A 56,733-nucleotide genomic window follows, 5' to 3' on the forward strand; every position below is an offset into this window, starting at 1 on the left:
TTACCCGTGAGGCTTAACCATACAACGCCAAAGTGGTTTTAGCTCAGAAGCTAATATGAACTAAAGTAGAAGTTTTAAGAATTATCAGATTTTTTCCAGATTTAAAGCAAAGTGATTAGATAAGCGATATCGCGAAATCAATTCACCTTGCGCAAAGGAAATGAGTGCTACGCACTTGTCATTAACCCTTTGCACGTTAAGTATTTCCTGGTGACTATAGCGTTTTGGAACCACCTGACCCCATGCCGAACTCAGAAGTGAAACGAAACAGCGTCGATGATAGTGTGGGCTTCCCATGTGAAAGTAGAACATCGCCAGGGCCTAATTAAAGAAACCCGTTGCAGCAATGCAGCGGGTTTTTTGCTTTTAAGTCCCTCATCATCAGCTAAACTAGTTTATCTCACCTTGCGCGAAAAGAATGTAAGCGCTACGCGCTTGTCATAAACCTTTCGCACGATATTAACCTTGCGCAAAAGAAGCGAACTGACTGCGTTCGCTGCCGCTAATTTTGCAAGATAGCGTCGATGATAGTGTGGGTGCGGCCAGCTTGGCTTCCCATGTGAAAGTAGAACATTGCCAACACCTATTTAGAGAAAGCCCGATTCGAAAGAGTTGGGCTTTTTTGCTTTAAGTCCCTCTGCAATATATAAAATGGTTCACTTCACCTTGCGTAAAAGAACCGTACTCACTACGTTCGCAGTCGCTAGCCTTTTACACTATGAAACATTCTCATGAGCTTTTATCTATCTTATATGCTGTAATGGTTAAACAATAATCATAAGGAACTCTAATGAAATCAATCTTATATGTCTTTTTCTTAACTATTTCATTATCAACTTTTGCTAATCCATTGAAGGGTACTTGGGAGTATGTCAGTGGTGAATATGCAACACCAGATGGAAATGTTAAAGCTGAAGCGCCGGCAGTAACTTCAACTCGAATCGTTTCAGATACGCACTTTAGTTATATTACACGCCACTCAAATAAGTTTGCTTATGCAGGTGGAGGCACTTATGTTATCAAAGATAATTACTTTATTGAGACAGTTGAATATGGCAATTTAGAAGACTACATCGGTAGAACTATGGCCTTTACCTTTAAAGTCGAAGGTGACCTTTGGTATCACACATTGTATGAAAATGGTAAGTTTGTTGAGAGTGAAATCTGGAAAAGGGTACCGAGCAAACTTTAAAAATGCCTTTATTACTTTGAATCCTAGAAAGTTATTGAAAATGTTCTGTAATTAAGTAAAGTACACTATCGCTTTTTAGAAGTTATATTGTAAGCAGTATTTACGTGTATATTGAATGCCAAATGCTGTTCAGGGGTTAGTATGAGCATAGAGCATAAGACAAGAACTCAACTTGTTGCAGAAGCAATTAGAGAGAAAATACTTTCTGGTGAGATTAAAGCTGGTGAACCATTAAGACAAGCTGCTTTAGCAGAAGAATTGAACGTGAGCAGAATCCCTGTTCGAGAAGCGTTACTTCAATTAGAAGCTGAAGGTCTTGTTAATTTTGAAGCTCACAAAGGTGCTACAGCGACACAATTGAGTGCAGATCAAATAGATGAAATATTTGACTTACGTGCATTGTTAGAGGCTGAGTTATTAAGTCATTCTATTCAGAAACTTACACCTCGTGATTTATTAGAAGCTGAAGCTATTTTGTATGACTTAGAAGAGGCTGTTGAACGAGGTGATACTCAACTTGCCACTGGTAAGTTGAACGCAGAGTTTCACGGAAAGCTATATTGTAAAGCTGAACGACCGCAAACTGCTGAACTGGTAGATATGTATAGTAAGAACTCTGAACGTTATGTACGTATGCATATCCTACTAGCAGGTGGTTTTGCAACTGCGCCTGAAGAGCACCGCACGTTATTAGACTTATGTAAGAAAAAAGACATAGATGCAGCGTGCGCTTTCTTGAAAAAACATATTCTAAGTGCCAAAGAAGACATTAAAGAGCTTCTCATTAAAATGGAACAAGAGTAGAAAGAGCGGCTTCGCCGCTCTTTTGTTACAGTGTATATTTACTTATTATTCTGTACACTTCGTTAATATTATCCCCGGCTTTAAACTCTTTAACAAGCGGCTCAGTCTCAGAGCCGATCCACAGTTTTAATTCAGAGTCCATGTCAAAGTGTCCAGCAGACTCTTTACTAAATTTAGTGATCTTGTTGTACGGGATAGTCAATATTTCCATTTTGGAACCAGTTACCCCTTGCTTATCAACCAATATTAAACGTTTATTAGTGAAAACAAACATATCTCGTATTACTTGATACGCTTTTTCTATTACTTCACCTTCGATCAAGCTATCTGCTAGTAACTCTTCTGTTTTACTACTATCAGCTTCACTTGCATTGCCTAATAATCCACTCAGTAAACCCATAGTTACTCCTTATTGAATAATTCGTTTTCTAACGTGTTACCGTTAATTAGCTGTCGATATTGCCAATTTAGTTTATGACAATATTTTAGTAACTGTATATCAAATTGTTTATTTTCTGCTTTGTACTCAATGACAAACTCTTTACTTTGAGTTTGCTGTACATGGGTTACGTCTTGTAATTGTCTTAAGTAATCTAATGCCTGGTGTGGTTCAGCTATTAGCTGTAGTGTTAAATAACTATGCTCACCTTGATAGCTATGCGTCTTATGTTCTGATAGAACCCCTTGCTTTAGATATAAGATATTTGAACACAGTCTTTCAAGTTCATTTAAATCATGTGAGCTTAAGATAAAAGTTGCTTGGTCGCTTAAATCCGAAATTATATTTCTTATCTCTCTGGCATTTACCGGGTCTAAGCCTGCAGTTGCCTCATCAAGTAGAATAATTTCTGGTTTATTAATTAAGGCTTGTGCAATACAGACCCTTTTCCTCATACCATGAGATAACTCAGATATTCTAGCGGAGAGATTATCTTTTAAACCTACTAACTCAAGTACTCTATGAGTTTCATTTATTGCGTTGGGTTTTGGCAAGCCCTGAAGCCTGGCAAAGAAATTTAGCTGTTTTTCTAATGAAAACCTTGGGTCTAATTGTGCATCTTGTGGAAGTGCAGAAAGTTTACTGAATAGTTTTGGATCTTCAATGTTATAGCCCAATACTTCTACTCGACCTGAGTCAGGTTTTAGATATCCGCAAAGAATACTGAATAGAGTTGTTTTGCCAGCACCATTTGGCCCTATAAGCGCCGTTGTTTTGCCTTTTTCAATTTCAAAAGACACATCTTTTAACGCGGCTTTTGACCCAAAGCTTTTACTTAAATTTGTCACTTTTATTACTGAACTCATAATGCACGTTTCCTTAAAGCAACAATAGAAATGAGTAACCAACTCACACTTTGTACAACAGGTAATAGCCAATCAATGAAAGATATATTCTTTTGTCCTGCTACATCTGTAATTTGTTCACCAGGAAAGGCATAGAACAAAACGTCAAGAAACGAAATGTAATGCGCAAAATAGGTAATGACAGCTGAGCCTAATGTAAATAACAAAATTGCCATTACGATACTTAATCTTGATGAACTAGTGACTATGTTGAGAAATGCCATCAGCGCAATAAAAGGCATACTTATTAAAGTTAACTGTATACTGAGCTTTAAACCGAGCAATAAGCCACTTGAAAAGAGAGAAAAGTCTCTGTAAGACATTATGATCAAAGTGGCTAGGGCTGTTGCAGTAATTAAAATAGCGATAATCAAAAGTTGACCAAGATAACGACCAAGTAGTATTTCGTCCCTTGTACTTCTAAGAGATAAGAATCTGAGCGTGCCTCTCTGCCTGTCTCCTACAGTTTGATCTGAGCTAACAAACAATGAAAATAGTGGGAAGCAATACAGTGAAATTATCCAATAAATCGCAAATTCAGCCTCAGGCCAAGAGATAAGCTCTTGAAAGCCTATTCCTCCAGCCATTTGTCTAGCAATATCTTTGAACATCGGACTACTGAGAAAAGGCACGGCTTCGGCAATGAGGTATTTAAAAATCATAAACCAAACCATTGCGAATGCGGCGAGGGCCAATAAGCCTCTTTTTGTTGCAAATATACGTGTCAATTCAAATTGCGTAATTTGCCATACTCGAAACAATGACATAAATTCTCCTTTAACTTACGCTAACATTAGCTGTTACTCTAAGTAAATTAAAGACTTAAATTGTTTCAGAGTATGGCAGTTGTAACAAAGTTATCTAATCAAGAATAACTTTGAAATTACCAGCCACACTGTCGGCCTTGGTTTTGTTCATCTAAGTATTTTTGCAGTGGTGCAAAGTAATCTAGAATGGCAGTTGCATCCATTTGCTCGCTGCCAGTCAATGTCGCTAATGCTTCTTGCCATGGGCGACTACTGCCCATCTTAAGCATAGTATTTAAACGTTCACCAGCTTCTTTAGAGTTATAAACAGAACAACGATGAATTGAACCTTTGTCACCGGCTATTTCACACAGTGCTTTATGGAACTCAAATTGTAAGATATGTGCTAAGAAGTAACGTGTGTAAGGTACATTACCTGGAACATGATACTTTGCACCTGGATCGAAATCGTTTTCAGTTCTGGCTATTGGCGCTTGAATTCCTTGATATTTTTCACGAAGCTCCCACCAAGCTTGGTTGTATTCTGCCGGGCTAATTTCACCATTGAACACTTTCCAACGCCATTGATCCACGAGTAATCCGAAAGGAATAAACGCAACTTTGTCTAGCGCCATCTTCATTAACAAACCAATGTCTTTTGATTCGTCAGGCACTTCATCTAATAAACCGATTTCTTTTAAGTAACCAGGTGTTACAGACAGTGCAATTGTATCGCCAATGGCTTCATGGAAACCGTCATTCGCGCTTTCTTGGTAATATACTGGCTGAGTATTGTAAGCGCGTTGATAGAAGTTATGTCCTAACTCATGGTGAATAACAGAGAACTCCTCGCCTGTACGTTGAATACACATCTTGATGCGTAAGTCTTCTTTAGCATCTAGATTCCACGCCGAAGCATGGCATTGTACATCTCTATCTTTTGGCTTGGTGAATAGGGAGCGACTATAAAATGTCTCAGGTAATGGAGCAAAGCCCATCGAAGTGAAAAACTTCTCAGCACCTTTAACCATGGTTAGTTCATCATAATTGTGTTTCGCTAACAACTCTGTCACATCATAGCCTGGATCTGCATTTTCGGGTGCAACAACGTCATATATATTGCCCCAAGTTTGTGCCCACATATTACCTAGTAAGTGAGCAGGGATCGGTTGGTCCTGTGGTACTTTATCTTCTCCATATTTCTCACCAAGTTTGGCACGAACATGACAATGTAAAGAATCATAAAGTGGCTTTACTTGACCCCAAATCCTGTCTAGTTCATCTGCAAAATCATCAGCGGGCATATCATATTTACTTCGCCACATTGCCCCGGTATCGGCATAGCCTAGTTCTTTTGCACCTTCGTTTGTTAGAACAACTTGCTTTTCATAAAGAGGGCGCATTGGCTTTGCAACTTGTCGCCAACCTTGCCAGATATCTAATAACTCCTCGTAATCTCGAGACGTAGCCATTTTAGATGTCATTTCGCCAAGGCTCATACACTTTTCGCCTTTGCAGTATTTACCTTTACCGTACATACCGTCTAATTCGGCCAGAATATTTGCCAACTCTTTAGATTTCTCTGCATTTTGAGGAGCAGGCAGGGTTAGAGCCAATTTTAGTTTGTCCATTTTTCGACGATTATCTTCACTTAGATTAAGTGAGTCGAATTTTGCTGCTTCATTAGCCAAACGAACAACTACATCTGTATATTCACGATTAACATCTGCAGAGAGTGATGCTGTATCTTCAGTAATAAAGTTTGCATAAATCCAAGCCGCACGAGATGCTCTAGCGTTTAGGTCTACTAATGTTTCAGCAGAGCTAGCTAGAAATGTCTCTGCATCTTGTTCAGTGACTGCTTTACTTTGGCTTACGGTATTACAAGCTGTAAGGGCGAGTGTACTTGAAACTATTAACGCCCCAATACTCAGTTTAAAATTTGTTGTCATTATTTTTTCTCAGTTGTATTTATTCGAAGGAATAATAGCAGCGGTTCAGGGGGGCGACAATGTGACGTTGCTGAGAAGTGGTGTTATAACAAATAAAAAAAGGCTGGATTACCAGCCTTGTGTTTCAATCTTATCTTGCAAAAGGATCAGGGTTAATCTTATCGACGTACCATTTGCCTTTCTTACGAATCATTTGAACGCTGCGCATATCGTCAACTTGTTCACCCCGAAGCATACCAGTGAATACTAGGTTGACTTTGGCATCATCGCCATATTGCTCACGAAGGCTTTGATTGGTCATATCAACTTCAATTGTGACAGAGTCATATTGTAGATTTACTAAGTTTCTTGCAAATTGTTTTGCTGTTCCATAAGAACGCATTATCCTGCCCATTTTTGGCGTTGCAAGCTGTATCGCGGCATCAAAATCTTTTTTGTTATAGATGGCATCGAAATACATAGTCGCTGCATAACCAGGACTACTTTTGTCGCCCCTTGAAGATTCATCAGAGCCACAACCGAAAAGCGTAACTAGAACAAGAAGAAGCAGTGTTGTGATTTTTGTCATAGTGAGAAAATATTTTAAAACAACTTAACTTAGTGTGTCTCGTTAAGCTTATTTTGTAAAGTGAATGAGAAAACTTTGAGAAACAAAAAAGCTCGGCATTTACAATGCCGAGCTTTTTATCACCCTTAAGGGTTAGTTATTTAGAGGATTTTCTAAATTCGCATCTGCTATATTATCGGTTTGTTTGTTTTTCTTACGAAACAAACCTTTGATATCTTCTAGTACTACATACTGACACGGTATTAATATCAAAGTAATCACTGTTGCAAACAAAACACCAAACGCAAGAGATACAGCCATTGGTATAACTATTTGAGCTTGCAAGCTAGTTTCTGTGATAATTGGTACTAAGCCGATAAATGTTGTTAAAGAGGTAAGTAAAATAGCTCTGAAACGTTTACAGCCAGCCTCAACAACAGCTTGTTTTAAGGCAATACCTTCTTCTCTAGCTTTATTAACAAAATCAACCATGACCAGTGAATCATTAACTACAACACCTGCAACCGCGATGATCCCGAAGAAAGAGAGACTACTCATTGTCATGCCCATAACAACATGACCAAAGACAGCACCAACCACGCCAAATGGGATCACAGACATAATCAATATAGGTTGTGAGTAAGAGCGAAGTGGAATCGCAAGAAGCGCAAAGATGATCATCATCGATAGTGCAAAATCACGAATTTGTTCAGCAACACTGTCCATTTCTTCTTGAATTCGACCAGCAACACTACTTTGTACACCAGGGTAGTTTTTCAATAAAGAAGGCAGGTATTCATCACGGATTTCTTCAGCAATTTTGAATGGCTCAGCTTGGTTTGTATCTACTGCAGCCCATACATTGATTGTACGTTTGGCATTCTCGCGACGAATACGACTTACACCGTCAACTAAATTAATTTTAGCGACTTCAACAAGTGGCACTTCAGCACCCGCTGGAGTAATGATACGGACATTTTGTATATCACTAATAGAGTTACGAGACTCTTTAGGGTAGCGGATCATCACTTTAATTTCTTCACCTTCACGAAGAATACGTTGTGCTTCTAGGCCGTAATAACTAAAGTTAACCTGGGATGCAACATCAGCCAGAGTTAAGCCCATACTATAAGCGAGTGGCTTCAATTCTAACTGAACTTCGTCAGTTGCACTTTGCATCGAGTCGTTCACGTCACCTACACCAGCCATAGAGTTCAGTTTTGCCTTAAGCTGTTTGGCAACTTCTTTTAACTCATCCTTATTCTTACCTTCGAGCCTGAAACTAATGTCGCCATCATCTCGGCCACCATTCATGATGCTATCTTCGATGTTAAGTGTTTTAACACCAGGTAAAGGCGGCATTTGTTCGCGCCACATGGCACTTAACGCGAAAGTGTCGATAGGGCGAAGGTCTGGCTCTACTAAGATTGCCATGATCTGAGCATTGGTTCTGCCTCGTAGGCTAACCGACAGGTCACGTACCATTTTTTGACCATACTTAGCTTCGATTTGTTTATCGACTTCTAAAATAAGCGCTTCAACTTTTTGTGCGGTTTCCAGTGTGGCAGTTTCAGAACTCGAGAGGTTCATCTCTATTCTTACTTGAGGGAAGTCATGCGGAATTTTAGGGTTTGCGACAAACTTCACTAATCCACCTGCAAACATGCCTGCAGCAACGATGAGTACAGTTAAGAAACCAACAATTACGGTGTAACGGTAGTGAATACAGCGTTCAATAAATGGGCGATAAAGGTTTTCGATAAAGTTCTTAAGACCCCCATCTAAAATTTCACGTAAACGATGGAATGGGTTTTTAGGGTTACTCGGCTTATCTTTCATCGCTGCTAAGTGAGCAGGTAAGATTAGCTTAGACTCAACTAAAGAGAAGATTAGGCAAAGAATAATTACACCACCAATGGCCTTTGAAAATGCCGCAGCTGGGCCTGTTGCTAGTGTTTGTGGTAAAAATGCGGCAACCGTTGTCAAAACACCAAAAGTTGCTGGAATAGCAACGCGTTTTACACCACGTACTACATTATCAAGGCTGTGACCTTTCTTTTCTATTTCTGCATGGACAGATTCGCCCACCACAATGGCATCGTCAACCACAATACCGAGTACAAGAATGAATGCGAATAATGAAGCGAGGTTAATGGTCACATCTAAAAAGCCCATCGGCATAAATAAAAATGCACCAAGGAATGAAACTGGTAAGCCCATCATCACCCAAAATGCTAAGCGTACACGCAAGAACAGCGCAAGCATCAACATAACCAGAATACCACCCCAAATCATGTTCTCGATCATCATATTCAAGCGGCCATCTAGGTAGTAAGTTAAATCAATGAAAGGTTCTATCTGGACGTCTGCTGGTAACGTTTTGTTGCGTTCAGCTAGGTATCTCTTAACTGTATCAGCAACTTTGGTGATATCTTGATCTTTTGACGCTCTTAGCTCAAAAGTCAGTGAATTTTTGCCATTGTATTTTGAAAATTGTAAGCCTTCTTCAAAACCATCTTTAACAACTGCAACATCTCTTAAGAAAATCTGTGCGCCGTCTTCTAGTGTTTTTAAAGGTAAGTTTTCAAATTCATGGCCTCGATATGCTTGATTTTCAACACGCATTGAAATGTAGCCATTATCAGAGCGTATTTGACCTGCTGACATATTGGCTGAAAAGGCACGTACTGCTGAAGATATATCTCGGAAAGTTAAGCCATATTCGCGCAGTTTATCTGGGCTAACCTCGATACCAATTTCATAGTTTAAACCACTGAAAAAGCTTAACAGGTTTACACCAGGAAGCGCTAACATTTCGTCATGTAAGGTATTCCCAAGCTCTTTTAGTTCGGCATTGCTCAAGCTGCCACTAAGTGACATCCACATCACTTCTTGTTCGAACTTGTCGTATCGAACGATAGGGCGCTCCATGCCTATTGGAAAACTCGAGATCGAATCAACCTGCATTTTCACTTCATCAAGTACTTCCTGCGGGTTGTAACCTTCTTGAACTTGTATCCAAGTTTGCGAAAATCCACGGTTAGAATAGGTGATGAGTCGTTTGATCCCTTCAAGGCCTTCCATGGATTCTTCGACTTTGATGGTTATGCCTTCTTCAACCTCTTGAGGCGCCGCTCCAGGGTAAACTGCTTGAATACTTAACCATGGGCTTTCAAATTGCGGAAACATCTGTTTGCGAATAGAAAAAGCCGTTAAGATCCCGCCTACTAATATAAATATCATTAATAAGTTTGCAGCAACGGGGTTGCGTGCAAACCAGGCAATTAAGCCTTTTTCGGTTGATGTACTCATGCTTATTCCTCCTTAAGCGCAAGCTGCGTTTCAGGAGAAGTAATAGGAGAGTCATCGGTACGAAGCTGCATTCCCTCGGTCGGATACTCTAGCGCAGACGTAATGATTTGAGCGCCATTCATCAGGCCTTGATCTATGATTGCCATGCCATTTGCTTCACGGATGATATTGACGCCTTTAAAACTTAGGGTTAAATCATCATTTAAAACGGCAACTTTGTTGTCTTTAATTAAGTGTTGCGGTACTTGAATGGCATTTTCAACTAAAGCGCCTTCAATAGAAGCATTTAAGTACGCACCAAAGCGGAGCTGTTTTGAACTATCAGAATAAGGCTGCGTGACCTGCGCGACTAGGTAGGTCATACGGCTGCGTTGATCAATGACACCTTCGCTACGAACCACTTTACCTTGCCAAGTAACAGTTTTACCCGCAACTTGTGCCGTTAAAGCGACATTTGCATTAACACCTTGTTGAGGTAGGTATTGCAATTCATGATCAGCAACAGGAAGACGAATTTCAGCTACTGAAGTAGAGTTTAGGATACCAAATTTACTGCCTGGGTTTACAACACTACCTAAACTGACAACGCGGCTTTCAATAATTGAATCATATGGTGCTTTTATGTAAGTGCGTTCAAGGTTTCGTTTTGCGCGTTTTACACTTGCTTGAGCGGCTTTAAAGCGGGCAAGTTTTTCAGCAAGTTGAGGTTTACGCAAATAAAGTTCAGAAGGAATAGTCTCATTGGCATTATTCTTAATACGCTGCCACTCTTTTTTGGCAACATGTGCTTGAGCCTGTTCAATTTCAAGTGCAGAGCTTGCTTGTGCAAGGCTAGCCTCTGCTTCAATTAAGGCTGCTTCATAGTCGTTAGGATCTATGCGGGCTAAAATATCACCTTGTTGAACAAAGCCACCTTTCACAAATTTATCTGAAAGCTCAATAATTTGTCCGCTAACTTGCGCAACTAGCTCTGTTGTGTACTTAGGTTTGACGATTCCATAGGACTCAACGTTTAGTCTCATATCAGAGATTGTGATAGGCGCAGCCTGTACAAGAGGATGAATGATTTTCTCTGGTTTTTTTTCAGGTGCTTGTTTCATAGATGAAAGTCCAATGAAAACAGCAACACCACCAGCTAAAACCGCTAAGGGTAAGAGAATTTGTTTTTTACTAGCCACAATAATAGTCCTTCCGACGGTAGAATGACGCTTCAGCATTCTATTTTATTAATCTACACAATGAGCATACTCGATCAGATGTTTCTAGGTATTTATATGCAGTAAGAAGATGTAACAATCCGTGTATTCATGACATAGTTATTTACATTTGCAGGTACAACCTAGATTGTAAATATAGTTGATATTTTCAGGATAATTAATTCGGAGATTAATATGGCTTGTTTAGCATGTTAATATAACTTACTGATCACTATTAGAGGCCGTATGAGCGTGGAGTGTCGATTACACTGTGGGGCTTGTTGCATAGCGCCAAGCATAAGTACAAGTTTTCCTAATCACCCAAATGGTAAAAAAGCGGGGGAACGTTGTAAAAACTTGACCGATGATAACTTGTGTAAGTTATTTGGTCTGCCGGAACGCCCCCCTGTTTGCCATGATTTTAAAGCGGTGGAGTGGGTATGTGGTCAAAACCAAACTGAAGCACTTCAGATCCTAACTGAGCTAGAAACCCTGACAAGTTGCTCATAATCCACCAGCGAGATCTAAGAAGTTTCCTGTTGCATAAGATGCTTTGTCTGAAGCTAACCAATAAATGGCGTCAGCGACTTCTCCCGGCTCTCCACCGCGCTTCATAGGCAGTTTTTCTTTTAGTCTATTTACTCGGTTAGGCTCTCCGCCGTCTGCGTGAATGTCTGTATAGATTAACCCGGGCCTTACACAATTAACTCGAATGCCATTTGCAGCTACTTCTTTTGCAAGGCCGACAGTGAGCGTATCAATGGCGCCTTTGCTTGCAGCATAATCTACATATTCGTTAGGTGAGCCTGTTCTCGATGCTGCTGAAGAGACATTAATAATGTTGCCGCCGGTACCGCCAAATTCTGTCGACATATGTTTAATGGCGTATTTAGAACAAAGGAAATAACTCATCACATTACTCGTCAATAATTCTTTTACTCGCTCTTCAGTTAACTCAACGAGTTTTGCCTGCGGTTTTAAAATACCCGCATTATTCACAAGCACATCGATGACACCTAGCTGCTCAGTGACAACCTCAAATAGTTTTTGTACTTCGTTTTCTTTATTAACATCAGCTTGTACGGCAATGGCTGTTCCACCTATTGCTTTAATTTTGCCGACTACTGCATTAGCTGCATCCATATTGTTTAGGTAATTAACGCAAACGGCATAATCATTTTTTGCGAATAACAGCGCTGTAGCTGCACCAATCCCACGGCTTGCCCCTGTAATTAATACGACCTGTTTTTTTTCCATGATACTTCCACATAACTATAAACGCATGAAGAGCGTTTGTTTGAATTTTAGTCTTTATACAATTCATGCTGATGAACTCATGTAAATTTACTATTATTTATAGACTTTAGTAAATTTAAGCTTCTTACATGGTACGTTTTATTTTCAGTGTTATTTTCATTCTGTCATTTGCTTCAGTAGCTAAGGTTAGTTTTGAAGAAAAGATCACTGAGGCTGAAGACTACTTGACGGTCAACCCAGCAACATCTTTGCTAATATTAGAGAAAATAAACAAAGATGGAATTGCTGTCGAGCAATTGATCAGGTGGCATTTGATCAGAATGAGAGCCGCTGTACCAACAAACCAATTAGATAAACTCAGTGAATCTTTAGAAACCGTATTTCACCACAAACAGCATCCTTACTTTAAAGCCCATTTAACTTCGTTTCTGAGTGGCACTGGGATCTACCTTAGGAAAAAGCAATTTCTGGCTGATGCGCAAAAAAGTTTAGAGTGTGCTTATAAATATGCGCAAAATGAAAAACAAAGATTAACTTTAACGAATAGTTTGGCTTTGGTTGCACGCCAGCAGAGCGATTATGATAGTGCAAGGTTACTTTATAAAAAAGCTCGGGCATTGGTGGTAGAGAATAAACGGGAAAGCATCATTGCAATGATAGATAATAACCTCGGAATGATTGAATTCGATGTAGGCAATATTAAAGAGGCTGAAGCGCATTACCGACAAGCATTAAAAGGCTATCAACTAATTGATAAGCGCTCAGGAATAGTGACAGCTAGCATCAATTTACTTTTTTCATTCTTACTACAAGACAAGTTTTTAGATTATCAGCGCTTGTATTCACCAACGGCAACCTTGACACTCGCTTTCCCGAATCAATCTAAACAATCTCTTTTGTACTGGATCCATCAAAGGTATTTACAGCTTCAGGGAGGAAAAATTACCGCTCAAAAAATTCAAAAACTAAAGGAGGCATATACTAATTTAGAAGACATTAAGGTCAAAATACACATATATAAGTATCTTGCCGAATTCATGAACATCTCTTTACAAGCACCAGAAAATAAAGCTAATAAAGAGTTTAATCGTCCATGGTTTGCAGCTATCAAACAGTGTGATTGGGTTTTGGATTAGTTACTTTCAATATTACTCTACATATTTCTACAATAAAGCTTTAATTAAAGCGTCACGAGTTTGTAAGAAATCGCGTTTACTCTAAGTAAAATCAATCTGGACTAGACCAGATTTAACCCAAAATTAGAGATAAATGTAATGAAAAAACTATCCCATGTAGCAGCTGCAATATTGCTGGCTCAAAGCGCACATTCTTTTGCATCAAATGGCAAACTTGTTGGTTCAGTAAAGGATCTGCAAAGTCATTTGTCAGGTGTGATGATCACCGTGAAAGGGCAAAAAGCAACGGCGGTTACAGATTATCGCGGTCGATTTGAATTGCCGATTGTGAAAAGTGGCGAATATACACTTTTAGTGAGCTACATGGGGTACGACAGCGCAGAGGTAAAAATAAAAGTACGAGACTCTGAAATTACTTTACTTGACCCAATCACTTTAAACTCACAACAACAAATAGAAGAGGTTGTGAGTGTGGGTCAAATATTTCGTGGCGAAATGGCGGCGGCCAACAATCAAAAAAATGCCTCGAATATTATCAGTGTGATAGCCGCTGACGGTATTGGAAAGTTGCCTGACAGAAATGCAGCCGAAGCGGTGCAACGTATCCCAGGTGTATCAATTGAGCGCGATCAGGGTGAAGGGCGTTTTGTTGCTGTTCGTGGCTTACCATCGCAATGGAGCTCGGCAAGTATCAACGGCAATCGGCTTCCAACTGCAGAAGAAGAAACAACCAGTAGGGCAACGGCATTTGATTTTTTCCCGAGCGAGTTAATTGAGTTTGTTGAAGTATCTAAAGCCATCACCCCAGATATGGAAGGCGATGCAATTGGTGGTAGCGTTAATTTCATAACTAAAAAATCGGCGGATGATTTTGTGTTTAAAACAAACTTTGCATTGGGTCAGAACGAGCTAGCAGAGGGGACAAATTACTCGGCAAATGTGGTTTATGGAGACCGTTTACTGGATGACAAACTCGGTTTTATTGTCAATGCCACGGCTTGGAAGCGAGATTGGGCAACCGATAATTACGAACCAAGACGTCGAGGTGAAAGCGAAAACTTTGGCATTTATCGACTAGAGCTGAGAGATTACACAGGAACCCGCGAAACATATGGTTTAAATGGTTCTATTGAATACGACTTGGACAATGGCAGTATCAGTGCAAGTGCATTATATGGCACCTTGGTTGATGATGAAACGCACTACAAACATCGACTACGTTTTGATAAAGACAGGGTTGAGCTGCAGCATATTCGCAATGAATTAATTACAGAAATGAATGGTTTAGAGTTCGCGGGTGTCCACAATATTGGTTTTGACAAAACCATAAACTGGCAGTTAGCGACCTATGAAAATGAGTTCAAATATGGTGATAAACCAAATGGACAAGATAACAGCTATTTTGTTATGCGTTTTGACCAGAAAAACGTCGGTTATGTTGGTTTGCAAGAAGCAGCAAATGGAAAAAGCTATGCGTATAACTTAGTTGATGGGGGCGCTGATCCTTGGAATGCTATCAACAACCATTTTGCAAATGGTTTCGCACTGGATGCAACTCAAGCTGGCTTGTCTTGGGTTGAGCTCTATAAAGTATATGTTAAAGAGAAAGATAGGTTGGTTGCAAACCTTGATTTTGAATGGCAAAGAGATTCTGACCTAACCTATCAATTCGGTGCAAAGTACAGAGATAAAGTACGTTATGCAGATTTTGCAGATGAGTTTTACGAGTGGAATAGTGATGAATTTGGTACAGCACCAACACTAGCTGATTTTACACTTGTTGATCAACCCGGTCGAAGCGATTACCTCTCAGAAGCTAATTTCAATTACCAGGCACAGTTTTCTCAAGTGGCCACAACTGAAGATGCAATGGCATTTTGGAATACAAACCGAGAGAAATTCAGATTGGTTGAAGGTGAATCAGCACTCATCAGTAATGGTGGCGCACTCGGTCGAAACTTTGATGTAGAAGAAACACATACTTCAGTCTACGGTATGGCAACCTATCAAATGAGCGCGCAGTTAGAAATACTCGCAGGACTTCGACTGACGCAAACTAAGACCAGTGTATCCGGCTACACCTACTTAGCTGACCAACAACATACTGTAGAAACTACGCAGAGTAATGATTATCTTTCTGTGCTGCCAGCATTACATCTTACCTATCGTGCTGATGAGTCAACGAACTATCGTATTGCATTAACAAGAAGCTTTGCTCGTCCAGACTTTGGCTCATTGACTCCTGGGGCAACTTACCTAGAAGCAGACAACAAGCTTGATTCTGGTAACCCTGCGCTAGAGCCAACTTATTCTAACAACTTAGATGTAATGGTAGAGCACTACTTTGACAGAGTAGGTTTAGTATCTGCGGGTGTGTTTTATAAAGACATTCAAGATCCAATTTTCGAAAAACGCTCGATTGGCAATTACAACGGCCGTGATGGCGTTAATATTGTTCGCCCAGAAAATGGCGACAGCGCGTGGCTTGCAGGAATAGAGTTTGCGTTTAATCGTGACCTTGGTTTTATTTCTCCACAGTTAGAAAACTTTGGTGTTATGACCAATGCCACATTTATGGATTCAGAAATGACCATTCCAGAGCGGGCAGGCAAGGTTGCTATCCCAAGGCAAGCAAAAGAATTATATAACTTTACTCTTTACTATGACGATACTGAATTTGCAGCTCGTATCGCTGTGAATCATAAAGGTGCTTATATCGAAGAGCATGGCAAATCAGCACAAAGCGACAGTTATTATGGCGCAAATACCAGTGTTGATTTTACCACTTCTTATCAAATCAACGAACAAGCTTTGGTTTATCTAGAGCTGAATAATCTCACCAATGAAGCACTTGAATATTACATGGGCGAAAAAGGCCGACCTTTGCAAGTTGAGTACTACGGTATGCGCGCAATGATTGGCTTTAATTACCAGTTCTAACGGTAACTTCAACGCCTAGTTTTTGTTTCTTATATGTATTAGCTGTTTTGCGAGGTCAGAGATTGGCCTCGTAATTTTCAAGGTTTACTTATGAACTCTTTATCGCTTTGGCAAGTGCCGCCAAAATGGTTAAGGCCAGCTCAAGGGCTCGCTTTTGTCGCATTTGCTGCCTGTAGTGCGTTTATGACGTATTTCTGTATGTATGCATTTCGAAAGCCCTTTTCGGTTAATAGTTATACCGAGCTGGACCAAGACCACTGGCTCGTCAGTTTCAAAATAGCTTTGATCTTATCTCAAGTATTTGGCTACTTAGTTGCGAAATTTATCGGTGTAAAAGTCATTGCTGAGATGCAGCATGCAAACCGAGCAAAAACCATTCTATGGATGATAGTAAGTGCCGAACTTGCCTTGATCTTATTTGCTATCTCACCTTCACCACTCAATGTGATTTGGTTATTTTTTAATGGCTTATCTCTTGGCATGATTTGGGGGCTGGTTTTTAGTTACCTAGAAGGGCGTAAAACCACCGAGTTACTTGGTGCAGTGTTAAGTGTGACGTTTATTCTTGCGTCGGGCTTAGTTCGTACTGTGGGTAAATGGCTTATGGTGGAAATACAGGTATCGGAAATGTGGATGCCCGCAGTGACTGGTGCCATTTTCTTACCTCTTTTGGTTATTTCTGTGTTGTGTTTGAGCAGTTTACCGGCGCCTACAGAATCAGATGAGCAAGCCAGACAAAAAAGAGCCCCAATGAACGGCGCGCAAAGGTGGGCGTTTTTTAAAGAATACGGGGTTGGGATCACCTTACTGGTATTAAGCTTTTTACTCTTCACTGGGTTTCGAGATTTTCGAGATAATTTTTCTTCAGAAATTTGGCACGCACTTGGGTATGGACAAGAGCCTGCCATTTTTGCTTATGCAGGCGTTCGAATAGCTTTAATTGTCTTAATTGCGTTAGCGGCTTTGGTCTTGATTAAGAATAACCGTATCGCATTTTTTGCCAATCACGGTTTTATCTTACTGGGCACGGCTTTATTGGCAATAAGCACATGGGCGTTCGAGCAGAGTTTGTTGGATGCTAAAGCGTGGATGGTACTACTTGGAGCAGGACTTTACATCAGTTACATCCCCTATAATTGCTTTTTATTTGACCGAATGATTTCAGCAGTTGGCTCAACCGCAAATGCTGGGTTTTTGCTTTATCTCGCAGACTCAGCAGGTTATGTCGGCTCAGTTGGCATTTTACTTTATAAAACTTTTGCATCACCAGAATTAAGCTGGTTGAATTTTTTTATTATGGCTTGTTACTGGGTCGCGGCTATTGCCAGTGCGCTGGTGGTGAGCTCTTTACTGTATTTCAGTTTCAAACTTAAACCTTTTCAGCCTGGTTATTCTCTACAACCAACACATCAAAACTAACGAACAGGAACATCAAAATGAAACATATTGAAGCGCTAATTTTAGATTGGGCCGGCACCGTCGTGGATTATGGCTCAATCGCACCCACGAGTATTTTTGTTGAGGCTTTTAAGCTAGGCTTTGATTTTGAGATTAGTCTTGAAGAAGCTCGTGGCCCAATGGGAATGGGGAAATGGGACCATATTCATACACTGTTAAATACAGGTTCAATTCGAGTACGTTGGCAAAATCAATTTGGTCGTTTACCTAATAAAGAAGATGTCGACCACATTTACAATACATTTATGCCTTTACAGCAGGCTAAAGTAGCTGAGCGCGCAGCACCAATCGAAGGCGTGTTACCAGTATTACATCGATTGCAATCAGATAACGTCAAAATAGGCAGTTGCTCAGGGTATCCAAAACCAGTGATGGATGTTTTGGTGCCTGCTGCGGCAGAATATGGTTATAAACCTGATTGTGTGGTTGCAAGTGATGAGTGCGAAGCTGGCTCTCGTCCTGGGCCTTGGATGGCATTAGAAAATGTTCAAAAACTGGGTATTTCTCGAGTAAGTGCCTGCGTAAAAGTAGATGATTCAGTACATGGTATTACTGAAGGGCTAAACGCAGGGATGTGGACAGTAGGCATCGCAGTTACAGGTAATGCCATTGGCTTGAGCGAGCAGGAATGGGCAAATGAGAATGAATTATCACAAGTGTCACTTACTCGTAAAGCTTATACGCAATTGGCTTCGGCGGGTGCCCATTATGTTATTGATTCGCTAGCTGATATTGAGCCGATTTTACATGCGATTGAAGCCAGAATAGCAAGAGGAGAAAGACCTTAATGCGCTTTGTGCCTTTTTGGTTTGATGAGGCAATAACAGAGGCAGATGACAAATCTGCCTCACACTTGACTCATGATATAAACACAGATGTATGTATTATTGGTGGTGGTTTTACAGGGCTTTGGACAGCGATAAATCTGAAGCTAACAAAGCCTGAACTTGATGTTGTGATTATCGAAAAGGACTTGTGCGGACAAGGGGCCTCAGGCAGAAATGGCGGTGCGATGCTCACTTGGTCTACAAAGTTTGGCAGTTTAATTAAGCAAGTTGGTTTAGAGCGGGCGATGTATTTGGTCAAAGCCTCAGAACAAGCAGTACACGACATTAAAGCGTTCACTGAAAAATATGCCATTGACTGTGATTGTCGAGTTGATGGGATGTTTTATACGGCTTCTAACGCCTCACAGCAAAATGCCTTTAAACCTGTGCTCGATTTACTTGCTACACATCAACTCAATGCATGGCAAGGTGTTACACAAGATAAGCTTGAAATGACGGGCTCAAAAGCGAATTTATCTGCAATTTTTTCGCCCCATGCTGGCAGTGTTCAGCCTGCCAAATTAGTTCGAGGTTTATTTAGAGTGGCCAAGCAACTTGGTGTGAAAATATATGAACGGACCAAGTATATTCAGTATCAGGGCGATGAAACTTTAAATATAAAAACCGACCTAGGTATGATCAAAGCCAATAAACTGGTGTTTGCAGTGAATGCTTGGCTCCCTAAGCTTGAGCCACAATTTGCACGTTCTGTGGTGTTAGTTTCGAGTGATATGGTTATCAGCAAAGCCAACCCAGAAGCCATTAAAGCAATGAAGCTGAATCATGGCGCTCCGATTATAGATAGCCGAATTTTCGTCAATTATTATCGAACCACGACATCAGGCAGACTAATGCTAGGTAAAGGCGGAAACTATTTTAGCTTTGCAAATCATGTTTCAAGGAGGTTTGATCAGCCAAGCCGATACTTAGAAATGATGAAGCATTACTGGCAATATTTTTTTCAACACAGCGGATTAGAAATCGAAAGAAGTTGGACAGGACCGTCTGATAGAAGTGTCAGTGGACTGCCTTTTTTTGGGCAATTAAAAACTCAGAAAAATATTTACTATGGCAGTGGATACTCAGGTAATGGCGTAGTGCAGAGCTACCTTGGCGGTAACATCTTGGCGAGTTTAATTTTGAACAAAGCAGATAAGTGGCGAGACAGTGGCTTAGTTAATCAGCCAATTGCACAATTTCCTTTTGAGCCTATCAGAACCATAGGGGCATACATGGTGCGAAATGCTATTCGCCGAAAGGAATATGCCGAAGATTTGAATAAACAAGTGGCACCTTGGGACAGTTATCTAAGTAAACTCAGTGGTTCAGCCGCTAAAGTAGATACCTCCTTGAACAAGCGATAATACATAGGGTTTTCATCAAGTGGTAGAACCTTGCATTTATAACTATGTACTTGTACCTTATTAGGTAAATTAAGAGGGGATTCATATATCATTGGTTATAAACACCATTTGATTTGAGGTGCATTAGGATATGTATAAATACGCTTTTTCAATATTATTGCTTGCTGCGTGCTTTGGTTTAGCTGCAAAAAATGATGTGTTGTCTTTGGATAGAATTGATGTCGCCCAAGTTAAGTTTGCTTTTGAAAACGATGATAATGTGTATCCAGATGAAAGTGAGTTTGCCATCGACCACTTTGTTTTAATGAGCAATGACAATGGAGAGCGTTGGGGGATTTTAACTATTACCAACCAATCGAGCGGCCGCAGAGAGTTACAAGCAAAACACATAATGGCGTTGTTTGCTGACGGTTCAAGATATTCACCCATAAACTTTAAACAGCCTTTCAATGGCAATGAAACACAGTCTATTACTTTGAATTTTGGCGAAAATAAATTTCCAATTTTGTCTGTATATACGAGAAATTAATAATTTACTGTACAGGTCTCAAAATTAGATTTATCGCACAGGTGATAATCTAAATAGTATTTGTCTAGTTCAGGTTTTGCGCCCTGCGTGAGGTAGTTGTACATTAGCTCGGCGCTTTTCCTGCCCATCTCAAAAGGCTTTTGACCTAGATTCACAGTTGATAGACCATGCTTAAGGGCATCAAGTTGAACTTGCTCTGTGTCAGCTGAGATCATCACAAAGTTACCGTCGGCTATTTGATTCTTTGCCGCTTTCATCGTCTCTATATAGTCAGGGTTAAACTGAGCAAACCCTGCCACAGCCAAGAAGATTGGTGGATTTTTTAGTGCAGAAAAACGCTTAACTTGTTCTAAAGAAGCATGCCTTTTTCCCATGGTATAAAGTGGGCAGCGAGGGTGCTCTACCCAACCACTGTCGCCAGATAAACGCTTTTTACTTTGACCCGATAATGCATGACGTACTCCTGCAAGGCGGGCATTAAGGTTTGGCGTAGTTTGATGACCTGACTGTAGACAAATGCTTTGTTTATCCGTGATTTTGTATTTCATTGCCAATTTACCTAAGGCGACACCAAAATCAAAATTATTCGTGCCTATGTATGCAAGTCGGTATTGATGATGTTTGGGCAATAAGTCAGAGTCGAATGTGATAACTGGAATATTTTTCTTTTTTAAGTTCTTGAGGGCATGCGTCACTAAATATTCTGAGTCAGTGGTTGAGACTAAAAAAGCATCGATACTTTGCTCAGCCAATTCACTAATCACTAAAGACTGAGTTCTTACATCTTGATAATCATCAGCGCCATCATAGATGCATTTTAGATTATTAACCTTGCTGGCAAAATTAAGGCAGCCTTTGAATGATTGTTCGTAAAAAGAATCATTTTTGGTTTTACCTATCACTGCAATTGTGAATTGCTCGTTTGCATAAGCTTGGTTCAAAGTGCAACAAAACAAACTGAAAACACAGATAGGTAGGTAAATAAATTGACGAAAAGAAAATTCCATTAATCAGACTTCAATGATGTAAAAATGACGATACTTAAACAATTATACATAATAAAATCACAAAACTAGTAAGGTATAAAATATTTATTTATGTAAGCTAATATTTCTGAATTGTTTCACGTTAAGATGTCAGTTTAATTATTAGAACTTAGACAACAAATTCGCTTTATTCAAATTATCACTAGATTCTGTTTGTCATAAAACTGCAGTAAGCTAGCACTGTTCAGTCAATTAAATAGTTAGTTAAATAAGTTGCTTATGTTGTTGTATCAAGTCATCCGAAATCATATTCAAAATCTGGTCAATGAAGGGCGTTTAAAAGCCGGTTCTAAACTTCCTTCGGAGCGCAGTTTGCAAGAGCAGTTCAACTCTACAAGGATCACAGTGAGAGAGGCGCTAGCCAGGTTAGAATCTGAGGGCGTGATCTACAGTCAAAAACGTAGAGGGTGGTTTGTTACCCCTGAAAAGCTAAAATGGCATCCAGCACGCAAAGTGAATTTTAACGCTTTATCTGAGTCTCAAGGGTTTACGCCCTCTACCAAAGTTATTGAACTGATGACTCCTTCCAATGAGCACAGCATTGCATTTACTCACTTTGATGATAAGCCTATTTACAAACTGACTCGGGCTCGATATTTAGATGGAAGAGGTGTACTAATCGAAGAAATTCACTGTCTTGCTGCGCGTTTCACCCATCTCGAAAAACAAGTTTTAAATGGCTCAATTACTGATGTTATGAAACGACACTATCAGGTTGATATTTCTCATGAGCAGTGCAATATCAGTGTCACGGTGCTACCCGACTATGCGGCTGAATTACTTGAAAAAAATAGCGGTACGCCTTGTTTGAAAGTACAAAGGGCGCGTTATGACAACGAAGATAGCTTGGTCGACTTTAACATTGAATTTTGGCTACATGATTGTATTGAAATGGTAGTGGAAGGGTGTTGATGACCCACTTAAATTTTACACAGAACTTCTGAGCCCATACCGGTTAGAAATTCGAATGATCAAAAAAGCAAAAGCGACTGGTCAGTTATAAATAGGCTTTTGCTTTAATTTCCGGGAAATTTTTCATTTAAAGATAGTAAAGACTACCAGTATTTCGCTTCATTAACGGCGTGCAATAAGCCTTCTATGTCTTTTTGGTACACTTCACCAATATTGCCTATTCTAAAGCAGTCAGCGTCTGACACTTTTCCAGGATAGATGACATAGCCAAGCGACTTTAGCTTTTCATAAAATTGTTTAAAATCATATTCAGGTTCGTTTGGTGAATAAAACGAGGTAATTATTGGTGAATGCAACGGATCGGGCAAAAGTGTCTCAAAGCCAAGTTCTCTCATACCACTGACAAGTAAAGACTGGTTTGATTTATAACGGCTATACCTTGCATCAATACCTCCTTCTTGTTCAAGTTCGATCAGTGCTTGTGCAAAAGCTCTCACTACGTGCGTAGGTGAGGTAAAACGCCATTTACCATTATTCTGTTCCATAGTTTGCCATTGATCATACAGATCTAGAGATAGAGAGTGGGCATTACCTTGGCACTGTGAAATCAATGCATGTTTACAGATTACAAAACCAAAGCCAGGAACCCCTTGAATACACTTATTAGATGAGCTAATTAAAACATCAACACCTAGCTTTATCATATCGATGGGTATTCCACCGAAGCTACTCATTGCATCTAAAACAAAGGTTTTTTTGTAATGGTTCACAAGCTCGGCCACTGCTTCTAGTGGGTTAAGCATGCCAGTAGTCGTTTCGCAATGTACCATGGCAACATGGGTGATGTGTGGGTTTTCTTTGAGCGTTTGCTCAATTTGACCAACGTCAGGATAGTGCGTCTCTGCAAAATCTAAACTAATGACGTTGAGGTTGAGATAGTCTGAGATTTGTTTAATACGCGCACCATAAGCGCCATTATTTATAACAAGTAAAGTGTCTTTTTTTGAGATAAAAGTCCCTAAAGCCGCTTCAACAGAAGCGGTGCCACTGCCTTGCATTAAAGTGGCAGTTAATAGTTCAGTGTTGCCGGCAAGCGAACATAACTGGGTTCTAATTTTTTCTACTATCTCAATATTGTAATCGTCATCCCAAGTACACCAATCTTGTAACATGGCTTCTTTCACTGTTTTAGATGTACTGAGAGGGCCGGGGGTAAGTAATAAATAGTTATTTTTCATAAAAACTCCATCTGGTCTATACCAGCAATTAGAGCATATGTTTTATGATGTTTTGATGATGTAATTGTGACAGTTTACGATGCATTGAGTTAGTTGAAAGGATTAAAAATAACTGTTCATTGTGAAATATAAGGCTAAAATTACGGTAATTGTCAAAGTTTAAAAATCATATGTTTCAACGTTTTTTGTATTTAATCTGTTTGACTGCTTGCGTAACTGCTCAGGCAACAACGCTCAAGTTTTGTTATGAGAGTAAAGAGCTTTTGCCTCATTATCGTGGTGAAGGTGTCTTAACGCCTAGCGAAAAACCAGGTGCAGCAATCGAGATTGTACAAAAGCTTGATGAAATGCTCTCAAAAGTACACATTGAGTTTGTTCGTGAGCCATGGAAGCGTTGTTTAAACGATTTAAAGCTTGGTAAAGTTGATGCATTGATTGCAAGGCACTCAGTCAGTAGAGAGGCGTTTGCAAAGTACCCTAAAACTACAAAAAATGAGCTCGATAATGAGCGTGCAATTTCAAGCACTGCAACTTGTTTTATCCATAAAAAAAATGTGCCCTTAAAATGGAATGGTCATGAATTATTAGTAGACATGCCGCAAGGTATTTCTGTGCCAAGAGGTTATTCACTTGTTGAAGATTTGAAGAAAAAAGGTTTTCAAATCTACGAAACCGTGTCGGTTAAGCAAGCCCACGAGTTACTTTTTAATGGTCGAGTAGGTATTTCACTGAGTGACTGCCAACATAAAAACCTGCCCATAAACTTTATCGAAAATAAAACCCCGATTGTAGAAAATTATGGTTATTTAGTTTTCAGTCACCAGTTTTATTCGCTATATCCAAATCTATCTGAACAATTGTGGAACCAGCTAATGAAAATAGATGACAAAGTTTTCTATGATAAATACTAATACCAATCCTCATTAATACTTAATCATTTTGAGGGACTAAAACTGACGCTAACTTCGTTAAAAATTTCTTATTTAGAACAACTAAATAGCAAAGTTTTAGCCTTGCTATCGACAATTTTCCTTGCCTCAAAATAGATCACTTAATTAAAAGGATTGGTATGAAAGTATCTCAATTGATCTTGCCTCACCAAGTGTGCAAGTTTACAAATAGTGATGTATTCGCTGTCATCTAAGATAACTGGTGATTCTTCTATAATTTGAAATTTGAAATTTTTTCTATTTTTATTGCATTCAATCCAAAATTCTTGCGTGCCATCATCATAAATGAATATGGTCTGTTTGTTGGTAACATTGATTTTTTCTATGTGGTTGTCGACCATATACTTTATTGATGCGTGAATAAAATCAACGCTCTTTAAGAACTTTTGAGGGTCTTTACGGTATAACTGTTTTTGATGCTCGTCTAGTGAGTTTTCAGGGGGAATTGGTAGATTTAAAGTTTCTTTTTCTAAGTACATGTATCGCTCCAAATAGAGTGAATAAGTACGTTATAAAGGTGTGTTTAGATTGCTAATTATAAAATTTTAGCAATCCATTTTTTAAACATATGGATTACTTAATTCCTCGTAAAATATTGTCTATTTCTTTGGACCTTTCATCACTGACATTAGATTCAAACAAAGCTGGTTTTTGTAGTAAAAAACCTTGATAGAAGTCTGTGTTGTAAGACTTTAAAATCTCAAATTCGCCTTGGGTCTCGATTCCTTCCGCGATCACTTTGATGTTGTTGTCTTTAGCTATTTGCACCAAGTGCTTAACGATGCTTTGTTTGTAAGGTTCTGTATCTAAATTTCGTACTAAATCCATATCAATTTTTACATAATCAGGGCGGTATTTGTGCAGCATATTTAACCCTGACCAGCCTGAACCTATATCATCTAAAGCAACACCGAATCCTGCATTTCTGTAAAAATTAAGTATGCCACGCATTACAGACTCGTCTTGAACACTATGAGTTTCGGTAATCTCAAAAACAACATCTTCGGGTTTTATGCCTAAAGCATTAATTGCTGAAGCGGTCGCTCGTAAGCAATATGAGGGGTCATAGATGCTTGATGGGTCAAAGTTTATAAAGAGTTTGCCATTTAATTGTGATTTACTGAAATGAGACACCGCTGAGCGTCTAGCAACTAAATCAACAGAGAATAACAGATCTGAGCTCTCAGCGAGTTTAAAGACATGTGCTGGTGGCACTATGTTGTCAAATTCATCTTTGATCCTAAAAAGCCCCTCGAAGGCAAAAGGCTTTATCTCGTTATTCTCAAGTTTAAAAATCGGTTGAAAGTGTGTTTCATACTTTTCGTCATCAATAGATTGTGAGATCCACGCACTGTTAAAACGATTTATTAAAACTTCAGCAGTGACGATTTTACCCATATCGCTAATCGAAAGTTCACTACCATCTGTCGTCGTTATCTTCGTGCAGGCCAGTTCAGAAGGTTCAAATTCACCATATAAACCAAACAGAAAACGTTTTATTTGCGCATGTTTAATGGTAATGGCTAGGCATTTTTCATCTTTCTGTACTGCTTGGTAATGATTTTGGCCACAAAACACAATGGCTTTATTGACACTTTCTATTGTAGGGAAAAATATCCAAAAACATGTTTCGCTATAAAAATAATTTTCTATCTTTTCGCAATCTGCACAGTACATCAGGTGTCTCCTTTAAGAATAACCTCATAACCTTACGGTTTGATAATGAGTTTAGATCCATATAAAAGTTTTACTGTTCAAATTCCTAAAAATTTCGCTCCATAGTGTGATTGTTCAAAAATATTTGCATTTATAAATTTTGAGCTTACACTTGTGCGCTCAATGGGCGTACACGTGTAAGCTAAAATGGTTTAGACATGCAAAATATCTCACGATTTATTTCAAACAATTTATTTCATTACAATGATTTAGCAGGTTATTTAGAGCCTGTTTTACAAGTATTCAAACCAGCATGGAGAAGTGGTTTTTTTAGGGCACAGGTTAAAGGTATTCGAGTACTTAGCGAAAATGCGCTTAAAATAACCTTGAAACCAGAGAAAAAGTGGCCAATTCACACAGCTGGTCAGCACATTTCTTTGACAATAGAGCAACAAGGCCGGTTGATTTCTCGGGTATTCACCATCGCGTCTGGTGCGAAAAAATTAAAAGAAACGGGCTTAATTGATCTGGTGATCCGCACTCACGGTAAGGGGAATTTCACTCCATACCTTGTAGAGTTAGCTATGAACAGCTGGGTCAATATTTCAAAGCCAAAGGGAGAGTTCATATTTGATCAGCAAAGCAATCATACGACTTTTTTAGCAGGTGGATCTGGTATAACTCCATTCATTGCAATGTTGGATGACTTACAGACAAACACGCACCAACACGTCCATTTATTATATTACGCAAAGTCAAACGCGCATTTAATGGTGGATGTTTTGGAGAAGCTTTTGACTAAACTTCCTAATTTTAGTTTTGAACTACTTAATCGTAGTGAACACGGCTCATTTACCGAGTTTGTTTCAGTAGAGCATACCAACGAACTCCTCGTCTGCGGGCCACAAGAAATGTACGTTGAAGCTGAAAAGTTCTGTAAGTCACGTCAAATACCCATCAGAGCAGAACACTTTCAAGCAATTAAGCCTACTCAATCCATAAATGAAGCTGCACGATTCAACGTAAAACTCAATCATGGTGACTTAGAAGTTAGCAATCAAGATTCGTTATTAAGTGAATTTCAAGCGCACAATGAACCTGTGATGTATGGCTGTGGTATGGGTATTTGCCATCAATGTCAGTGTGTGAAAAAGAAAGGCATTGTAAGAGATATGCGTGATGGCCGTTTATCAGATAACAGCGAAGAGCTTATCCAATTGTGTGTGACTCAAGCCATGACAGATTTGGAGTTAGAACTATGAAACAAGTGAATTTTGACCAGTTAGCCTTGCAACTCGATGAAGTAAAACAACAAGTAAAAGCAAAAGTCGGACAAGAAGATGCGAATTATATTCGTAAAGTCATTGTTTGGCAGAGAGTGTTTGAGTGGAGCGGCAGAATTTTACTGATGTTAGGATTTTGGCAGCCATTACTTTGGGTGGTGGGGGTCTTAAGTCTTGCGGTAGGCAAGATCTTAGACAACATGGAAATTGGTCATAACGTGATGCATGGTCAATATGACTGGATGAACGACAAGTTCATTAATTCTCGTGCCTATGAATGGGATATTGCCTGTGATGGCAGTAGTTGGAACAGGGTTCATAACTACGAACATCATACTTATACCAATATTATCGGCAAAGACAGAGATTTTGGTTATGGCCTTTTGAGGCTATCGAATGACTTCAGGTGGCGTGTGAAAAACCTTTGGCAGTTTATTACTTACGTTTTACTGAGTGTGCTTTTTCAGTGGGGCGTGTCTTATCATGAGATGGCGGCTGAGCGGGTTTTCTTTGGTAAAAAGAAAGACAACCGAGATAACAAAGTATCACACGCTGAGCTGAAAAAACGTTTCTTTAGTAAAGGAGCTAAGCAACTGGTTAAAGATTATGTCATTTTCCCAATTCTAGCAGGGCCGCTATTTCTGTGGGTTTTTTGTGGCAACTTAATAGCAAATTTATTAAGAAACTTATGGACCTCAACCATCATTTTTTGCGGTCATTTTACTGAGCATGTTCATACGTTCACAGAAGAAGAGTGTAAAAACGAAAGCAAAGGGCAGTGGTATTACCGCCAGGCTTTGGGCTCATCAAACCTCAAAGGCCGCACATGGTTTCACATCTTAACAGGGCATTTAAGCTTTCAGATTGAACACCATTTGTTTCCAGACTTACCGGCGAAGCGTTACCCTGAAATAGCCCCGAAAGTACAACAAATCTTTCAGCAACATGGTATTCACTACAATACGGGCGGATTTTGGCGCCAATACGGCTCAGTCTTAAAACGTATTATTCGTTATTCATTTCCTTAGAAAAGCGACTCCCTCAGTTAAAATTTGGCTGAGGGAGATTTATCTTTGATACTCCACACGCTCTAGTTTATCAGATGGGATCTCTGGAAATTTACCAGCTATCCAGTTTTGTTTTGCTTGTTCTATTTTTTCTTTACTAAACGATACAAAGTTCCAATGAATATAAGGCACATTCTGCCATTGCTCTCCACCCAGCAAAATAACACGGCTGTTTTTAGAAAACTTAATCGTTGTTTCTGTATCTTCTAATAATACAAGCTCATTTGGAGAGATAGTCTCGTCATTGACCGTGACTTGGCCATATAAAACATAGAGTGCGGTTTCAAAGTCTGGGTTGGGTACATCAATTGTTTTACCTTGAGTACCAATTACATCTAGATAGAACATCTCTGAATAGGTTTTTATTGGTGAGCTTAAACCATAGGCATTACCCGCTATTAGGCGGGTCATAACACCATTTTTAGCTATTTGGGGCAGGGCTTCTCGCTTCACATGAGTAAACGCAGGCGCAATATCTTCATGCTGTGCTGGTAAGGCAATCCAAGATTGCAAGCCGTTTAGACCATGTTCGCTTGCTCTTGTTTCGACGCTTTCTCTTTCAGAGTGGGTAATACCTGTACCAGCTGTCATCCAATTCACATCACCCGGTGCGATTTCTAAATTATTACCCAATGAGTCTCTATGTAAAATTTTACCTTCGATTAAATAAGTTAAAGTGGAAAGGCCAATGTGTGGATGCGGTTTGACATCAATCCCTTCACCTTGAGAAAAACTAGTCGGGCCCATATGGTCGAAAAATATAAATGGACCAACCATGCGTTTTTTCATGTGGGGAAGTAAACGTTTTACGTTTAGGCCACCAATATCATGCTCTGTTGCGGATAATTTTAATGCCATAAGTAACTCAAATCAGGTGATTAACTATTTACAGCATAGGTGCAAAATACCCTTTTAATCTATTCAAAAATTTTGATTAGAGTATTCAAAATTCATAGCTGTTCAACCTTAGCTGCCAAGCTTAGACTGGTGTTAATGAAATGACTTAAGGTGCATACAGATGAAAAATGTTCTACTAATTAACACATCAATTAATCATGACGCTGGCAATTCTTATGTATTGAGCAATGAGTTTGTCGATAGATTATCAAATAAGTTTGAGTTAACAGTTACACATCGCGACCTAGTTAAAGCGCCGTTGGAACACTTAAAGCAAACAGAAATGCTTGCTTGGATGACGCCTGAAGCGCAGAGAAACGGTGAACAAAAATCGTTGGCTGATTTATCTGATAATTTGATCAAAGAAGTACAGCAAAGCGATCTACTGGTGATTGGCCTACCTATGTATAACTTTGGTGTGCCTTCACAGGTTAAAGCTTGGATGGATAGAATCGCAAGAGCCGGTGTTACCTTTAAATACACAGAGCAAGGCCCTGTTGGCCTTTTAGCAAATAAAAAAGTGATAGTATTAGCTGCGCGTGGCGGAATTTATGCAGGTACTGATAACGACTCTCAAACTACACATGTTAAATCGTTTTTTGCACTACTAGGGATCACAGACGTTGAGTTTATTTATGCTGAGGGCCTAAATATGCCAGTTAAAGATGAAAGTCTGGCAGCAGCAAAGAAACACATGAATGAGCTTATCTCTGAGCTATAGCCATTTAGTAGTAACCAACAGGAAGGTTTTAGAACCGACCTGTTGGTGATCAGATTTAATGCGCTGCTTTTGCGTCTAATTCAGGGTCGACGAGTGCAAACATGATTTTAATGAGTAAAAACAAGGCATAGATGTTAATCGGGTAATTTACGATGACTTCAGTCCAAAATAAGAAAAGAGGATTATTAATAAGGCTGGTGATTTGGTCAAAAATCTCAATAAACAATCCAAGTGATAATAAAATAAAACCGTAATACTCACATTGGTGCGTAGTTTCAGAGCTTTCAACCTCTTGACCAGCTACCCAGTTTTGTAAAATATTTCTGCCTTCAAGCAACACACCAAAACCGACTAATAATATTGCTATACCTTCTTCGTCTTCTTTCAACTCATGAAGGTGCTCTAGTGTTAACTCCGAGAACATCAACTGCAACTCATGAAACATCAACATAGCTATGATGGTCGAAACCACTAAGCTTATTAAAAGTAAAAACAGTCTATTAGCGAGAAGTTTAGGAATAAACATAACTTGTCCATTGTTTGAATATTACCAAGATAATAATCCAACAATGTGGAGACAATATGTTAGTGAGACACTGATTTTGAAAAGATGTTGATAACTATCACACCCGCAATTATTAAAGTCATACCGATTATTGCAGCAAGATCAGGTGTTTGCTTAAATAGTAAAGCACTTAATGCTGTAATCAAAACAATGCCTGCGCCAGACCAGATGGCATAGGCAACACCTACAGACACATCCTTCACAACCAATGAAAGGCAATAAAAAGCAATAGAGTAAGCAATAATGCAAAGTGTACTAGGAGCCAAATGAGTAAAACCATCAGATGATTTTAGCGCTAATGTGCCAATCACTTCAGATACAATTGCAATAGTTAAATAAAACCAAGCCATATATATACCACGACAAAAAGAGAGCGGAGTTTACTCGTAAAAGTTTGATTAGTTAATAAGATAACTTAATTAACTTGGCTATTTTTGTGTTTTTGCAATCACCACCAAGAGTACACCACCTAAAACAAGTATCGAAGCGACGACAAGTCGCATAGATATTGGCTCTGATATAAATACCAGCCCACCAAAGGCTGCGATAACGGGAACTAAAAGCTGTGTTACAGCGGCTTGCATATTTGATAATAAAGGGAGTGCTTTATACCAAATTATGTAACCAATACCCGAAGTCACAACACCAGATAAGATGGCAACAACCAGGCCTTTATTTGTGATAGAGCTAAAATCAATAAATAGCAGCGTTATCATGGCCAATGGTATGGTTCTCATAAAATTCATCGTTGTGTCTAAACTTGGCTGCAGTGATTTTTTGCCTGCGAGTGTATAAAACCCCCAAGCAATGCCTGACATTGCCATTAGCACAAAACCTGACAAAGAAGGAGTTGAAAGAGTCGGTAAGACCAAATAAATAAACCCGATAACTGCCATAGCTAATCCAATGAGTTCTAGCGAAGAAAACCGTTCTCCTGTTAGCTTGGATACCGTTAACATGCAAATTTGAACAGAACCAAATAATATTAATGCACCAGTTCCTGTATCTAAGGTTAAATAGGCGAAAGAAAAGCAAATAGCATAAATAAACAACATTAATGAAGACCACCAATGTCCATAACTCAGCAGTGGTTTTTCAATCCGTTTAAAGCTGAATAATAAATATAAAAAAAAAGCTGCAGAGATTAATCTGACCGCAGTAAACCCTGCAGCGTCAATTTGTTCTTCTCCTAATGCAACTCTACATAACACGGAATTTCCTGCAAATGCGAGCAGCGAGAACAAAGTGAAAATTCCTGCCTTCATATTGGGTGGCCTTAAGTGTTGAATGAGTTAAAAGTGCTAAGACCGTTAATGTAGCAATTTTCTCACGCTAATTTGCGTTAATTTTCCGCAAATCACTAACATAACAGCACCAATCAAGACGGGGGTAAACAGAAAGTCCCAACCTTCTCCTGCAAGCATAATCAATAAAGGGTTAGCCCCAGCTGGTGGATGCGTCGTTTTCGTTATGAGCATCAAACTGATGGCAAGGCCAGTAGCAAGCGCCAAATAAATAGGATCACTGCCAAACACTTGGAAGAATAAAATGCCAACAAACGCCGTGATTAAATGCCCAAAAATGACATTTTTTGGTTGTGCAAGCGGGCTTTCAGGCACGCCAAAAACCAGCACAGCGGTCGCTCCAAACGGCGCCATTAATAACACCACAGACGATGCGTGCGTGTCTAAAAATGAAAGGAGTGCGATGGCAATAAATGCACCTATGCCTGCGGTAATTGATAAAACAATATTTCTCATTAGAGTTCCTTGTAACTGAGGGTAGACCAATTTGTCTACTTGCAATGGTAGACAGCTCGGTCTACTATTGTCAACGTACTTTTTGTCAATGTCAGAACACAATATGAATCCAAAACGACAACTCCTCATAGAGACTGCGCTTAAGCTTTTTTATAAACATGGCGTCAATAGCATCGGTATAAATGAAGTATTAAAAGAGTCAGGAGTTGCTAAACGCACGCTTTATAATCATTTTGCGAGTAAAGAAGCATTATTGCTCGCAGCCTTAGAGTACAGGCACCAGATTTTTATGAGTTGGCTAGAAACAGAGATTCAACATGCCAAATCAAACAGTGAGTTAATCCATTGCTTGTTTAATGCATTACAAACTTGGTTCGACAGTAAAGTTGAGCAATTGGGTGAATTTAGAGGCTGTTTTTTTATCAACACAGCCGCTGAATCTGCTACCTTTGCTGACGAAATCAAAATTTTTTGTTTAGAACATAAGCTGCAAGTTAAAGCGCTAATTAGTCAATATTTGAACAGTACAAACAATGAGTTGCTTGATTTAATTTGTACATTAAAAGAGGGGGCCATCGTGCAATCGAGTTTAAACCCTGCCGAAAGTCATTATACGCGCACTTGTATTCAGTCTCTTTTAAAACTCACTGACAACTAGGGCGCGTTTTGTAATTTAGCCTTTTATTTTCATAATGCATTGACGATTAGATATGCACTCGGTTGCAGTGGGTTGTCTGTTTTTTGCTCAATATAATTCTTACTCTGCCGATAAAAGTCTATTTACAGTTGAATGGATGCTTTTATGAAAATTGACAAATCAGAACTGACTCTGTCGAATCAATATCAAGGTACTAAGAAACAAAGTGTTAAGCGCACTGAGGTCAATCTAGAGCAAAACGTGGAACAAAACCTCGAATCACCTGCTGCGCTTGAAAATAAACAAACTGAAGACATCTTGAATGGCGATAGTGCACAGATGTATGTTTTGAAGTTGTTAGTGCAAAAACTAACAGGAAAAAAGATAGATTGGATAGTCGGGAAAGATATTTCGCATGCCGAAATGACACAGCTTGTTGAACAAGCAAATGCATCTGACGAAAACCGCCCAGCCCATGCGGTAGTCGAAACACTCAAACATGAAAGCCAAGCGAATGTACTTAGCTTGAATGGCAAACTAACACTCTAAGAGGGTAAAGAAATCGAGTTTGCCTTTAAAATCTCATTTGAGCAGTCCCACACAAGTTATCAGCGAAATATAGAATCTTTAGAGTTTAAAGACCCTCTCCTTATTAGTTTCACCAATAAAGCGGTTCAGCTAGATACATCTAAAACTTCTTTCGATATAGATGCCGACGGAAAAAATGACACTTTTTCTCAACTACAAAAAGGTTATGGGTATTTGGCATTTGACAGAAATGGTAATAACAAGATAGACGATGGAACTGAGCTATTTGGCGCACTCAGTGGCAATGGATTTGCAGTTTTGATTCAGTTCGATAATGACCAAAATGGTTTCATTGATGAAAATGACGACATATTTGATAGCCTGAGACTGTGGGTCAAAAATGCCCAATAAGATAAATTAATTAGCTTAGAAGAAGCTAATATCGGGGCGATATCGGTGAAAAATGTTGAGACACCTTTTAACCTTAGAGCAGAGGGTAAATTACAAGGCGCAATTAGAAAATCTGGTTTTTATGTAGATAGTGATGGCAAAGCCGGGCTTATTCAGCAAATTGACTTTGTTGTTTGAATTTATGGTTTTTTTAAACACTCTAGCTATTGAGCTGATTATTTTAGCATTGCAAACATGTGATTATCGTAGAATCTTCCATCCTTAAAAATTGCTGTTTTTAATACTGCTTCAGGAAAGAAACCTGATTTCAACAAAAGTTGTTTTGATGCAATATTGGGTGAAAACACAGAAGCAAAAATTCTAACAATGTCTGTGTTACTAAAGACATCACTAACTAGAAGTGAAATCGCTTCTGAAGTAATACCTTTTCTCCAATAGTCGCTATCTAGCCAATAACCAAGTTCTGCGCAACGTTGATACTCAAACTCCCCGGGATTGACACCAATGCAGCCAACAAACTTTCCTTCGTAGCATATTGCTTTAACAAAGCCTTCTCGGCTGCCTTCATTAATCCACCAAACGGCATCTTGCTCAGTATAGGGACTAGGAATTTTACTAGATAAATATTGTGTCACGAGCGGGTTGTTTAGTACCTGCAGCAACTTTTCTTTATCGGAGAGCTGAAAATCTCTTAAAGTTACGCTTTTGTTTTGCATCATTGTTTAAACTTGACTGCCGTACCAAAAACCATAATTTCAGAAGAACCATCCATAATGGTACTGGTGGTAAATCTTATTCCAACGATGGCATCGGCGTTTTTGTCTGAGGCATTTTGGACCAAGCGTTCAATCGCAATATCTCTGGCTTCACTCAACATTTCGGTATAGCCACGGATCTCTCCACCGACTATGCCTTTTAATCCAGCCATGATGTCTCGACCAATATGTTTTGCTTGTACGACGTTGCCGGTTACAACACCAACAATACTCTCTATTTCTCTGCCAGGGATCGTTTCAGTGGTTGAAAAAATCATAAAATACCTAAAGTTAGCCATTTAATTTGTTCTTAAAATAAGAACATTTATTCTTAAAAAAGTAAATCGGGTTATTGAGTTTGATGGCCATTAGTAAATTATTTTCTGCTAACAGCGAGACAAAAACTTATTAAATTTGCATTGTGTTTAGAAAATGCCATTTCTATTAAGTATTTTTCCACCAGTCAGAAGCGCATATAGGCGCATAGAAAAACTGATCCCTTGCACTGCGTCCCAGTGTTCAACTAGATCGCCATTTTCGATTCTCCAAGAATCAATGATATTAATCCCTTGTTTCGGGTTATTACGATGTTTCGCTTTTAAAGTGACATGAGAGTGCAATATTACATAATCGCCATCTACAAAAACGTGTTTTACATCGTAACTAAACTCTGGGGCACTTTTTGTGAGTGTTTTGATTGCTGTTATAACGCCTTCAATCCCATCCGCAATGGTTTGATTATGCTGCTTATAGCCATTTTTTCCGAACCTAGCCAAGACTTGATCAAAGTTATGCTCATTCATAAGAAGCTGAACAAACTCAACAGCAAGAGAAGCCTTTTGGGTGTCTGTTTCATTCCAATGAGATTTAACTAAATTACTTAGTTTGATTTTAGGTGATGCCATGTAAAATCCTCTGGTTAAAATTAACTTTCAAAATGCAAGTTAATTTATTTGCTTGCAAAGTGCAAGTTAAATTAAACTGTATTTGTGTAATGGAGGAAATAAATAATGAAACGATCTAACTGTCCGATTTCGAAAGTATTAGATTTGGTAGGCGACAAATGGAGTTTGTTGATATTGAGGGACATGCTCTTTTTTGGAAAAGAAACTTATTCAGATTTACAAAATTCTGATGAAAAAATGGCGACCAATATTTTATCTACGCGTTTAGAAAAGTTAGAACAAGAAGGGCTGGTTTCAAAACATGCGAGTGAGCAAGATAAAAGGAAAAAGCTATACAAACTGACAGAAAAGGGCATTGATATGTTACCCATTCTTCTAGATATGATTGTATGGAGTGCCAAATATGCTCTTGATACGCATATTCCAGAAGGCCTAGTGGATAAAATCAATGACGACAGAAATAGTGTCATTGAGCAATTTAAAAAAAACATATGAGTGAAGCTGATAGTCTAGCTTCACTCACTTAGCAAGTTAGTTTATGTCAAAACGACCTACTAGCCGGTTAAGGTTATTTGCCAATTCAACTAATTGAGTCGCGCCAGCCGATAAATTATCTGCAGCTTGTCCAACATGTTGCGCTGAATCATTGACCCCTGAGATGGTGTGTTTGGTTTCGCTTGCTGCATGACCTTGCTGTTGCGCTTGCTCGGCGATTTGGGCAATAAAATTTTGCACCAGTTGCACAGAGTTGGCGATTTCATCAAAGCTTTGGTGAGCTTGTTCTGAACGTTCGATTGCTTGTTCAGAGTCAGCAACACTTGAAGTCATTTGCTGCGACACGCTGCGCGTTTGTTCAATCAATTCTGTCAGTACTTTTTCAATATCTTGCGTCGCATCATGAGAGCGCTGCGCTAATGTTCTGACTTCATCTGCAACAACAGCAAAACCGCGGCCTTGCTCACCAGCACGTGCAGCTTCGATTGCAGCGTTTAAGGCAAGTAGGTTGGTTTGTTCGGCGATGTTGCGTATAACTTCTAAGATGTTGGTGATGTTATTTGATTGCTTTTCAAGTTCACTCATTGCGCCTGCAGAATTACCCAAAGAGCTATGTAATTGTGCTACTTGAGCAACGGTTTGTTTGATTAAGCCATTACCATTTTGGGCATGAGAATCAGTCGTTTGAATGGCTTCTAAGGCGTCGCCACAGTTTTGACTAATGGTGATAGCCATGCTCTCAACCGATTCGGTTGTATGTGTTGCCTGTTTTGATTGATTTAGCTGTGTATGGCATCGTTCACGAATTTCGTTGATGCGAGATTTAGACCCTTGGGCTTCGTCATTTAATGTAGCCGCATTGTTTTGAATGTCTTTCACTAATTCATTAATAGAGTTTAAAAATTGGTTGAACCAAGATGCCAATTCGCTGATTTCATCTTTACCAATCACTTTTAAGCGTTTTGACAAATTCCCTTCGCCTTGCGCAATCTCTTTTAAGCCTTCAGAAACCATTTCGATTGGATAAACAATTTTATTAGCTAATACGATGGCAATGACAACAAATACAACCAACATAATTACAGCAATGATGCTGATACTGTATGACATGTTGTAAGCAGAAGATAAAATTTCAGCCTCATCTATGATTGCAACGAAGGTCCAATTTAATTCATCTGAGTGATAAAGTTTACCAACCATGGTTTTTTTATCTGATTCTATATTGATGAGTGGTTTATTTTTATTTGCTTTAATTGCATTAAAAATAGGGGAGTTGAGCTTATCTAAAGATTTAAAGTTATTTGCCGGGTTTTTAGGATCGGCCAGTACGGTGCCTTGCCCGTCTAGTAACATCAAGTAGCCAGTTTCGCCAATTCGAATATTACTGACGATGTCTGTTAAGGTAGATAAAGTGACATCTAATGACTGCACACCAATTGTTTGCCCAGACTTTTTAATCGCCGTTGCCACACTCACCATTGCTTGTCCTGTGACCCCTTGATAGGGCTCAGTAACAATAACTTTATTCGGATTTTGTGAAACTTGTTGATACCAAGGTCGCTTTCTTGGGTCGTAATTACCCAGTGGCTCAGCGGGATATTGAATAAAGCCACCATACTGAGTGCCTAAATAAACAAATAGGAGTTCTTCGTGGGTCTGCCCGAAAGATTCAAATAGCTCAAAAATATCAGCTTCTTCTTTACCTGCTGAGCGTGGGTCCATCATCTTTTCGGCACCGAAATAGGTAGAAGTATTTTCTGATACTGAAATGACGGTATTACTTTGAGCTAAAAAACGAGCATTATTCTTCATTTGATCAAAGAATAAATTAAAGGTGTTTTCAACTTGTCGAATTTCACTACTGGAACTATCGACGAAGCGTTCTAGAGACTCTGTCTTGGTCTGTGAAATACTCACAATAGAAATAGCGAATATTGGAATAATGACGGTTAAAACAAAGCTGATGATCAGCTTTTGGCGCATTCTCATAATATCACCCCTGCGATTATTACTTTTTATTGTAGATGATTAATTTGCATACTAGGGGGTTAAACGGGGTTTTAGCAACAATTAACGTCTAATTAACTTAAATTTTATTACTTATTCCATTTAGTTTAGTTGTCTAAGAAATGTTACGCATAAATTTATAAGATAAATGTAATTTTTTTGTAAATTAATTCAATTAGGGTGTGGCTCCACTTTTGGAACATTGAAATCAGGCCCTTGTTGTGAATCGAAAAAAATCTAATCGTGCACTTTTTTTAAATCTACATTTTCTAGCAATTGTGTTGGTTGGCGTTTCGCTTGCTACAGGTTTAAGGATCAGCCTTTTAAAATATGCTCATTTTGATTTTTTAAGCGGATTGCTGCCACAAGGGCAAATGCACACAGTGCATTATTATTCGGGGTTGATGCTAGGTGTTTTATGCCTAAGTTATGTGTTTTACAGAAAGAGATTTACTCACAAAACAACAGACAATAAATATCATGGTATCGTCAATTATTTAGGTTACGCAGTTGTTGTTGCTTGCATCGCCACAGGATTGATCCGTTGGCTTGATTGGGCTACGAACTGGGTTGCCCTAGCACACTATCTCTTCGCATTAACATTTATTGCTTTTATATTTTTGCACAGCTATGTGTATTTTTTGTCACAGGGCAAAAAGTTAATAGCTAAGCTGTTTCAAATTAAAGCGCTCAAAAAACAAAAATTGTATTTGGGCTGTTTTGTTATTTTTGCCTGTGTCGCGATTTGGATTTTTGAGCAATATAAGTCAACGGACTATAAAGTCGTCGCCTTAAATAATTCGGCGTTTATAGCGATTGATGGTAAAGACGATGAAGCGTTTTGGCAGCAAGTGCAATGGCATGAAATAAATACTTATGGCGGGGCAAACTTTAATAACGGTCACACCCCCGTACAAATAAAGATTGCCAGCAACGATGTCGAGAGCTATTTCTTGTTTCGTTGGCAAGATGAGACTAAAAGTCTAACCCACCTGCCATTGGTTAAATTAAATCAACAATGGCAAGTGAAGCAGCAAGGCTTTCATACATTCAATGAAACCCGTTATTACGAAGACAAATTTGCCGTATTGCTAAGTCAAAGTTGCGACCATGGCGGCGATGGCACAGCGCATTTAGGCAAGTCGCCCATCAAAGGCAAGCCGGCTAATTGGCATGGTAAAGGTTACCATGGTGCGCTTGATGGCAGAGTACGTGATCTTTGGCATTGGAAAGCTCTACGCACTAATGACATGGTACAAATGGATGACAATGTCATCGCCGCGCCAAGAAGCGCTAAATCTGGAAATAGGCGTTATACCGCAGGTTACTTTGCGGATGGTAAAGAAAGTGGCGCCTATGTAATGAATTGGCTTTGGTATGGCAAAGATAAAGTCACCCCTAAGCGTTTGCCATTACCTGAATATCAACAAAAGTACCAAGGAGCAGATAAAGATCTTGAGCAAGCCGTTATGCCCTGGTTTTCAAGTACCCCTTATGCTGCATTACTCGACGCTTACCCTGAGGGCACTTTATTAAGCTCTGTACTTTATCGCTCGAACCGTTTTGAAGGAGACAGAGGGGATGTCACAGCAAAAGGCCATTGGCAAGACGGATATTGGACTTTAGAAGTCGCGAGGAGAAACAAAACAGGCTCTGAATATGACGTAGCATTAGAGGAGGGCGTTTGCATTTGGGTTGCTGCTTTTGACCATGCGCAAATCGCACACACTCGTCATCAAAGGCCATTGAAATTGGATTACTCGGCGCTTAGGCAAAAAGGAAAGTTATGATGCTTAAACGATTATTACTTTCTATTGGTTTTTTTACAGTTTGCTTAGCTGCTGGTCAGTTAATTCAGAGTGAGCCGAGTATACCCCTAGAAAATAGATTTTATAAAGTCAGTAATGACGGTCAGTTGATAACTGCATGGAAGGGACCTTGGGTCTGTGTTTATGATGAAAAAGAAAATCTGTTATGGGAAGTGAAGCGAGACGATGAATCCATTCATGATGGTTACTGGAGTTATTCGTGGTTCAACGACCAAATTGGCGTAAAAAATAGCGGCGATTGTTATTTTGAGCCTGAACGATGTGATACTCAAGACTTGATCCGAAAAGCCAATCAACACGGGCTTTGCCAAGTAACAGGCTGGCGCTTACCGACACAACAAGAAGTAGAAGCAATTTTACAAACTCAAGATAAACCTCAGCAAGCAATGCTTTCTACAGATTATTTCCGCCATATAAAAGCGGGCGATTATTGGACACAAGACGCGGAGCAACCTTTAGAAGGTCATTATCGCCATCTACATAAAGGTGCGATTGCAGTCGATTTTTATCAAGGGCGTTTTAATACTCTTCCCTACAGAAATGCTGCATTTGTGATGTTAGTAACTTCCGAATTACCCAATTCGATTAAGGAGGCTAATGCACAATAAACCCGTCTATTTAATACCAACCCTTAAAAGAGATCACTTAATTAAGAGGATTGGTCTAAGACGATTTTTTAACAGCAATATCAGTACTAAGGAACAACTATGAAAACTTATAGCAAGGTTGCTATATCATTTGCTTTACTTGGTGCGTTTAACGCGCAAGCAGGCAGTAAATATCATCGACTTATCTGGGACAATGCTCCACAAAGCCAAGCGACTATCGGCTTTACTCCAGATGGCAGCACTAATCATTATGTCAAATATGGCGTATCGACAGATGAGTCTTTATGGCAAAGAAAGAATGTGACAGCTAGCCATACCTTTGATGGTTCTTTACAAAGTAAATTTGTAAAGCTCACAGGACTATCAGCGAATAAAGCCGTGTATTATCGCGTCTGTGATGATTCGGGCTGCGGTCAACGTCTATGGTTCAAAACAGCCCCCAATGACAACTCTCCCTTTGTCGCAATCGCTGGTGGAGATACACGTACTGGATGGACGAATCGACAAAATGGCAATAAGTTAGTTGCTAAGATCCGTCCACTGTTTATCATGCATGGCGGCGACTATACCAATGCTAACACCTCTTCTGAAATGAGCAGTTACCTCAATGATTGGCAACTTACTTTCTCTTCAGATAGCATCGACGGGCTGAGTTACAAACGGATCTACCCGTTTGTTGCCACACATGGTAATCATGAAGATGATAACTACAAAACACTGTGCCAGGTGTTTGGTGTGGATTACGACAACAATAATGTGTGTGATGCGAAAGATACCTATGGTGCATTTAACGTTTCGCCATTATTACGCGTTTATACGTTGAATTCTCAATATAAGAACTCGGGCTGGTCGAGTTATGCAACGGCAATGAATAATTGGCTGCAACAAGATCTTCAAAGCTCTGGTGGCTCAGCAAGTTGGCGTGTAGCACAATACCATAAGCCAATGTTCCCGCATTATTCAGGTAAATCAGACAACACCATTTTGCATACTTGGTGGGCTGATCATTTCTATAACCATAAAATGAATTTGGTGGTTGAGTCTGATACGCACATCAACAAAGTGACACAAGCACTTAAGCCAAGTGGTAACAATTTTGCAAGTACAACCAGTGGCGGTACTGTGTTTGTAGGGGAAGGAAGTTGGGGGGCGCCTGCTCGTAGTGCCAACGATCCTAAATCTTGGACGATTGATCTTGCCAGTATTCAACAATTCAAAGTGCTGACGGTATCAAGTGATAAGCTTGATGTGAGAACTGCACAATTTAATTCTACTGCAAACACACTTTCAAAAGCTGATCGTGATGCAAATCTGACCTTGCTACCGAATAATGTTAACTGGTGGTATGCGGCAGGCGCTGGTGATGTTTTGAATTTAGTCAAAGCGGCCAATGGGCTAACAATTATTGATACTGGCATTATTGATCCTATCGGTGATACCGAGCTGACTAATAGTGTTGCTGCAACTAATATCAGCGGCAATACATCGCAAGAGCTCGGTTTTTATATTGATGTACCAGCTGGTCAAAGTACTTTGGTAATCGAAATGTCTGGTGGTACAGGTGATGCCGATATGTATGTGCGTTATGGCAGCAAACCAACGTCGAGTACATACGACTGCCGTCCATATAAAAATGGCAATAATGAAACTTGTAGTATTGATGCTGTGCAAACGGGTAAATACTATGTGGTCGTTAAAGGTTACAGCGCATTTAGCGGTGTGAGTTTAAAAGCAACCTATAGTAATAATGGCGGCGGTGGTAATGGCGGTTCAGATACCTTTACAAACCTGTCAGCAAGTACCGATAAATGGCAATATCGAAGCGCCGCTTTACCCAGTGGTGTAAGCAAAATGACGGTCACTATTTCTGGTGGCACGGGCGATGCGGACTTATATGTTAAAAGTGGTTCTGCACCCAATAGTTCCAGTTATGAATGTCGTCCTTATAAAAGTGGCAATAGTGAAACTTGTACAATCACTAACCCAAAAGCAGGCGAGTGGCATTTTGGGGTAAAAGCCTATAAAGCCTATTCGGGTGTGACGTTAAGTTATAGTTATGAATAAGTTCTAGTTTTAAGTAAAAGAAAGCCAAGCGTTTGCTTGGCTTTCTTTTTGTCATGTTTAAAGCGTTTTTACAAAATGATTAATTATTGAAAGTTTAATTTCAGGAGCCGTTTCTTGGCTAAAACCATGACCTGTTTTATACGCGTTATGGATCACCGTATGCTTAAACTGATGACTTTCTAGGTATGCCTTTATGTCATTCGACATTTCATAAGAGGGCCATACTTGATCGTGCTCAGCTGAGATAAGTAAAATTGGACCATTGATGTCTTCAAAGTTAAATTGGGCTTCGTTTGATTTTTTCTCATCGTTTAATGCAATAGAAAAACGGTCAATTAGTTTTGCTTCTTTGCTTAAACCTAGACTCAGTGCTGGGATATCCTTATTTTGGTAAGTCCAAGCTGAACGTGCTTTTGTCATACCATACCAAGCGACCTTACTGGGAGTAGTGACAACCACTGATTTAATTCGCTTATCTAAACTTGCCATCAAAAATGCAGCTTCGCTGCCTCGCGAGCCTGCGACAACGCCTATTTTATTTGCATTAATCCGCTTATGGGTTGCGACATAATCAATCGCATCTAAAAAATATTCCAAAGGTATTTGGTCTAGTGTTTTTGAGATCCCTGGCGCATCAAAATAAGCAAGAGCTAAAACTGCGACTCCGTGCGGGGCAATCATTTCTCCATTCGCTTTACCTGTGCCTATACCGCCTTCAGAGCCACCAAAAGCAATCACAACAGGTAAGGGGTTGTTTGATTTAGGTAGGTACAATTCAGCTACTAGATTTTTATAACTGACTTTTTCGATTGAATAGGTGGCTTCCTCTGCAAAAGTATTTTTTATCACAAGAAGGGCAATTGTAATGAGTAAAAACTGAATTGACTTAACCATTTATATTTCCTTTAAAATTTTGTTTAGTTTATTCAGAAAAAACTGAAAGTTAAAGGCTGAAATGTAACCAATTATATTTTTTAGTGTTTTATAAAGATTTCTTTTGACCTGTCTACAGCTATACACTTTATGCTCTCATCATCAAAACAAGCTAATCTTAAATACGCTTTAATTAATTCACTCAGAATGGACTTATATGTTTTTAATCTCAGAGTTGGCTAAACGAGTTGGCGTATCTAGAACGACGTTGTTGTACTACGAGAAATTAGGTGTCATTAGAGGTCAACGTTTAGACAATGGTTATCGGGTTTACACCGAATTGGATGCTCAGCGTTTAACTTTAGCCATGCAGTTACAAGCTGGTGGATTATCACTTAAAGAATGTATTGCCTGTCTGACTGGCAAAATAGATAAAGGTTTTTTAAATGAAAGACTGCGCTTGTTAGATGAAGAAATAGTGCAAAAACAGAAAGCGAGAAAATTACTTTCTGGTTTACTGGGGGAAAGTTCTAATCGTGATTTTCATGCGCATTTAAATGAACTTGCGCCACAAGCGCACTATGAATGGTTATTACAACAGGGCTTTACTGAAAAAGAAGCGCAAAGAATAAGGTGGTTATCAAAAGATATGAATACACACGACCAATACATGCAAGACTTCCTCACTGTTTTTGAACCTTTGACGCGTTGGGGACCGGGAGACGACAGTGATACGCTCAAAGCGATTTCACAAATTCCGAGTAAGGCTAGTAGCATTTTAGAAATCGGCAGTGGTAAAGGTTTGTCGACTTGTTTATTGGCAGAACAGTCTAACGCTCAGATCACAGCCATAGATAACGAGCCCATTGCGGTAACAAACTTAGCAGAGTTGATAGAGAGTAAGGGTTTCACTAAACAGGTTACTCCCATGTGTGCGAGTATGTCTGAACTGCCATTTAAGGCACATAGTTTTGATGCCATTTTAGCTGAAAGCTGTGTCTATATTATGGGTTTTGAAGAGGCTCTAAAGCAGTGGAAGATTGTGCTCAAGACTAATGGTTTGATTATTGTCAGTGATTTAGTTTGGCTAACTTCGAAGCCAAATGAAAAGTATCAAGCATTTTGGTCGTCCGAATATCCAGCAATGACAAACGTTGATACGCGTTTGATGCAAGCTAAAAAGCTGGGTTTTGAGGTGTTAGATGACTTCACAATTAGTGCTAAAGCTTGGCAAAACTATTGGCAACCTTTGCAAGCACGGGTGAATGAATTAAAAGCCAGTATGCCAGAGTCACAAGCAATCAAAGATATTCAAAGAGAGCTCGATATTTATCAGTCCCATGATGGAACGCAGTTTGGTTATCATTTCTTTGTGCTAAAAAGAAATGCGTTATAAAGTTAAGCATTAATAGTTTGTTAGGATGTATGTAATGTACCAGCAAGTACTCGATTTTTGGTTTAATGAAATATCTCCAAAGATGTGGTGGCAAAAAGATTTGGAATTTGATGCTGAGATTGTTCGACGCTTTGGCGCATTACATCAACAAGCGGTTCTAGGAGAGTTGTTTGAATGGCGAGAGAATGCAGAGTCTAGCCTTGCAGAAGTGATTGTACTCGATCAATTTTCAAGGAATATACATCGAGATACACCAAAAGCTTTTGCTGCAGATCCGCTCGCCTTGGCACTTGCTCAGCAAGCCATTAAAAATGGTTTTGATAAATTAGTTGAGATTGATAAACGTAGTTTCTTTTATCTGCCATTCATGCACAGTGAGTCAAAACGCATTCATGAAGAAGCTGTAAAGCTCTATACGGCACATGGCAACGAAAATAACCTAGAGTTCGAGCTTAAACATAAAGTGATCATAGACAGATTTGGCCGTTATCCACATCGTAATGAAATTTTAGGCAGAGAATCTACCCAAGAAGAAATCGCTTTTTTGAGTGAGCCAAATTCAAGCTTTTAGGCCTTTATAAGCTAAATCGAAAAGCGTGAGTTAATCGCGCTTTGCTTGTTTTGAAGCTAAAAAATAGAATATGCCTCGTCATTACTGAATCATTCATAAAGATAAGTTAAACTCTCGCCTTTATTTTTTGGAGGCGAATAAGCGTGATCTCGGGACTAACAGCAGAAGAGCAACAATGTCATAATCTAAATGATTTAAAAGCAGGGAAGTATAACGGTTATAAAAGGCTGCAATTAGTTGAAGGCTTATCTAAATTTCCTGATGAAATCCTTACTTTATCAGACACGCTCGAAGTGTTAGACCTCTCAAATAATTTGCTATCAGAATTACCAGACAGTTTTGTTCAGCTCAAAAACTTAAAAGTATTATTTCTATCGTTTAATCAGTTTAAAGTTTTCCCTGACGTGTTAGGAAAATGTCTTAACTTAGACATGGTTGGTTTTAAATCGAATCAAATCGAGTCAATCAGTGAGACTGCATTACCTAAAAACTTGCGCTGGTTAATATTAACCGATAACCATCTAACTCAATTACCACAAAGCTTTGGTCAATTAAGTCAGCTAAAGAAGTTAGCATTAGCCGGGAATAAACTTACTGCAATTCCAGAAAGTTTTACACAGTGCAAGCAATTAGAGTTAGTTAGGCTTTCAGCAAATGAACTAACTTCAGTCCCAGCGGGTTTATTTAAACTGCCAAAATTGGCTTGGCTGGCGCTATCTGGTAATCCATTGGTTGGAGAGCACAAAGCCCATTCAGGTATTGCCCAGTATGAACAGCAAGATATATTACTTAATGAGCAGATAGGTCAGGGCGCATCAGGTGTCATTTATCAAGGCAAATTAAGTAATGCTGACACAGACATTGCTATTAAGGTGTTTAAAGGCGGAAAAACCAGTGACGGCTACCCAGAAGATGAGTTGAATGCTTGTTTAACTGCAGGTCAGCATGAGAATTTGATCAAAACATTTGCGCATATTTCTGCACCAGATTTTTTGGCGCTACTTATGGATTTAATTCCAAAAGGCTATGAAAATTTAGGCCTGCCTCCAAGCTATGAAACCTGTACAAGAGACACATTTGTAGAAGGCACGCAATTTTCTATTGAGGCAATCAGCAACATTGCTAAACAGTTAGCAGATGTATTGTCGCATTTACATAATCAGCAAGTCAGTCATGGTGATTTCTACGCACATAACACCATGATTAATGAACAGGGCCATGTGATGTTCGGTGACTTTGGCGCTGCGACGCAATTACATAATTTGTCTGGAGTTCAGCAACAGCAATTTGAGCGTATCGAGGTAAGAGCATTTGGTAATTTGCTAGATGATTTATTGAATTATTGTAATGTGTTAGAAACTGGAGAGAATTCAAAGCTCACGGACTTGGCATTGTTTGAAAAAGTTTCAAACATTCGATATGCGTGTTTGAATGATGACATATCACACAGGCCAAGCTTCGCTGATATTAAAGAATTAGTAACTTTTAGCTAAACAGGCTAAGGGAGATAACAACACTTGCTGAATTCATAGATGAAATTATAAGGACTATTCATGCCTCATTTTATATTAGATTGTTCAGACACTATTCTTGATGGTTATACAGAAGAAGATTTGATGGCAAGCATTCACCATGCAGCGAACTCTTCAGGTCTATTTGTTGAAAGTGAAATTAAGGTAAGGATTAACCCTTATCAAAAATACTTAGTTGGTAATAAAAGTACTGATTTCATTCATGTATTTGCACATATAATGCAAGGACGGTCAACTGAACAAAAAGCCATACTTTCTAAGATTATCGTTTCTAAACTTGCAGAATTATTTCCAAGTATTGAGAATATCGCGATGAACGTCAGTGATTTTGAGAAAGCAACTTATTGTAATCTAGAGAAGTTATAAAGCTCATAACTTCTCAAGCAATATTTTTAGCAGAAACTCTAGCGGTGCTTATATTGCGTTTTACAATATCCGCGTGAGATGTCAGGGTTGCGTAACTTTAGATGTTTAGTTTCACGACCCGCCATGCGTTTTCGCCACATTTTAAAGCTGCTGGGTTTCATTTCTTTTCGCATTAAATTAATAACTTGCGTTTCATTTAAACCATATAGCGTATTTATTGCTTCAAATGGTGTTCTATCTTCCCAAGCCATTTCGATTATGCGGGAAACTTCATGCTCTAATAAATCCATACTTTTTAAATTCTATAAAAATGACTTTGTTTCTACGGAAAATTTTCAGTTTTAGATTATAAATTTTCTTTATTTTTATTAGCCAGTTATATCAAAGCGCCTTCAATAAACTTTCAAATCTCTGACATAAAACGTGAACAAATGTAAATGAAATATTGCAAATGTTTATATTTCGATCTAATACTCTAATTGCATCTGGACAGATGTCATACCAGATGTCGCACGGGAAACCTGATTTCGCGTAATCGAAATCAGGTTATTTTTGCAAGAAACTTGGAGGTTGCAATGGGCAATCTGAACACAATGAAAATAACAAGCTTAGTTTTTGCAGTATGGGCTTTAACACTAACTAATGTTGCAAGTGCAGCAAATTATAAAACTGTTTTAATTCATGGTTTTCAACCGCAACAATTGTTGTTTGGTTCGCCAAATACAGTTAGCAATGATGGCGAAAGCTATTGGGCTGATTATTGGGGGGCTTTGGCTGATGAAAGAATAGATTGGCCTTCCTTTGAACGCGTTAAAGGTAAAATCGCAACAGATTACGTATGGCCAAAATTAAAGTCTATGAGTGAACGTGGCGTATGTGAGCAAGGTTGTGTACTTGTTACGCACTCAACGGGCGATTTGGTCGCACGCTATATTATTGATAACCAAGCAAACTGGTTAAGTGCAGCCGGACTTAAGCCGCTCAATATCATTGCAACATTTGATATAGCTGGTGCTGGTGGTGGTAGTGAATTGGCAGATTTAGCAGTGAATGTGACTCAAGGTGCGACATCTTGGAACCCATTGATTGAAGCGGCTTTACAAGCTTGGTTGGGTGGCCCATTAACTGATAAGTTAGGTGTTTTGAATGACCTTAAAGTCAATAATGCGCGACAATTGGCTGCACTACCGAGTGACAGAGCGCCAAGACTTAGGTTCGTAGGTGAGGGAGATTTATTTCTAGGTGCAACCAAGCTATTTTTAAAAGGCAAAGATGATAGCGTAGTAGCTTCACATTCAAGCTGCGGAGCTAGTAAAGCTGGGGACTTTGGTAGCTGTGCGTCAAGTATCGCTTTTGATGGCAAAATCTCATCACAAGGTGATGCAGTGACAAGCTTTATGCCCAATCACTATCCAATGTTGATGTCTGATAACTATGATCATTTATCAATCATTCTGAATAAGCAAAAAGGCAAAGTGACAGCAGCTAATGACGCGTTAAGACTGGATAATGGCGATACAATTTCATTTTCTACTTATCAGCAAGATTATGGATTTTGGATCTTTAAAACTCATTATAAATATGTGAGTGATTCTGACTCTCAAAGCATGTCTAAGTTAATTTACAACACGTTATAAAAGTTCAAATTGAGTAATGTTATTAAGGCCGTATAACTATTACGGCCTTGTATGGTTGATACTATGAAGAAAAACAAAATTATTATTGGGCTTGTTGCTTTTGGTTGTATAAGTATCTGGTATTTTTTAGGTTCAAAACAAAACAGCGATAATGAATTAGATACTGCGATAAAAACAGCACATGTACTCAAACAAGTTGATGATAAGGATTCTTCGCAAGAAATCATTCAAAAAGACACTCAAGAAAGTAAGAAACCTATGCCAACAAGCTTTGATCAATCCATTGTTGAGTCGGCAAAAATTATAGCAACTAAATACGAGCAAACTTTAAAATTTCCGCCATATTCACAGCCACTTTCTTTAAATGACTTTAGCTTATTAAACCCAAATTATTTCGAACCGGTGACCATGATCACGCAAGATAGTAATGTGAAAATATCCATGGTGCTTGAGAAATATCATTTCGTTGCACCTGAGGCTATTAAGGTTCTGGTCAAAGGAAATGATATATATGGCGTGAAATTGAAAGTGCAGGATGCTGATACGCGCAAACTCTTATCGAGTCAATCGATGCAATCTTCACAAGATGAATACTTAGCTCAAATCAATGGGAGTAGTGACTACCCAGCAAACTTGCAGATCACCGCATTAGTTAATGTAAATGGTGATGAAATCCCTCTCGTTGCACAAATTAATTACAACCAAAAAAGTGCAACGATTACAGGTGGCGCCAAACCATTTGTTGAAAATGCTGATTTAGTTTTCCCCATTGATATTAAAGTTGAGAAAGCAGGTCTTTATAGAGTGAGAGCAAATTTGTTTTCAGGCGGGCAACCTATCGCCTCTTTAGTCTCTGAAACCAAATTAGAAGTAGGGCAAAAACAGGCTTTGTTGCGAGCACATCAAAGTGTAATGCCAAACGCAAGTGAATTTGAGCTAGCCACTTTCACCATAGAAAAGCGATCAACGCACCCTGCAGAGCCATCTCGCTTTGGTAATTCAGAGGTTGAAAAGTTAGTATTCGATGGTGTTGATCTGTCAGGGATAGAAAGAACAGACTACCTACCGAATGACACGGAACAAAAGCGTTTAGCGTTTTTAAAAGGCATGGCAAATTAGCGCTAACCACTTTATCTATAATTAAAAATTAGTTGTTAACTAAATAACTCATCATAATTGCATCAATCTTAGGTTGTGACTCGTTTATTGCTTCATTAATTATTTTAACTTCGTATGGTGTGAATGATTTGTGACTAAGCAGAAGGTGGACGGGGTTATCATGCACGATGTAAGGCCATACTTTAATGTTGTCGTGGCCGAGTTCTTTTCTATAGTAATGTGCACTGATGAGGTCATCGATAATAAAATCGACGCGGTTTTTAATCAGCATTGAGATGCGGCTGTTGGCACTAGCCAAACTCACAAACTGTTCTTTGAATTTTTGGTGTTCGAGTAGTTTTTTTATTTCCTTTCCATAATAAGACCCAATGCTTAAGCCAATGGTATTATCTTTTCTGAGGATTGTTTTGAGGTTTTGTATAGGCCTTGGTTTAAACAGAGATATTAATCTCATCTTCTCATCTCGATAACTTTCTGAGAAAACTCCATATTTTTGCCTTTCAATTGTAAAGCTTGTCATGGTGGAAACATCAATGACACCTTTCCCCATTTCTTCAAAGGTTCTTGCACTAGAGGGAAGCCGCACAAATTTGTAGCACAAACCAGCTTTTTCAAATATTGCTTGCACAATCTCAACGTCAAGACCTGTTGCACCTGTACTATCGAAAACGGTTAGAGGAGGCCAGCTAGCTACTACACCAATCTTTTTACAGTTTTGTGCAAGTAAAATCTGTGAAAAAACCAGGCAAGCAAAAGAAAGTAGAAACGTAATTCGCCTCATTGATAACACCATCATCAACTTTTATTTAAGCATAGAGCAAAAAACATCGAATGATAGTTGAAATCTAACAACCTTAGTCCCTAATTTGTTATTTTTTACATGTGTTTTTATACCTAAAAAAGGTATTTTTAATTGCTTTTAGATATAATTTCCTCATAAGCCATTATTTAAAAAGCTAATAATTTTATTGCGAAATTTTTAATCATTAATAACTGAGAGGAATATGAAATTAAAAACACTATGTGCAATGGGCATCATCACATCTACTTCATTCGCTGTCATGGCAGATGTATCAGACAAAGTGATCGCAGATCAGCGTGCTAACCTTGCTAAAAATACAGAGGGTAAAGGTTTTGGCCCGCAATCTCCGCGTGATATTGATACTTTAGAGGGAGAAAACAACATCGCTTTTAATGCAGCGCCTTCACATAAAGAAATGAACCTGTGTAACATCCACTTCCACAAAAACGCTGAGCATAAAGGCGGTGAGTTCACAAAATATGCAGGCAATGGTAACGGTAAAGGCTTTGAAACTGGATTCGTTTATAACGGTGAACTTTCAAAGAAAGAGCTAAAAGCAGTTAAAGGCCAAATTTGTCCATCTAAAACAGGTGGCCTATTCCCAGGCGACACCATTGAGCTTCACTATGTTCATACAACAGCGCAAGTTAAACCGGGTCCAACACTGGGTGCTTGTTTAAGCGAGTCGATTGCTAACCCGCAATTACGTGTAGAAGCGCAAGTTTATGTACTTGTAAACGACAAAAATGCATTAGATTTTGCTGATCTAACAAAGTTCGGTAAGCAAAACGGCTACTACCAAGCGCTTAATATTCCTAACTTTACAGGTGCACCAGTACAATACGCTGGTTCAACTACGGGCCCTAGCTACAATGAGCAAGGTTCACCATTACAAGTGAGCTGGAGCGTTCGTCCTCGTGTTGCTAAGGTAAATATCGAGACAGTAGGTGAGTGGTGTAAAGACAACGCATTCAACGAAGACCATGCTCATGGTGTGCGTAACCTAGTTGTAAATCCTGCGCTTATTTCTGATATTAATTAATCTTTATTTAATATCAGTACGACAAAAAAAGGAGTACATACTTGTACTCCTTTTTTAATGTTCTTGACGATTATCTCAGCGCATTAATACGCTGCTCAAGAGGAGGGTGAGAAGCAAACATATCAGCAATGCTCTTACCAGATGCAATACCAAACGCCATCATTGAGCCTTCAAGCTGTGATTCATGGTTGCTGCGTAAACGCTCAAGTGCTGCTCGCATTTTATGTGCACCAACTAATTGCGCTGCACCACTGTCTGCAGCAAATTCACGTTTACGGCTAAAGTAGGCAACGACAACTGAAGCTAAAATGCCAAAGATGACTTGGAAAATCATATCAAAGATAAAATAAGTCCAACTACCACCACTGTTTTCACCTTCTTCATCACTGTTTAAGAAGTTATCAACGATACCTGCAAGTACTTTAGAGATGAAAATAACAAATGTATTCACAACACCTTGTATTAAAGTCAGGGTAACCATGTCGCCATTTGCAACGTGAGACACCTCATGAGCAAGTACAGCTTCAGCTTCGTCACGGGTCATGTTTTGCATTAAACCTGTGCTTACAGCGACAAGGCTATTATTTTTACTCGGGCCAGTTGCAAATGCATTCATTTCTGGGCTGTCGTAAATTGCCACTTCTGGCATTTTAATACCAACTTGCTCAGCTTGACGCGCAACCGTTGTCATTAACCAATGTTCAGTTTCATTTCTTGGTTGCTCAATGACATGAGCACCAGTCGATTTCTTGGCCATCCATTTCGACATAAATAGTGAAATGAAAGCACCACCAAAACCAAATACCGTAGATATCATTAAAATACCACCTAGGCTTCGGTTGCTAATACCAAAGACACTCATTAGGATAGATAAGACAACACCTAAAACGATCATCACCGCTAGGTTTGTAATCAAAAACAACACGACTCGTTTCATAAGACCCCTCAAAAATAAAGCTAATCAATAATTTGTGCGATTATTTGTTTAAAATTTCAATATTCATCAATATATGGGCGAAATGTTTCGTTTAAATAGTTTCAAACAAAAATTTGGGTTTGTTGATAACTAAATACGTTAATTTTGTGGTTTGGGTTTGAAACAGTGCTGCGTTGAAGCAGCTAGGATAAAATCCTAGCTGCTTGTGGTGATGTGAAGGATAGTTACAGTCGTTTCATAAGTTGATTTACTTTTGCGATAACAGGCCAAGCTGATGACTCATAATTACCCAACACAACTAAGATATAGCCTTTTTCTTGATACATATTTAAACGAGCGGTCATACCAAGGTGCTGGCCGTTATGACCAATAATGGTATTTTCTTCGTCACCTCTTATTGAAAAGCCATACCCCCAGTTATTTGCATTAAGCTCAGGTTTTGCACTTAGTGCTTGTTGAGCGAGAGGTTTGCTTATTAATTTGCCATTTTGCAGTGCAATCGCAAATTTATGGAGATCTGACACTGTAGAGTAACCCCCACCAGCAGGACCACCTTTTACAGATTGAAACATTAAATTCTCGGTTATTTGGCCGGTTTCTACTGAAAACCAATAGTTCCTTGCCGTGTTCTTGACGGGCACGTCTAAATCAAAACTGCCGCTATTACGCATATCTGCTTTGGCATAAACGTGCTTGTTAATGTAGTCGAAATAGCTTTCACCGCTCACATTTTCGATGATTTTCCCAAGCAGCATCATACCATTATTGCTATATCGCCATCTTGAACCTGGTTCAAAGGTTGTATCGATTGAAGCAAGTAGGGGAGTTATATCTTTTAATGAACGGACTTTATTTTGAATTGCATTAAAGCCTTCTCCATTACCGATCCCCGATGTATGACTCAGCAAATGTTTAATTTTAATTTTTGAGAAATCTCCCTTTCCTAAAAGGGTTGGGTCAATATACTTTGTCATAGGGTCGTCTAGTGAGATTTTACCTTGTTCAACTAGCTGCAAAATAGCAGTACTGGTAAACATCTTATTCATCGAACCAATTTGGAATTTCGTATTTAAATTATTAGGAACATCGTAACGTCTTGAAGCTAGGCCGTGTGCAGTAGAGAAGAGCACTTTGTCACCTTTAGCGAGTAAAATAGCGCCAGAAAACGCGCCATTATTCGCCAATCTGGTACTGTAGCTTTTTACTTCTTCGACAAATCTATCATCTGATAATTTAGAAAGATGAGAGGTATCTTTTGGATTTTCCCCAATATACCAACCTGTTATAGCGCGCTCTTGCTCATTATTGAAATAGATTACCATGCGGTATTGCATATCAATGTTTTTAGAATAAAGCGTACTAATATGTTGTAAGCCATTGTCTGTTTTTTCCAATTTAGAATCCAAGACTTCCAAATTGCCAAGGTAAAGTGCTTTATTCATTGAGTAGCCAACATACCTATCTTTACCTGTTCCTTCCCAACGTGAAAGCGCATCTTTTGAGAAATGAGAAACAACAAAGTTTTCTATGTTAGACAGGTTTTGACTATTAAGTGTGGTTAAAAAAGTATCTGCAACTTTATTGTGATTAAGGGTATTTTCAGCAGTAACTGAGCCGCTGCTAACAACTGCTAATAGAGAAAGTGCAATAAAAGTTCGCTTCATGTTGTATTCCTTTTGTATTTAATTGATTAATATGGCTGTCTGCCTTTGTGACTGTTTTACTTTTTTATTTGCAAGCAGGCGATGATGAAGCCATTAAGAACAGATTAATAAAGGCTTAAGGAAAATATAACTAATAATTACAAAGAGATAAGATTGGATTCATCATATACAAATTTACCAGAAAAAATTTCTATCAATGAATTTAGAGTTGATTTTGGAACCGGACAGATTTCGACAGATACAAAAATAGAGGTGATAGAGCCAAAAGTAATGGATTTGCTAAGGGTACTTTGTGGTGCACCTAAACAGGTTCATAGCGCTGAAGTTCTATTTGAAAAAGTTTGGCCCAAATCTATTTACAGTCCCAACTCAGTTAGAAGAAATATAGCTTTGCTGAGACAAGCATTATCTGATGAAGATAAAACGCTAATTAAAACCCACCCCAAAAGAGGATACAGTTTAGAAGCCTCGATTAATTTGCTTGATATTGCTAATGAAAAAACAGAACAGCAAGGTATACTTTTAGATACTAAAAAGCCTTTACTGCAAAAGAAAAATTCTATTTCCCTAATTTTGTTACTGATAAGTACATGTATTATCGTGGCTTCTTTTTTGGTTTTATTCAAACCGCAAAAGTCAAATATCCAGCTTTTAAACCTGAGTCCGATCACATCTAGTAATGATAAAGAACGTTATATGCAGGTTAGTCCAGATGGTCGATATATGGCTTATATTCAAAGCGGACCTAATCAACGCAGATTATTATTGAAAGACCTTGTCACACAAAAGGAGTGGCCTTTAAGTCAAAAGGCAAAAACTTATACGTATCTTGCATGGGACATGCATTTGAATAGCCTTGTATACTCGTCAAAAGCGCAAAATGGCATTTCTTTTAATCGTATTTTGCTGGATGCACAACGAAAGCCAGTTTCGGAGAAAATATTATTTGAGCGACAAGATATCACTTGGAATAGTGTGTTTTTTATTGATGATAATCAAAACCTTTATTACCTAGCTAATCAAAATAGTTCTGAGCACAGCCGTAATGTGAGCTTATATAAACATAATTTAAGCACAGGACTTTCAGAGATTCTCTTAGAGCCTAATGATGACTATAAGCCATATAAAATTTCCCTTTCTCCAACACAGTCTCGTCTTGCCATATTAGGATTTAACAAGGATGGCATTTCTGAAGTGAAGAGCGTAGCGCTGAAATCTAAGCGTATAACGACCATCGCTGAGGTTGATCACAACTGGCACTTCTTAACCTGGTTTGAGAGCGAAAACGACCTGCTTTTAAGTAATGGAAGTCAGCTCAAACAATTAAATTTGTCTGGGGACATAACAACACTCGACTATAAGAGTTATAACTTCCTTGTTTACCCTCAAATCGTTCAAAGTAAGTTATATTTTATTGAGGCCAAATCAGATCAAGACATTCTGAAAACAGATCTTCATACGCTGGCTGAGCCGGTAAAAGTTGTTGATTCTAATACGGTTGATATGAAGCCGAGTTTGTCACCCGATAGTTCTAGTATTGCTTATATATCTCTCAAAAATGGATTGCCGCAAATATTTATAAGAGATACTTCAACGGGTCAAGAACGCTTAGTATTTCAAAATAAAGAAAATGAGTATGCTTTGACTCAGGCATTCTGGGATAAGCAGGGACAAAGACTAGTAAGCAGTATCAACAATAAACCATTTATTATTCATCTTGAAGAAACCCATCATTCTTTGCAGTGGCTAGATAAAATAATAGGTGTGCCAAAAGCATGGTACCAACACTCGGAAGCAATCTTATTTGTAGATAAAGCTACTCATAATGACAAACTCAAAAGATTTGATTTAAATAC

56 protein-coding genes and 1 rRNA gene (1 of these 57 only partly in view) are annotated in these 56,733 nt (G+C 38.9%); 31 read left to right on the forward strand and 26 right to left on the reverse strand.

Annotated elements, in window-relative coordinates; all coding sequences use genetic code 11:
• The first annotated feature begins 206 nt into the window (after nucleotides 1–206).
• The 3 genes from rrf (at nucleotide 207) to AC1HJP_RS10995 (ending at nucleotide 1,996) form a co-directional block, all read left to right on the forward strand.
• Nucleotides 207–320, forward strand: a 5S ribosomal RNA gene (rrf, locus tag AC1HJP_RS10985).
• Nucleotides 321–790: 470 nt separating this feature from the next.
• On the forward strand, nucleotides 791–1,192 hold the full coding sequence (locus tag AC1HJP_RS10990; protein WP_480361852.1) for a hypothetical protein: 402 nt from the start codon (nucleotides 791–793) through the stop codon (nucleotides 1,190–1,192).
• Between the two features lie 141 nt (nucleotides 1,193–1,333).
• Nucleotides 1,334–1,996 carry a GntR family transcriptional regulator gene (locus AC1HJP_RS10995; protein WP_480361853.1) on the forward strand — a complete coding sequence of 221 codons (663 nt, stop codon included), beginning with the start codon at nucleotides 1,334–1,336 and terminating at the stop codon, nucleotides 1,994–1,996.
• Between the two features lie 25 nt (nucleotides 1,997–2,021).
• Here the strand turns inward: AC1HJP_RS10995 and AC1HJP_RS11000 are convergent, their stop codons facing one another.
• The 7 genes from AC1HJP_RS11000 to AC1HJP_RS11030 form a co-directional block, all read right to left on the reverse strand.
• Nucleotides 2,022–2,396, reverse strand: coding sequence for a PH domain-containing protein (locus tag AC1HJP_RS11000; protein ID WP_480361854.1), 375 nt, complete (start codon nucleotides 2,394–2,396; stop codon nucleotides 2,022–2,024).
• A gap of 2 nt (nucleotides 2,397–2,398) precedes the next feature.
• A complete protein-coding gene (locus AC1HJP_RS11005; protein WP_480361855.1) occupies nucleotides 2,399–3,301 on the reverse strand; it encodes an ABC transporter ATP-binding protein in 903 nt (300 codons plus the stop codon).
• Nucleotides 3,298–4,107 (reverse strand): ABC transporter permease subunit, encoded by an 810-nt coding sequence (locus AC1HJP_RS11010; protein ID WP_480361856.1) that lies wholly within the window; start codon nucleotides 4,105–4,107, stop codon nucleotides 3,298–3,300. Before AC1HJP_RS11010 ends, AC1HJP_RS11005 begins: the two co-directional genes overlap by 4 nt.
• A gap of 116 nt (nucleotides 4,108–4,223) precedes the next feature.
• A complete protein-coding gene (locus AC1HJP_RS11015; protein ID WP_480361857.1) occupies nucleotides 4,224–6,038 on the reverse strand; it encodes a M2 family metallopeptidase in 1,815 nt (604 codons plus the stop codon).
• A gap of 130 nt (nucleotides 6,039–6,168) precedes the next feature.
• Complete coding sequence (locus AC1HJP_RS11020; protein WP_480361858.1) at nucleotides 6,169–6,606, reverse strand: hypothetical protein; 438 nt, start codon at nucleotides 6,604–6,606, stop codon at nucleotides 6,169–6,171.
• A 132-nt stretch (nucleotides 6,607–6,738) separates the two neighbouring features.
• A complete protein-coding gene (locus tag AC1HJP_RS11025) occupies nucleotides 6,739–9,897 on the reverse strand; it encodes an efflux RND transporter permease subunit (RefSeq protein ID WP_480361859.1) in 3,159 nt (1,052 codons plus the stop codon).
• 2 nt (nucleotides 9,898–9,899) lie between these two features.
• Complete coding sequence (locus tag AC1HJP_RS11030; protein ID WP_480361860.1) at nucleotides 9,900–11,075, reverse strand: efflux RND transporter periplasmic adaptor subunit; 1,176 nt, start codon at nucleotides 11,073–11,075, stop codon at nucleotides 9,900–9,902.
• Between the two features lie 270 nt (nucleotides 11,076–11,345).
• Between AC1HJP_RS11030 and AC1HJP_RS11035 the strand changes: the two genes are divergently transcribed.
• Nucleotides 11,346–11,603, forward strand: a complete 258-nt coding sequence (locus AC1HJP_RS11035) for a YkgJ family cysteine cluster protein (RefSeq protein WP_480362006.1) — start codon at nucleotides 11,346–11,348, stop codon at nucleotides 11,601–11,603.
• On the opposite strand, the gene AC1HJP_RS11040 is transcribed toward AC1HJP_RS11035, so the two are convergent.
• Nucleotides 11,598–12,350, reverse strand: a complete 753-nt coding sequence (locus tag AC1HJP_RS11040; RefSeq protein WP_480361861.1) for an SDR family oxidoreductase — start codon at nucleotides 12,348–12,350, stop codon at nucleotides 11,598–11,600. The genes AC1HJP_RS11035 and AC1HJP_RS11040 overlap by 6 nt on opposite strands.
• Nucleotides 12,351–12,478: 128 nt before the next feature.
• Between AC1HJP_RS11040 and AC1HJP_RS11045 the strand changes: the two genes are divergently transcribed.
• From AC1HJP_RS11045 to AC1HJP_RS11070, 6 genes are all read left to right on the forward strand, one after another.
• Nucleotides 12,479–13,486: a tetratricopeptide repeat protein gene (locus tag AC1HJP_RS11045; protein ID WP_480361862.1), complete on the forward strand. Its 1,008-nt coding sequence runs from the start codon at nucleotides 12,479–12,481 to the stop codon at nucleotides 13,484–13,486.
• Nucleotides 13,487–13,624: 138 nt separating this feature from the next.
• Nucleotides 13,625–16,426 (forward strand): TonB-dependent receptor, encoded by a 2,802-nt coding sequence (locus AC1HJP_RS11050; RefSeq protein ID WP_480361863.1) that lies wholly within the window; start codon nucleotides 13,625–13,627, stop codon nucleotides 16,424–16,426.
• A gap of 90 nt (nucleotides 16,427–16,516) precedes the next feature.
• Nucleotides 16,517–17,845 carry a DUF5690 family protein gene (locus AC1HJP_RS11055; RefSeq protein ID WP_480361864.1) on the forward strand — a complete coding sequence of 443 codons (1,329 nt, stop codon included), beginning with the start codon at nucleotides 16,517–16,519 and terminating at the stop codon, nucleotides 17,843–17,845.
• A 17-nt stretch (nucleotides 17,846–17,862) separates the two neighbouring features.
• Nucleotides 17,863–18,672, forward strand: coding sequence for a phosphonoacetaldehyde hydrolase (gene phnX / locus AC1HJP_RS11060; RefSeq protein ID WP_480361865.1), 810 nt, complete (start codon nucleotides 17,863–17,865; stop codon nucleotides 18,670–18,672).
• Complete coding sequence (locus AC1HJP_RS11065) at nucleotides 18,672–20,075, forward strand: FAD-dependent oxidoreductase (RefSeq protein WP_480361866.1); 1,404 nt, start codon at nucleotides 18,672–18,674, stop codon at nucleotides 20,073–20,075. Before phnX ends, AC1HJP_RS11065 begins: the two co-directional genes overlap by 1 nt.
• A 130-nt stretch (nucleotides 20,076–20,205) precedes the next feature.
• The gene (locus tag AC1HJP_RS11070; RefSeq protein WP_480361867.1) at nucleotides 20,206–20,604 is read left to right on the forward strand and encodes a hypothetical protein; all 399 of its coding nucleotides are present in this window, start codon (nucleotides 20,206–20,208) and stop codon (nucleotides 20,602–20,604) included.
• Here the strand turns inward: AC1HJP_RS11070 and AC1HJP_RS11075 are convergent.
• The gene (locus AC1HJP_RS11075; RefSeq protein WP_480361868.1) at nucleotides 20,601–21,611 is read right to left on the reverse strand and encodes a substrate-binding domain-containing protein; all 1,011 of its coding nucleotides are present in this window, start codon (nucleotides 21,609–21,611) and stop codon (nucleotides 20,601–20,603) included. The genes AC1HJP_RS11070 and AC1HJP_RS11075 overlap by 4 nt on opposite strands.
• Nucleotides 21,612–21,869: 258 nt before the next feature.
• Here AC1HJP_RS11075 and AC1HJP_RS11080 point away from each other — a divergent pair, with 258 nt between their 5' ends.
• Nucleotides 21,870–22,562 carry a UTRA domain-containing protein gene (locus tag AC1HJP_RS11080; protein WP_480361869.1) on the forward strand — a complete coding sequence of 231 codons (693 nt, stop codon included), beginning with the start codon at nucleotides 21,870–21,872 and terminating at the stop codon, nucleotides 22,560–22,562.
• Between the two features lie 143 nt (nucleotides 22,563–22,705).
• On the opposite strand, the gene phnW is transcribed toward AC1HJP_RS11080, so the two are convergent.
• Nucleotides 22,706–23,800 carry a 2-aminoethylphosphonate--pyruvate transaminase gene (gene phnW, locus AC1HJP_RS11085; protein ID WP_480361870.1) on the reverse strand — a complete coding sequence of 365 codons (1,095 nt, stop codon included), beginning with the start codon at nucleotides 23,798–23,800 and terminating at the stop codon, nucleotides 22,706–22,708.
• Nucleotides 23,801–23,970: 170 nt separating this feature from the next.
• On the opposite strand from phnW, the gene AC1HJP_RS11090 reads away from it, so the two are divergent.
• Nucleotides 23,971–24,711, forward strand: coding sequence for a type 2 periplasmic-binding domain-containing protein (locus AC1HJP_RS11090; RefSeq protein WP_480361871.1), 741 nt, complete (start codon nucleotides 23,971–23,973; stop codon nucleotides 24,709–24,711).
• 140 nt (nucleotides 24,712–24,851) lie between these two features.
• Here AC1HJP_RS11090 and AC1HJP_RS11095 read toward each other — a convergent pair whose 3' ends face one another.
• Both AC1HJP_RS11095 and AC1HJP_RS11100 read right to left on the reverse strand, forming a co-directional pair.
• Nucleotides 24,852–25,229, reverse strand: a complete 378-nt coding sequence (locus AC1HJP_RS11095; protein ID WP_480361872.1) for a hypothetical protein — start codon at nucleotides 25,227–25,229, stop codon at nucleotides 24,852–24,854.
• A gap of 94 nt (nucleotides 25,230–25,323) precedes the next feature.
• Nucleotides 25,324–26,427, reverse strand: coding sequence for an EAL domain-containing protein (locus tag AC1HJP_RS11100; protein ID WP_480361873.1), 1,104 nt, complete (start codon nucleotides 26,425–26,427; stop codon nucleotides 25,324–25,326).
• Between the two features lie 197 nt (nucleotides 26,428–26,624).
• Here AC1HJP_RS11100 and AC1HJP_RS11105 point away from each other — a divergent pair, with 197 nt between their 5' ends.
• A complete protein-coding gene (locus tag AC1HJP_RS11105) occupies nucleotides 26,625–27,668 on the forward strand; it encodes a flavin reductase family protein (RefSeq protein ID WP_480361874.1) in 1,044 nt (347 codons plus the stop codon).
• Nucleotides 27,665–28,717, forward strand: a complete 1,053-nt coding sequence (locus AC1HJP_RS11110) for a fatty acid desaturase family protein (protein ID WP_480361875.1) — start codon at nucleotides 27,665–27,667, stop codon at nucleotides 28,715–28,717. Before AC1HJP_RS11105 ends, AC1HJP_RS11110 begins: the two co-directional genes overlap by 4 nt.
• A gap of 39 nt (nucleotides 28,718–28,756) precedes the next feature.
• Here the strand turns inward: AC1HJP_RS11110 and AC1HJP_RS11115 are convergent, their stop codons facing one another.
• Nucleotides 28,757–29,614, reverse strand: coding sequence for a pirin family protein (locus tag AC1HJP_RS11115; RefSeq protein ID WP_480361876.1), 858 nt, complete (start codon nucleotides 29,612–29,614; stop codon nucleotides 28,757–28,759).
• A 160-nt stretch (nucleotides 29,615–29,774) separates the two neighbouring features.
• Between AC1HJP_RS11115 and AC1HJP_RS11120 the strand changes: the two genes are divergently transcribed.
• Entirely contained in the window at nucleotides 29,775–30,374 is a 600-nt protein-coding gene (locus AC1HJP_RS11120; protein WP_480361877.1) for an FMN-dependent NADH-azoreductase, read from the forward strand.
• A 55-nt stretch (nucleotides 30,375–30,429) separates the two neighbouring features.
• On the opposite strand, the gene AC1HJP_RS11125 is transcribed toward AC1HJP_RS11120, so the two are convergent.
• The 4 genes from AC1HJP_RS11125 to AC1HJP_RS11140 all read right to left on the reverse strand — a co-directional run bounded on the left by AC1HJP_RS11125 (nucleotide 30,430) and on the right by AC1HJP_RS11140 (nucleotide 32,699).
• A complete protein-coding gene (locus AC1HJP_RS11125; protein WP_480361878.1) occupies nucleotides 30,430–30,900 on the reverse strand; it encodes a hypothetical protein in 471 nt (156 codons plus the stop codon).
• 59 nt (nucleotides 30,901–30,959) lie between these two features.
• Nucleotides 30,960–31,289, reverse strand: coding sequence for a DMT family transporter (locus AC1HJP_RS11130; RefSeq protein WP_480361879.1), 330 nt, complete (start codon nucleotides 31,287–31,289; stop codon nucleotides 30,960–30,962).
• A 78-nt stretch (nucleotides 31,290–31,367) separates the two neighbouring features.
• A complete protein-coding gene (locus tag AC1HJP_RS11135) occupies nucleotides 31,368–32,204 on the reverse strand; it encodes a DMT family transporter (RefSeq protein ID WP_480361880.1) in 837 nt (278 codons plus the stop codon).
• A gap of 45 nt (nucleotides 32,205–32,249) precedes the next feature.
• A complete protein-coding gene (locus AC1HJP_RS11140; protein ID WP_480361881.1) occupies nucleotides 32,250–32,699 on the reverse strand; it encodes an HPP family protein in 450 nt (149 codons plus the stop codon).
• Between the two features lie 88 nt (nucleotides 32,700–32,787).
• Here AC1HJP_RS11140 and AC1HJP_RS11145 point away from each other — a divergent pair, with 88 nt between their 5' ends.
• The 4 genes from AC1HJP_RS11145 to AC1HJP_RS11160 all read left to right on the forward strand — a co-directional run bounded on the left by AC1HJP_RS11145 (nucleotide 32,788) and on the right by AC1HJP_RS11160 (nucleotide 34,452).
• Nucleotides 32,788–33,357: a TetR/AcrR family transcriptional regulator gene (locus AC1HJP_RS11145; RefSeq protein WP_480361882.1), complete on the forward strand. Its 570-nt coding sequence runs from the start codon at nucleotides 32,788–32,790 to the stop codon at nucleotides 33,355–33,357.
• A 144-nt stretch (nucleotides 33,358–33,501) separates the two neighbouring features.
• Nucleotides 33,502–33,885 (forward strand): hypothetical protein, encoded by a 384-nt coding sequence (locus tag AC1HJP_RS11150; RefSeq protein ID WP_480361883.1) that lies wholly within the window; start codon nucleotides 33,502–33,504, stop codon nucleotides 33,883–33,885.
• A gap of 213 nt (nucleotides 33,886–34,098) precedes the next feature.
• Nucleotides 34,099–34,275 (forward strand): hypothetical protein, encoded by a 177-nt coding sequence (locus AC1HJP_RS11155; protein ID WP_480361884.1) that lies wholly within the window; start codon nucleotides 34,099–34,101, stop codon nucleotides 34,273–34,275.
• Between the two features lie 45 nt (nucleotides 34,276–34,320).
• On the forward strand, nucleotides 34,321–34,452 hold the full coding sequence (locus AC1HJP_RS11160) for a hypothetical protein (RefSeq protein ID WP_480361885.1): 132 nt from the start codon (nucleotides 34,321–34,323) through the stop codon (nucleotides 34,450–34,452).
• Between the two features lie 38 nt (nucleotides 34,453–34,490).
• On the opposite strand, the gene AC1HJP_RS11165 is transcribed toward AC1HJP_RS11160, so the two are convergent.
• The 3 genes from AC1HJP_RS11165 to AC1HJP_RS11175 form a co-directional block, all read right to left on the reverse strand.
• On the reverse strand, nucleotides 34,491–34,994 hold the full coding sequence (locus AC1HJP_RS11165; protein WP_480361886.1) for a GNAT family N-acetyltransferase: 504 nt from the start codon (nucleotides 34,992–34,994) through the stop codon (nucleotides 34,491–34,493).
• Nucleotides 34,991–35,308 (reverse strand): heavy metal-binding domain-containing protein, encoded by a 318-nt coding sequence (locus AC1HJP_RS11170; protein WP_480361887.1) that lies wholly within the window; start codon nucleotides 35,306–35,308, stop codon nucleotides 34,991–34,993. The genes AC1HJP_RS11165 and AC1HJP_RS11170 overlap by 4 nt, the downstream gene beginning before the upstream one ends.
• Before the next feature lie 147 nt (nucleotides 35,309–35,455).
• Nucleotides 35,456–35,935 (reverse strand): nuclear transport factor 2 family protein, encoded by a 480-nt coding sequence (locus AC1HJP_RS11175; protein ID WP_480361888.1) that lies wholly within the window; start codon nucleotides 35,933–35,935, stop codon nucleotides 35,456–35,458.
• Between the two features lie 105 nt (nucleotides 35,936–36,040).
• Between AC1HJP_RS11175 and AC1HJP_RS11180 the strand changes: the two genes are divergently transcribed.
• Nucleotides 36,041–36,430: a winged helix-turn-helix transcriptional regulator gene (locus AC1HJP_RS11180; protein ID WP_480361889.1), complete on the forward strand. Its 390-nt coding sequence runs from the start codon at nucleotides 36,041–36,043 to the stop codon at nucleotides 36,428–36,430.
• Between the two features lie 36 nt (nucleotides 36,431–36,466).
• Here AC1HJP_RS11180 and AC1HJP_RS11185 read toward each other — a convergent pair whose 3' ends face one another.
• A complete protein-coding gene (locus AC1HJP_RS11185; protein WP_480361890.1) occupies nucleotides 36,467–38,419 on the reverse strand; it encodes a methyl-accepting chemotaxis protein in 1,953 nt (650 codons plus the stop codon).
• A gap of 239 nt (nucleotides 38,420–38,658) precedes the next feature.
• Here AC1HJP_RS11185 and AC1HJP_RS11190 point away from each other — a divergent pair, with 239 nt between their 5' ends.
• The 3 genes from AC1HJP_RS11190 to AC1HJP_RS11200 all read left to right on the forward strand — a co-directional run bounded on the left by AC1HJP_RS11190 (nucleotide 38,659) and on the right by AC1HJP_RS11200 (nucleotide 42,938).
• A complete protein-coding gene (locus AC1HJP_RS11190; RefSeq protein WP_480361891.1) occupies nucleotides 38,659–40,227 on the forward strand; it encodes an ethylbenzene dehydrogenase-related protein in 1,569 nt (522 codons plus the stop codon).
• The gene (locus tag AC1HJP_RS11195) at nucleotides 40,224–40,874 is read left to right on the forward strand and encodes an Lcl domain-containing protein (RefSeq protein WP_480361892.1); all 651 of its coding nucleotides are present in this window, start codon (nucleotides 40,224–40,226) and stop codon (nucleotides 40,872–40,874) included. Before AC1HJP_RS11190 ends, AC1HJP_RS11195 begins: the two co-directional genes overlap by 4 nt.
• Before the next feature lie 99 nt (nucleotides 40,875–40,973).
• Nucleotides 40,974–42,938 (forward strand): pre-peptidase C-terminal domain-containing protein, encoded by a 1,965-nt coding sequence (locus AC1HJP_RS11200; protein WP_480361893.1) that lies wholly within the window; start codon nucleotides 40,974–40,976, stop codon nucleotides 42,936–42,938.
• Nucleotides 42,939–42,995: 57 nt separating this feature from the next.
• Here AC1HJP_RS11200 and AC1HJP_RS11205 read toward each other — a convergent pair whose 3' ends face one another.
• Nucleotides 42,996–43,832 (reverse strand): acyl-CoA thioester hydrolase/BAAT C-terminal domain-containing protein, encoded by an 837-nt coding sequence (locus AC1HJP_RS11205; protein ID WP_480361894.1) that lies wholly within the window; start codon nucleotides 43,830–43,832, stop codon nucleotides 42,996–42,998.
• 196 nt (nucleotides 43,833–44,028) lie between these two features.
• Between AC1HJP_RS11205 and AC1HJP_RS11210 the strand changes: the two genes are divergently transcribed.
• The 4 genes from AC1HJP_RS11210 (at nucleotide 44,029) to AC1HJP_RS11225 (ending at nucleotide 47,676) form a co-directional block, all read left to right on the forward strand.
• Complete coding sequence (locus AC1HJP_RS11210; protein WP_480361895.1) at nucleotides 44,029–45,207, forward strand: MerR family transcriptional regulator; 1,179 nt, start codon at nucleotides 44,029–44,031, stop codon at nucleotides 45,205–45,207.
• Nucleotides 45,208–45,241: 34 nt separating this feature from the next.
• Complete coding sequence (locus AC1HJP_RS11215) at nucleotides 45,242–45,778, forward strand: DUF924 family protein (protein WP_480361896.1); 537 nt, start codon at nucleotides 45,242–45,244, stop codon at nucleotides 45,776–45,778.
• A 143-nt stretch (nucleotides 45,779–45,921) separates the two neighbouring features.
• Entirely contained in the window at nucleotides 45,922–47,271 is a 1,350-nt protein-coding gene (locus AC1HJP_RS11220; protein WP_480361897.1) for a leucine-rich repeat-containing protein kinase family protein, read from the forward strand.
• A gap of 60 nt (nucleotides 47,272–47,331) precedes the next feature.
• Complete coding sequence (locus tag AC1HJP_RS11225) at nucleotides 47,332–47,676, forward strand: 5-carboxymethyl-2-hydroxymuconate Delta-isomerase (protein WP_480361898.1); 345 nt, start codon at nucleotides 47,332–47,334, stop codon at nucleotides 47,674–47,676.
• A gap of 38 nt (nucleotides 47,677–47,714) precedes the next feature.
• Here AC1HJP_RS11225 and AC1HJP_RS11230 read toward each other — a convergent pair whose 3' ends face one another.
• The gene (locus AC1HJP_RS11230; protein WP_480361899.1) at nucleotides 47,715–47,966 is read right to left on the reverse strand and encodes a TIGR03643 family protein; all 252 of its coding nucleotides are present in this window, start codon (nucleotides 47,964–47,966) and stop codon (nucleotides 47,715–47,717) included.
• Nucleotides 47,967–48,251: 285 nt separating this feature from the next.
• On the opposite strand from AC1HJP_RS11230, the gene AC1HJP_RS11235 reads away from it, so the two are divergent.
• Nucleotides 48,252–49,313, forward strand: a complete 1,062-nt coding sequence (locus AC1HJP_RS11235; RefSeq protein WP_480361900.1) for a hypothetical protein — start codon at nucleotides 48,252–48,254, stop codon at nucleotides 49,311–49,313.
• A gap of 63 nt (nucleotides 49,314–49,376) precedes the next feature.
• On the forward strand, nucleotides 49,377–50,432 hold the full coding sequence (locus AC1HJP_RS11240) for a hypothetical protein (RefSeq protein WP_480361901.1): 1,056 nt from the start codon (nucleotides 49,377–49,379) through the stop codon (nucleotides 50,430–50,432).
• A gap of 28 nt (nucleotides 50,433–50,460) precedes the next feature.
• Here the strand turns inward: AC1HJP_RS11240 and AC1HJP_RS11245 are convergent, their stop codons facing one another.
• Nucleotides 50,461–51,213, reverse strand: coding sequence for a substrate-binding periplasmic protein (locus AC1HJP_RS11245; RefSeq protein WP_480361902.1), 753 nt, complete (start codon nucleotides 51,211–51,213; stop codon nucleotides 50,461–50,463).
• Nucleotides 51,214–51,436: 223 nt separating this feature from the next.
• Between AC1HJP_RS11245 and AC1HJP_RS11250 the strand changes: the two genes are divergently transcribed.
• Complete coding sequence (locus AC1HJP_RS11250; protein WP_480361903.1) at nucleotides 51,437–52,276, forward strand: delta-class carbonic anhydrase; 840 nt, start codon at nucleotides 51,437–51,439, stop codon at nucleotides 52,274–52,276.
• Nucleotides 52,277–52,346: 70 nt separating this feature from the next.
• Here AC1HJP_RS11250 and htpX read toward each other — a convergent pair whose 3' ends face one another.
• Together htpX and AC1HJP_RS11260 are read right to left on the reverse strand one after the other, a co-directional pair.
• Nucleotides 52,347–53,213 (reverse strand): protease HtpX, encoded by an 867-nt coding sequence (gene htpX, locus AC1HJP_RS11255; RefSeq protein WP_480361904.1) that lies wholly within the window; start codon nucleotides 53,211–53,213, stop codon nucleotides 52,347–52,349.
• A gap of 224 nt (nucleotides 53,214–53,437) precedes the next feature.
• Nucleotides 53,438–54,877, reverse strand: a complete 1,440-nt coding sequence (locus tag AC1HJP_RS11260; protein ID WP_480361905.1) for a serine hydrolase domain-containing protein — start codon at nucleotides 54,875–54,877, stop codon at nucleotides 53,438–53,440.
• A gap of 153 nt (nucleotides 54,878–55,030) precedes the next feature.
• Here AC1HJP_RS11260 and AC1HJP_RS11265 point away from each other — a divergent pair, with 153 nt between their 5' ends.
• Nucleotides 55,031–56,733 carry the 5' portion of a winged helix-turn-helix domain-containing protein gene (locus tag AC1HJP_RS11265; protein WP_480361906.1) on the forward strand. The gene runs 382 nt beyond the window's last position, so only the first 1,703 of its 2,085 coding nucleotides appear in the window; it begins with the start codon at nucleotides 55,031–55,033; its stop codon lies off the right edge, out of view.

The organism is Pseudoalteromonas sp. NFXS53, assembly GCF_056629255.1.

What these genes read in the sequence shown, in the direction of transcription:
- AC1HJP_RS10990 (WP_480361852.1), top strand. Translation starts at nt 791, where the DNA reads ATGAAATCAATCTTATATGTCTTTTTCTTAACTATTTCATTATCAACT.
- AC1HJP_RS10995 (WP_480361853.1), top strand. Translation starts at nt 1,334, where the DNA reads ATGAGCATAGAGCATAAGACAAGAACTCAACTTGTTGCAGAAGCAATT.
- AC1HJP_RS11000 (WP_480361854.1), bottom strand. Translation starts at nt 2,396, where the DNA reads ATGGGTTTACTGAGTGGATTATTAGGCAATGCAAGTGAAGCTGATAGT.
- AC1HJP_RS11005 (WP_480361855.1), bottom strand. Translation starts at nt 3,301, where the DNA reads ATGAGTTCAGTAATAAAAGTGACAAATTTAAGTAAAAGCTTTGGGTCA.
- AC1HJP_RS11010 (WP_480361856.1), bottom strand. Translation starts at nt 4,107, where the DNA reads ATGTCATTGTTTCGAGTATGGCAAATTACGCAATTTGAATTGACACGT.
- AC1HJP_RS11015 (WP_480361857.1), bottom strand. Translation starts at nt 6,038, where the DNA reads ATGACAACAAATTTTAAACTGAGTATTGGGGCGTTAATAGTTTCAAGT.
- AC1HJP_RS11020 (WP_480361858.1), bottom strand. Translation starts at nt 6,606, where the DNA reads ATGACAAAAATCACAACACTGCTTCTTCTTGTTCTAGTTACGCTTTTC.
- AC1HJP_RS11025 (WP_480361859.1), bottom strand. Translation starts at nt 9,897, where the DNA reads ATGAGTACATCAACCGAAAAAGGCTTAATTGCCTGGTTTGCACGCAAC.
- AC1HJP_RS11040 (WP_480361861.1), bottom strand. Translation starts at nt 12,350, where the DNA reads ATGGAAAAAAAACAGGTCGTATTAATTACAGGGGCAAGCCGTGGGATT.
- AC1HJP_RS11045 (WP_480361862.1), top strand. Translation starts at nt 12,479, where the DNA reads ATGGTACGTTTTATTTTCAGTGTTATTTTCATTCTGTCATTTGCTTCA.
- AC1HJP_RS11050 (WP_480361863.1), top strand. Translation starts at nt 13,625, where the DNA reads ATGAAAAAACTATCCCATGTAGCAGCTGCAATATTGCTGGCTCAAAGC.
- AC1HJP_RS11055 (WP_480361864.1), top strand. Translation starts at nt 16,517, where the DNA reads ATGAACTCTTTATCGCTTTGGCAAGTGCCGCCAAAATGGTTAAGGCCA.
- phnX (WP_480361865.1), top strand. Translation starts at nt 17,863, where the DNA reads ATGAAACATATTGAAGCGCTAATTTTAGATTGGGCCGGCACCGTCGTG.
- AC1HJP_RS11065 (WP_480361866.1), top strand. Translation starts at nt 18,672, where the DNA reads ATGCGCTTTGTGCCTTTTTGGTTTGATGAGGCAATAACAGAGGCAGAT.
- AC1HJP_RS11070 (WP_480361867.1), top strand. Translation starts at nt 20,206, where the DNA reads ATGTATAAATACGCTTTTTCAATATTATTGCTTGCTGCGTGCTTTGGT.
- AC1HJP_RS11075 (WP_480361868.1), bottom strand. Translation starts at nt 21,611, where the DNA reads ATGGAATTTTCTTTTCGTCAATTTATTTACCTACCTATCTGTGTTTTC.
- AC1HJP_RS11080 (WP_480361869.1), top strand. Translation starts at nt 21,870, where the DNA reads ATGTTGTTGTATCAAGTCATCCGAAATCATATTCAAAATCTGGTCAAT.
- phnW (WP_480361870.1), bottom strand. Translation starts at nt 23,800, where the DNA reads ATGAAAAATAACTATTTATTACTTACCCCCGGCCCTCTCAGTACATCT.
- AC1HJP_RS11090 (WP_480361871.1), top strand. Translation starts at nt 23,971, where the DNA reads ATGTTTCAACGTTTTTTGTATTTAATCTGTTTGACTGCTTGCGTAACT.
- AC1HJP_RS11095 (WP_480361872.1), bottom strand. Translation starts at nt 25,229, where the DNA reads ATGTACTTAGAAAAAGAAACTTTAAATCTACCAATTCCCCCTGAAAAC.
- AC1HJP_RS11100 (WP_480361873.1), bottom strand. Translation starts at nt 26,427, where the DNA reads ATGTACTGTGCAGATTGCGAAAAGATAGAAAATTATTTTTATAGCGAA.
- AC1HJP_RS11105 (WP_480361874.1), top strand. Translation starts at nt 26,625, where the DNA reads ATGCAAAATATCTCACGATTTATTTCAAACAATTTATTTCATTACAAT.
- AC1HJP_RS11110 (WP_480361875.1), top strand. Translation starts at nt 27,665, where the DNA reads ATGAAACAAGTGAATTTTGACCAGTTAGCCTTGCAACTCGATGAAGTA.
- AC1HJP_RS11115 (WP_480361876.1), bottom strand. Translation starts at nt 29,614, where the DNA reads ATGGCATTAAAATTATCCGCAACAGAGCATGATATTGGTGGCCTAAAC.
- AC1HJP_RS11120 (WP_480361877.1), top strand. Translation starts at nt 29,775, where the DNA reads ATGAAAAATGTTCTACTAATTAACACATCAATTAATCATGACGCTGGC.
- AC1HJP_RS11125 (WP_480361878.1), bottom strand. Translation starts at nt 30,900, where the DNA reads ATGTTTATTCCTAAACTTCTCGCTAATAGACTGTTTTTACTTTTAATA.
- AC1HJP_RS11130 (WP_480361879.1), bottom strand. Translation starts at nt 31,289, where the DNA reads ATGGCTTGGTTTTATTTAACTATTGCAATTGTATCTGAAGTGATTGGC.
- AC1HJP_RS11135 (WP_480361880.1), bottom strand. Translation starts at nt 32,204, where the DNA reads ATGAAGGCAGGAATTTTCACTTTGTTCTCGCTGCTCGCATTTGCAGGA.
- AC1HJP_RS11140 (WP_480361881.1), bottom strand. Translation starts at nt 32,699, where the DNA reads ATGAGAAATATTGTTTTATCAATTACCGCAGGCATAGGTGCATTTATT.
- AC1HJP_RS11145 (WP_480361882.1), top strand. Translation starts at nt 32,788, where the DNA reads ATGTCAGAACACAATATGAATCCAAAACGACAACTCCTCATAGAGACT.
- AC1HJP_RS11150 (WP_480361883.1), top strand. Translation starts at nt 33,502, where the DNA reads ATGAAAATTGACAAATCAGAACTGACTCTGTCGAATCAATATCAAGGT.
- AC1HJP_RS11165 (WP_480361886.1), bottom strand. Translation starts at nt 34,994, where the DNA reads ATGATGCAAAACAAAAGCGTAACTTTAAGAGATTTTCAGCTCTCCGAT.
- AC1HJP_RS11170 (WP_480361887.1), bottom strand. Translation starts at nt 35,308, where the DNA reads ATGATTTTTTCAACCACTGAAACGATCCCTGGCAGAGAAATAGAGAGT.
- AC1HJP_RS11175 (WP_480361888.1), bottom strand. Translation starts at nt 35,935, where the DNA reads ATGGCATCACCTAAAATCAAACTAAGTAATTTAGTTAAATCTCATTGG.
- AC1HJP_RS11180 (WP_480361889.1), top strand. Translation starts at nt 36,041, where the DNA reads ATGAAACGATCTAACTGTCCGATTTCGAAAGTATTAGATTTGGTAGGC.
- AC1HJP_RS11185 (WP_480361890.1), bottom strand. Translation starts at nt 38,419, where the DNA reads ATGAGAATGCGCCAAAAGCTGATCATCAGCTTTGTTTTAACCGTCATT.
- AC1HJP_RS11195 (WP_480361892.1), top strand. Translation starts at nt 40,224, where the DNA reads ATGATGCTTAAACGATTATTACTTTCTATTGGTTTTTTTACAGTTTGC.
- AC1HJP_RS11200 (WP_480361893.1), top strand. Translation starts at nt 40,974, where the DNA reads ATGAAAACTTATAGCAAGGTTGCTATATCATTTGCTTTACTTGGTGCG.
- AC1HJP_RS11205 (WP_480361894.1), bottom strand. Translation starts at nt 43,832, where the DNA reads ATGGTTAAGTCAATTCAGTTTTTACTCATTACAATTGCCCTTCTTGTG.
- AC1HJP_RS11210 (WP_480361895.1), top strand. Translation starts at nt 44,029, where the DNA reads ATGTTTTTAATCTCAGAGTTGGCTAAACGAGTTGGCGTATCTAGAACG.
- AC1HJP_RS11215 (WP_480361896.1), top strand. Translation starts at nt 45,242, where the DNA reads ATGTACCAGCAAGTACTCGATTTTTGGTTTAATGAAATATCTCCAAAG.
- AC1HJP_RS11225 (WP_480361898.1), top strand. Translation starts at nt 47,332, where the DNA reads ATGCCTCATTTTATATTAGATTGTTCAGACACTATTCTTGATGGTTAT.
- AC1HJP_RS11230 (WP_480361899.1), bottom strand. Translation starts at nt 47,966, where the DNA reads ATGGATTTATTAGAGCATGAAGTTTCCCGCATAATCGAAATGGCTTGG.
- AC1HJP_RS11235 (WP_480361900.1), top strand. Translation starts at nt 48,252, where the DNA reads ATGGGCAATCTGAACACAATGAAAATAACAAGCTTAGTTTTTGCAGTA.
- AC1HJP_RS11240 (WP_480361901.1), top strand. Translation starts at nt 49,377, where the DNA reads ATGAAGAAAAACAAAATTATTATTGGGCTTGTTGCTTTTGGTTGTATA.
- AC1HJP_RS11245 (WP_480361902.1), bottom strand. Translation starts at nt 51,213, where the DNA reads ATGAGGCGAATTACGTTTCTACTTTCTTTTGCTTGCCTGGTTTTTTCA.
- AC1HJP_RS11250 (WP_480361903.1), top strand. Translation starts at nt 51,437, where the DNA reads ATGAAATTAAAAACACTATGTGCAATGGGCATCATCACATCTACTTCA.
- htpX (WP_480361904.1), bottom strand. Translation starts at nt 53,213, where the DNA reads ATGAAACGAGTCGTGTTGTTTTTGATTACAAACCTAGCGGTGATGATC.
- AC1HJP_RS11260 (WP_480361905.1), bottom strand. Translation starts at nt 54,877, where the DNA reads ATGAAGCGAACTTTTATTGCACTTTCTCTATTAGCAGTTGTTAGCAGC.